This is a genomic window from Nocardia otitidiscaviarum NBRC 14405 (assembly GCF_000308635.1).
Taxonomy (GTDB): domain Bacteria; phylum Actinomycetota; class Actinomycetes; order Mycobacteriales; family Mycobacteriaceae; genus Nocardia; species Nocardia otitidiscaviarum.
The window spans coordinates 1-57,671 of record NZ_BAGD01000020.1 but is presented as its reverse complement, the minus strand read 5'-3'; the positions used below and the strand labels follow the sequence as shown (position 1 = coordinate 57,671).

The 57,671-nt window shown below is 68.2% G+C and carries 40 protein-coding genes and 1 pseudogene; 16 read left to right on the top strand and 25 right to left on the bottom strand.

Annotated features, from left to right (window positions below):
- Positions 1-68 precede the first annotated feature (68 nt).
- Positions 69-641, bottom strand: a complete 573-nt coding sequence (locus tag ON31_RS01475) for a DUF4282 domain-containing protein (RefSeq protein ID WP_029930400.1) — start codon at positions 639-641, stop codon at positions 69-71.
- 337 nt (positions 642-978) lie between these two features.
- On the opposite strand from ON31_RS01475, the gene ON31_RS01470 reads away from it, so the two are divergent.
- Positions 979-1,476, top strand: a complete 498-nt coding sequence (locus tag ON31_RS01470) for a hypothetical protein (protein WP_029930401.1) — start codon at positions 979-981, stop codon at positions 1,474-1,476.
- Positions 1,477-1,714: 238 nt separating this feature from the next.
- Here the strand turns inward: ON31_RS01470 and ON31_RS34395 are convergent, their stop codons facing one another.
- A complete protein-coding gene (locus ON31_RS34395) occupies positions 1,715-2,164 on the bottom strand; it encodes a helix-turn-helix domain-containing protein (protein WP_051036647.1) in 450 nt (149 codons plus the stop codon).
- 124 nt (positions 2,165-2,288) lie between these two features.
- On the opposite strand from ON31_RS34395, the gene ON31_RS01460 reads away from it, so the two are divergent.
- The 4 genes from ON31_RS01460 (at position 2,289) to ON31_RS01440 (ending at position 8,493) form a co-directional block, all read left to right on the top strand.
- The gene (locus tag ON31_RS01460) at positions 2,289-4,709 is read left to right on the top strand and encodes a molybdopterin-dependent oxidoreductase (protein ID WP_039808505.1); all 2,421 of its coding nucleotides are present in this window, start codon (positions 2,289-2,291) and stop codon (positions 4,707-4,709) included.
- Between the two features lie 13 nt (positions 4,710-4,722).
- Positions 4,723-6,855 (top strand): adenylate/guanylate cyclase domain-containing protein, encoded by a 2,133-nt coding sequence (locus ON31_RS34390; RefSeq protein WP_051036645.1) that lies wholly within the window; start codon positions 4,723-4,725, stop codon positions 6,853-6,855.
- Positions 6,856-6,862: 7 nt separating this feature from the next.
- Entirely contained in the window at positions 6,863-7,516 is a 654-nt protein-coding gene (locus ON31_RS01445) for a Crp/Fnr family transcriptional regulator (RefSeq protein ID WP_039808503.1), read from the top strand.
- Positions 7,517-7,875: 359 nt separating this feature from the next.
- A complete protein-coding gene (locus tag ON31_RS01440; protein WP_039808501.1) occupies positions 7,876-8,493 on the top strand; it encodes a pyridoxamine 5'-phosphate oxidase family protein in 618 nt (205 codons plus the stop codon).
- A gap of 26 nt (positions 8,494-8,519) precedes the next feature.
- Here ON31_RS01440 and ON31_RS01435 read toward each other — a convergent pair whose 3' ends face one another.
- The gene (locus ON31_RS01435; RefSeq protein WP_081592144.1) at positions 8,520-9,002 is read right to left on the bottom strand and encodes a GtrA family protein; all 483 of its coding nucleotides are present in this window, start codon (positions 9,000-9,002) and stop codon (positions 8,520-8,522) included.
- 74 nt (positions 9,003-9,076) lie between these two features.
- Between ON31_RS01435 and dprE1 the strand changes: the two genes are divergently transcribed.
- From dprE1 to ON31_RS01410, 5 genes are all read left to right on the top strand, one after another.
- A complete protein-coding gene (gene dprE1 / locus ON31_RS01430; protein ID WP_051036643.1) occupies positions 9,077-10,534 on the top strand; it encodes a decaprenylphosphoryl-beta-D-ribose oxidase in 1,458 nt (485 codons plus the stop codon).
- The gene (gene dprE2 / locus ON31_RS01425; protein ID WP_039808499.1) at positions 10,531-11,292 is read left to right on the top strand and encodes a decaprenylphospho-beta-D-erythro-pentofuranosid-2-ulose 2-reductase; all 762 of its coding nucleotides are present in this window, start codon (positions 10,531-10,533) and stop codon (positions 11,290-11,292) included. Before dprE1 ends, dprE2 begins: the two co-directional genes overlap by 4 nt.
- A gap of 69 nt (positions 11,293-11,361) precedes the next feature.
- On the top strand, positions 11,362-12,000 hold the full coding sequence (locus ON31_RS01420; protein WP_115061499.1) for a type VII secretion system-associated protein: 639 nt from the start codon (positions 11,362-11,364) through the stop codon (positions 11,998-12,000).
- The gene (locus ON31_RS36430; protein WP_147287020.1) at positions 11,997-12,908 is read left to right on the top strand and encodes a hypothetical protein; all 912 of its coding nucleotides are present in this window, start codon (positions 11,997-11,999) and stop codon (positions 12,906-12,908) included. Before ON31_RS01420 ends, ON31_RS36430 begins: the two co-directional genes overlap by 4 nt.
- Positions 12,909-13,171: 263 nt before the next feature.
- Positions 13,172-15,163, top strand: coding sequence for an arabinofuranosyltransferase (locus tag ON31_RS01410; protein WP_051036651.1), 1,992 nt, complete (start codon positions 13,172-13,174; stop codon positions 15,161-15,163).
- 111 nt (positions 15,164-15,274) lie between these two features.
- Here ON31_RS01410 and ON31_RS36425 read toward each other — a convergent pair whose 3' ends face one another.
- Positions 15,275-15,595, bottom strand: coding sequence for a hypothetical protein (locus ON31_RS36425; protein ID WP_157533565.1), 321 nt, complete (start codon positions 15,593-15,595; stop codon positions 15,275-15,277).
- Positions 15,595-15,861, bottom strand: coding sequence for a hypothetical protein (locus ON31_RS36420; RefSeq protein ID WP_157533563.1), 267 nt, complete (start codon positions 15,859-15,861; stop codon positions 15,595-15,597). The genes ON31_RS36425 and ON31_RS36420 overlap by 1 nt, the downstream gene beginning before the upstream one ends.
- Before the next feature lie 190 nt (positions 15,862-16,051).
- On the opposite strand from ON31_RS36420, the gene ON31_RS36415 reads away from it, so the two are divergent.
- Genes ON31_RS36415 through ON31_RS01390 form a run of 3 tightly spaced genes read left to right on the top strand, consistent with a single transcriptional unit; the run spans position 16,052 to position 17,344 of the window.
- A complete protein-coding gene (locus tag ON31_RS36415) occupies positions 16,052-16,951 on the top strand; it encodes a helix-turn-helix domain-containing protein (RefSeq protein ID WP_157533561.1) in 900 nt (299 codons plus the stop codon).
- Positions 16,948-17,130, top strand: coding sequence for a DUF397 domain-containing protein (locus tag ON31_RS01395; RefSeq protein ID WP_039808491.1), 183 nt, complete (start codon positions 16,948-16,950; stop codon positions 17,128-17,130). Before ON31_RS36415 ends, ON31_RS01395 begins: the two co-directional genes overlap by 4 nt.
- Before the next feature lie 25 nt (positions 17,131-17,155).
- Complete coding sequence (locus tag ON31_RS01390; RefSeq protein ID WP_039808489.1) at positions 17,156-17,344, top strand: DUF397 domain-containing protein; 189 nt, start codon at positions 17,156-17,158, stop codon at positions 17,342-17,344.
- A 49-nt stretch (positions 17,345-17,393) separates the two neighbouring features.
- Here ON31_RS01390 and ON31_RS01385 read toward each other — a convergent pair whose 3' ends face one another.
- Positions 17,394-18,878 (bottom strand): HNH endonuclease signature motif containing protein, encoded by a 1,485-nt coding sequence (locus tag ON31_RS01385; RefSeq protein ID WP_081592142.1) that lies wholly within the window; start codon positions 18,876-18,878, stop codon positions 17,394-17,396.
- A gap of 75 nt (positions 18,879-18,953) precedes the next feature.
- A complete protein-coding gene (locus ON31_RS01380; RefSeq protein ID WP_051036637.1) occupies positions 18,954-21,062 on the bottom strand; it encodes a hypothetical protein in 2,109 nt (702 codons plus the stop codon).
- A 226-nt stretch (positions 21,063-21,288) separates the two neighbouring features.
- Here ON31_RS01380 and ON31_RS01375 point away from each other — a divergent pair, with 226 nt between their 5' ends.
- The 3 genes from ON31_RS01375 to ON31_RS01365 all read left to right on the top strand — a co-directional run bounded on the left by ON31_RS01375 (position 21,289) and on the right by ON31_RS01365 (position 29,873).
- Positions 21,289-23,106 carry a DUF6541 family protein gene (locus tag ON31_RS01375; RefSeq protein ID WP_039808534.1) on the top strand — a complete coding sequence of 606 codons (1,818 nt, stop codon included), beginning with the start codon at positions 21,289-21,291 and terminating at the stop codon, positions 23,104-23,106.
- 80 nt (positions 23,107-23,186) lie between these two features.
- Positions 23,187-26,465 carry an arabinosyltransferase domain-containing protein gene (locus ON31_RS01370; RefSeq protein ID WP_039808487.1) on the top strand — a complete coding sequence of 1,093 codons (3,279 nt, stop codon included), beginning with the start codon at positions 23,187-23,189 and terminating at the stop codon, positions 26,463-26,465.
- A gap of 78 nt (positions 26,466-26,543) precedes the next feature.
- Positions 26,544-29,873, top strand: a complete 3,330-nt coding sequence (locus ON31_RS01365; RefSeq protein ID WP_039808486.1) for an arabinosyltransferase domain-containing protein — start codon at positions 26,544-26,546, stop codon at positions 29,871-29,873.
- An 85-nt stretch (positions 29,874-29,958) separates the two neighbouring features.
- On the opposite strand, the gene ON31_RS01360 is transcribed toward ON31_RS01365, so the two are convergent.
- The 18 genes and pseudogenes from ON31_RS01360 to glf form a co-directional block, all read right to left on the bottom strand.
- A complete protein-coding gene (locus ON31_RS01360) occupies positions 29,959-30,777 on the bottom strand; it encodes an alpha/beta fold hydrolase (protein WP_039808484.1) in 819 nt (272 codons plus the stop codon).
- Positions 30,778-30,902: 125 nt separating this feature from the next.
- Entirely contained in the window at positions 30,903-31,103 is a 201-nt protein-coding gene (locus tag ON31_RS01355; protein ID WP_029930421.1) for a DUF5988 family protein, read from the bottom strand.
- 82 nt (positions 31,104-31,185) lie between these two features.
- The gene (locus tag ON31_RS01350) at positions 31,186-32,730 is read right to left on the bottom strand and encodes an acyl-CoA carboxylase subunit beta (RefSeq protein WP_029930422.1); all 1,545 of its coding nucleotides are present in this window, start codon (positions 32,728-32,730) and stop codon (positions 31,186-31,188) included.
- A 19-nt stretch (positions 32,731-32,749) separates the two neighbouring features.
- The gene (gene pks13 / locus ON31_RS01345; RefSeq protein WP_039808482.1) at positions 32,750-37,942 is read right to left on the bottom strand and encodes a polyketide synthase Pks13; all 5,193 of its coding nucleotides are present in this window, start codon (positions 37,940-37,942) and stop codon (positions 32,750-32,752) included.
- A gap of 100 nt (positions 37,943-38,042) precedes the next feature.
- Entirely contained in the window at positions 38,043-39,965 is a 1,923-nt protein-coding gene (gene fadD32, locus ON31_RS01340) for a long-chain-fatty-acid--AMP ligase FadD32 (RefSeq protein WP_029930424.1), read from the bottom strand.
- A 224-nt stretch (positions 39,966-40,189) separates the two neighbouring features.
- Entirely contained in the window at positions 40,190-41,209 is a 1,020-nt protein-coding gene (locus tag ON31_RS01335) for an LLM class F420-dependent oxidoreductase (protein WP_039808479.1), read from the bottom strand.
- 174 nt (positions 41,210-41,383) lie between these two features.
- On the bottom strand, positions 41,384-42,364 hold the full coding sequence (locus tag ON31_RS01330; RefSeq protein WP_039808477.1) for a cutinase family protein: 981 nt from the start codon (positions 42,362-42,364) through the stop codon (positions 41,384-41,386).
- A complete protein-coding gene (locus ON31_RS01325) occupies positions 42,355-42,885 on the bottom strand; it encodes a DUF732 domain-containing protein (RefSeq protein ID WP_029930427.1) in 531 nt (176 codons plus the stop codon). The genes ON31_RS01330 and ON31_RS01325 overlap by 10 nt, the downstream gene beginning before the upstream one ends.
- Positions 42,886-43,643: 758 nt before the next feature.
- Positions 43,644-45,446, bottom strand: a pseudogene (locus ON31_RS01320) (alpha/beta hydrolase-fold protein); the annotation flags it as partial.
- Positions 45,447-45,681: 235 nt separating this feature from the next.
- A complete protein-coding gene (locus ON31_RS01315) occupies positions 45,682-46,716 on the bottom strand; it encodes an alpha/beta hydrolase (RefSeq protein ID WP_172544785.1) in 1,035 nt (344 codons plus the stop codon).
- A 252-nt stretch (positions 46,717-46,968) separates the two neighbouring features.
- Complete coding sequence (locus ON31_RS01310) at positions 46,969-47,946, bottom strand: alpha/beta hydrolase (protein WP_029930429.1); 978 nt, start codon at positions 47,944-47,946, stop codon at positions 46,969-46,971.
- Between the two features lie 153 nt (positions 47,947-48,099).
- Positions 48,100-49,140 (bottom strand): alpha/beta hydrolase, encoded by a 1,041-nt coding sequence (locus tag ON31_RS01305; RefSeq protein WP_051036635.1) that lies wholly within the window; start codon positions 49,138-49,140, stop codon positions 48,100-48,102.
- Positions 49,141-49,397: 257 nt separating this feature from the next.
- On the bottom strand, positions 49,398-50,462 hold the full coding sequence (locus tag ON31_RS01300) for an alpha/beta hydrolase (protein ID WP_039808472.1): 1,065 nt from the start codon (positions 50,460-50,462) through the stop codon (positions 49,398-49,400).
- 443 nt (positions 50,463-50,905) lie between these two features.
- Positions 50,906-52,894: an arabinofuranosyltransferase AftB family protein gene (locus ON31_RS01295; RefSeq protein WP_370450371.1), complete on the bottom strand. Its 1,989-nt coding sequence runs from the start codon at positions 52,892-52,894 to the stop codon at positions 50,906-50,908.
- A gap of 1 nt (position 52,895) precedes the next feature.
- Entirely contained in the window at positions 52,896-53,843 is a 948-nt protein-coding gene (locus ON31_RS01290; RefSeq protein WP_029930433.1) for a decaprenyl-phosphate phosphoribosyltransferase, read from the bottom strand.
- 26 nt (positions 53,844-53,869) lie between these two features.
- Positions 53,870-54,424, bottom strand: coding sequence for a phosphatase PAP2 family protein (locus ON31_RS01285; protein WP_063821421.1), 555 nt, complete (start codon positions 54,422-54,424; stop codon positions 53,870-53,872).
- A 77-nt stretch (positions 54,425-54,501) separates the two neighbouring features.
- Entirely contained in the window at positions 54,502-56,478 is a 1,977-nt protein-coding gene (locus tag ON31_RS01280; RefSeq protein ID WP_051036631.1) for a glycosyltransferase, read from the bottom strand.
- The gene (gene glf, locus ON31_RS01275) at positions 56,475-57,671 is read right to left on the bottom strand and encodes a UDP-galactopyranose mutase (protein WP_039808468.1); all 1,197 of its coding nucleotides are present in this window, start codon (positions 57,669-57,671) and stop codon (positions 56,475-56,477) included. Before glf ends, ON31_RS01280 begins: the two co-directional genes overlap by 4 nt.

Genomic DNA, 57,671 nt, shown 5'->3' with positions numbered 1-57,671 from the left:
GGAAATCTCGCCGATCCATGGACGCGGGGAACGCCGGGGCCGCCACGAACGACCGTTCGGAGACGAGACTACTTGCGGGAGTTACGCTTTCGGAAGCGCCAGAACTGCACGGCACGCATATCCTCCGACAGCTGATTGACCGGTTCGGCCACATCCGACAGGGCCTGGAACAGATCGTCGGCCAGTTCGGCGATATGTTCCACCTTGCCCGCCAGCCGCGAGGCGTTCACCAGGAATTCCAGCAGTAGGCGCACGGTGGCGGCGATGGTGAGACCCAACGGTATCGCGAACACCACCGCGAACACCACCCCCACCCACATCGAGGACCTCAGCAGTAACACCGTCGTGGCGATGGGAATGGCCACCGCGCCCGCCAGACCCAGCAGATAGGCCAGCGGCAGCAGGGTGCGCGTGGCGGTCCGGCGAAATTGCAGGTCCACCAGGGCGCGCGCGGCCTCGACGCTCCAGGAGCCGAATGCGCTTGGGCTGGTGAAGGGTTCGACGGGCAGCTGCTCGTCCGCATCCGCCTCGGCGGCGTGCCGGGACATGCGCTTGACCGCCGACTCCTTGAACGCCAGCCAGCGCGATTCCGCCTCGAACTCGTCCAGTTCGGACTGATCCCCACCCGATCGATCGGTCATGGACGAAAACGCTCCTCTCCCACCGGCCTTCCGGCACGCCAAGTCTGATCGCAATCACATCCGCGCTACAGTCCGACGCAGTGTGTTCTCCGACACTTCCCATTTCCGGGCGCATCACGCTCGGAAACGCGTGGGCGCGAGCAGCTTCGGCGTTATCGCAGGTAGTGGGTACCGCCCCCGAAATGTCACTGCTGTGACAACGGCGTAGTAGCGCCACCTACAACGCGAAGCTGTCTCTTTTGTAGCCGCGAACGAAGACGCGTGAAAAAGAGCCTGTAACGCCTCGGACACCGGGCGGCGATACCACGCACAGAGCAGGACCTAGATCTACCGGGGAATGGAGAATCCAGTGCGTACGACGTTTTCGTCTTCCGTCACGGCCGCAGTGTTGGCCGCATCTGCGCAGGAATACACCCAGCGTGGCTGGACGGTCGCCGAAACGGCCAACGGCATCTGCCTGATCACCGACGACAACCTGGCGGGTATCGAGGTATCCGGGGAGACCGCCGCTTATGTCCGTCGCTTCCTGCGTGCCAACAACCTCTCGGGGCCGGTCATCGAGATCCCGGGCACCGAGCGCCGCGAAATCCACCTGGTCACCGGCGTACAGAAGGCCGCCATGGCGCTCGAGGCGCTGCGGGCCGCCGGTGCCATCGTGCACTCCGACGGCGCGGGCATCCCGCTGCCGCCGACGCAGCTGTCCGCCGCCGGGTCGGCGTGCTGGGGAGTCGCTCCGCAGGAGGCACGCTGGGTGCCGCCGGTGGTGGCGATCTCCGCCGCCGTGCGGGCGGCCGTGAGCGGGCGCAAGCCGCAGGTGGCGCGTATCGCTTCCTGAAGTACGTCGTTCTAGGACTCCGCTGACCGCGGGTGCTCCCCGGCACCCGCGGTTTTCGCGTGCGCGGAGCAGGATGACGGCGTGGTCGATCGCCGCGCGTGGACGCGCGACAGCCCCCTCCCGCACGGGAGGGGGCTGTACTCGGTAGCCGCAGGATCTCACCTGGCCCCCGCCCAGCAATTGAGGCGGCCGGGCGAAGCCTCACGGGCCAGACGGTCAGGCCGCGCGGCGCGGCCGGTCAGGCGGTATGGGACAGGTGGGTCACTGCCGCCGGGGTGCTGCGGTGGCGGCGCGTGTGCGCGGCGCGGCGGCGGGCGTGCGGGGCGGTGGCCTGGTGGTGGAGGGCGGCGGCGCGGGCGGCGCGGCGGTTGGGGACGCCGAGTTTGGCGAGGATGGACGAGACGTGGTGGTCGACCGTGCGGACCGACAGGTAGAGGCGGTCGGCGATCTCCGGGTTGGTGAGGCCCGCACAGACCAGTTCCAGGACGTCCTGCTGCCTCGGGGTGAGGCGGGCGGGGTGGTTGCGCAGGGTGGAGCGGCAGAGCGGGCCGGGCTGGGGTGAGGTGCGCACGAACAGGCCGGTTTCACCCGCGATGGTCACCTCGACCACCGTGGCGGTGCCCGCGGCGATGTCCGCGCAGGCGGCGTGCAGTGCTTCGAGGGCTTGTGTTCGTTCGAGAAACCGCATGTGCCCAGCCTGGCCGCGAACGGGCGGCGGGTCTGTCCGCGCGCGGACGTTCGTTGTGTCGGCGTCCCGACACAAATCGTCCGCTTCCGGTTTCGCCTGTCGGGGTGGCGGGCGATGATGAGGTATGACCCCCGTCACGGACAGCCCCCGGACGCTGCTGCGCACCTGCCCGCTCTGCGAGGCGGTGTGCGGTCTCGAACTCACTCTCGACGCCCACGACCACGTAACAGCCGTACGCGGCGACCATGCCGACCCGTTCAGTCACGGCTTCATCTGCCCCAAGGGGGCCAGCCTCGGAGCTCTCGACGAGGACCCGGATCGGCTGACCGAACCCATGATCCGCGACCGCGACACCGACGAATGGCGGACCGCGACCTGGGCGGAGGCCTTCGCGCTCATCGGTGAGCGGCTGCCCGCCATCGCGCACGCGCACGGCAACCAGGCCGTGGGCGTGTACGTGGGAAACCCCAACGCGCACACCGTGGCCGGGGCCCTGTACCTGCCGTTGGTGCTGCGCGCACTGGGCACCAGGAACATCTACTCCGCCAGCACCGCCGATCAGATGCCGAAGCAGGTCGCGAGCGGGCTCATGTTCGGCGATCCGCTCACGGTCGCGGTACCGGATCTGGATCGCACCGACTACCTGCTCATGCTCGGGGCGAATCCGCTGGAGTCGAACGGATCGCTCTGCACCGCACCGGATTTCCCGGGACGGCTGAAGGCGCTGCGCAAACGCGGCGGACGCCTCACGGTGGTGGACCCGCGGCGCACCCGCACGGCCAAGCTCGCGGACGAGCATCTGTTCATCCGGCCGGGCAGTGATGCGTACCTGCTGTTCGGGATCGTGCACACGCTGTTCGCCGAGCAGCTCACCGACGTCCGCGTCGAGGTCGAGGGGCTGGACGAGATCCGCGCGGCCGCCGCCGATTTCACCCCTGAGGTGGTGTCGGCCCGCACCGGCGTGCCCGCCGCGACGGTGACCCGGATCGCCCGCGAGCTGGCTGCCGCGCCGACAGCCGCCGTCTACGCCCGGATCGGCACCTGCACAGCCGAATTCGGCACCGTCACGCAGTGGCTGGTGGATGTGGTGAATGTGCTCACCGGAAATCTCGACACCCCCGGCGGTGCCATGTTCGCCACCGGGGCGGCGCTGGGCATCGTGCGGTCCCGCCCCTTCCGCACCGGACGGTGGACCAGCCGGGTGCGCGAGCTGCCGGAGGCCATGGGCGAGCTGCCCGTCGCCACCCTCGCCGACGAGATCGGCACGCCGGGCGATGGACAGATCCGGGCCATGGTGACAGTGGCGGGCAATCCGGTGCTCTCCGCGCCCAGCGGACCGCGACTGGACGCCGCCTTCGCCGGACTGGAATTCATGGTGTGCGTGGACCGGTACCTCAACGAGACCACCCGCCACGCCGATGTGATCCTGCCGCCGCCGCGCATCGTGCAGGCCCCGCACTACGATTTCGCGCTGCTGAACTTCGCGGTGCGCAACTATGCCCGCTATTCGCGCCCCCTGGTACCGCTCGGCGACCACCCCTCGGAGGCGGAGATCCTCGCCCGGCTGGCCATGGCGGTGAGCGGACAGCGGCCGCCGGAGGGCGTCACCCCGCTCGAGGCGGTGGACGAGATGGTCATCGCGGGCACCCTGCAGAAGGCCGGGCTGCTCGAACGCCGCCCGGAACTGCTCGGCGAGAACACGACCGAACAGCGCATCGACATGATGCTGCGGCTGGGGCCCTACGGCGAGTGGAACGAGGCCGCGCGCGCCACCGCCGAGCAGGGTGGGGGCGCGCGGAACCAGAACGCCGACGCCGCGACGCGCCCGCGGAACCAGGCCGGTCCCGGGTCGCAGGAAGCGACGGTCGTCCCACATGCAGCCGGTACGGGATCTCACACCGGCACCCGCACGGAGCCCCCCGCCGGGACCACGGTACGGGACGCAGCCGACGGCGGGGTGCTGCGCGGCGGCGGCGCAGCCCTCTCCCGGTGGCACGGCGCGCTGAATCTGCGGGTGCTGCTCGAGCATCCGCACGGCATCGACCTCGGTCCGTTGCGGCCGCGACTGCCCGGGGTGCTGCGTACCGCGTCACGGAAGGTGGAGCTCGCGCCGCCGCAGTTGCTCGCGGATGTGCGTCGGTTGCGGGCGCGGCTGCGCGACGACGCGCCGGAGATGGTGCTCATCGGGCGGCGGCAACTGCGGTCCAACAACAGCTGGCTGCACAATGTCTCGTCGCTGGTGGGCGGATCCAACCGGTGCACCCTGCACATCCACCCCGACGACGTGGCGCGGCTGGGTCTGAACGGGCAGGCCGTGGTGAAGTCCGCGGCGGGCACCGTGATCGTCACCGTCGAACCGACCGAGGAGATCATGCCCGGCGTGGTGAGCCTGCCGCACGGGTGGGGGCACGCGGACAGCTCGCAGGCCGTGGCGCGCGAGCACGCCGGGGTGAATGCCAATGTGCTGACCGATGATTCGCTCGTCGACGCCCCCTCCGGCAATGCCGTGTTCAACGGCGTGCCGGTAACGCTCACCCCGGCCTGAGGTCGGTGCCCGCATGTCACCCGTCCGGATACTGCTGTGGCTGGTGCATGTCAGCCTGCCCGCCCTCGGCCTGTGGGTGCTGGTGGCGCGGCCGCACCTGGATCACGAATTCCAGCACCACGGTGTGCATTTCTGGCTGATCCTGGGCGCGGCCGTGGTGGCGCTGGTCCTCGGTGTGCTGCTGCTGCGGGCCGCGCGGGCGCATCGGGATATGCGGCTGATCCTGGTGTCGCTGGTATTCCAGCTGAACGCCGGATTCCTGGGGCTGCACGCACTGGCGACGCCCGGGATCATTCTGTCCGCGCCGAATGTCGGGTTCACCACCGCGGTGCCGGTCGGCATGGTGCTGGGCGGCTTCGCGGCCCTGGCCTCGGCGGTGGAGTATCCGCCGGACGCGCGGGTGCACCGGTACACGGATCTGCTCGCGGCGCTGCCCATCACGCTCATGGTGGTGTGGGCGCTGCTGTCGCTGACCCGGGTGCCGCCCTTCGACGCCGTCCCCGATCCGTCGGAGGCGCAGGGCCCGCTGGTGGCGGCGGTGTTCGTGGGCGCGGCCTGCTATCTGGTGGCGGCGGTGCGCTACGCCTACCTGTACTACCGCAATCGCGGCACGGTGGTGCTGAGCGTGCTCACCGCGTTCGTGCTGTTGGCGGAGGCGCTGTTCGCGGTGGGGTTCGGGCGCAGCTGGCGGGTGTCGTGGTGGGAGTGGCATGTGCTGCTGGGGGTGGCGTTCGCGCTCATCGCGCTCAGCACCCACCTGACCTTCCTGCGGGAGGGGTCGGCGCGGGGCCTGTTCGACAGCGTGACGCTGCGCAGCACCCTGGACGCCATCCACCGCGACTACGCCCGCGCGCTCGAGGAGATGGTCGCCGCCCTGGACCAGCGCGCCAGCGGCGGCGTCGCCGCGGCCGAACCACTCGGTGCGGTCGGCCAGGAGCTCGCCCGCCGTTTCGGCCTCACCGAACGCCAGGTGGCGGTGCTCCAGCAGAGCGCCCGCGCGGTCGGCAGCGAACGCGAACAGGTACGCCGCCTGGGTGCACTGGTCGCCGTCGGCGAACGCTCCTCGGTGATCCGCGGCGAGCAGCAGTTGCTCGCCGAGATCCAGCGTCTGGCGACCTATGCCTTCGAGGGCGACACCGTGCGCATCGGTGTGCTGCGCCGGGGCCGCCTGCACTTCGAGGACGGTGGGCCACCCAACCCCGGCGCGCATGCGTTTCCCCTGATGGTCAAGGGGTTTCGTGCCGGAGTGCTGGAACTGGCACGCACCACCGCCCCCGCGAAGGCGGCAGCCGAGCCCGAGGTCTCGTCGGGCGCGGTGACGCGGGCGCTCAACGCGACCGGGCTCCGGCGCGGCACAGCGGGTTTCGCCCTGCCCGGGGCCGCCGGCCGGGCCGGTGCGCAGGCTCCCGTGCCGCTGGGTGCGGCGGAGCAGGCGGTGGCGCGGTCGTTCGCGGCGCAGGCGTCGGTGGTGTTGGAGAACGCGCGGCTGTATCAGCAATTGGACGGGCTGTTCCGGTCGTACATGTCGCCCGCGGTGGCCACGGCGTTGATCGCGGATCCGTCGCAGGCGGGGTTGGGCGGTGAGATCCACGAGGTGAGCGTGTTGATGGCGGATCTGCGGGGGTTCACGCCGTTCGCGGAGCGGGTGGGGCCGGAGCAGGTGATGCGGATGCTGAACACCTACTACACCGCGATCGTTCCGGAGATCCTGACCGAGGGCGGAACGGTGGTGCAGTTCGTGGGCGACGCGGTGATGGCGATCTTCAACGCGCCGGTACGGCAACCCGATCACGCGCTGCGGGCGGCGCGGGCCGGGCTGGCGTTGCAGCGGGCCGTGGCGGGGGTGCGGGAACGGGTGGATGTTGCGCATCGGGACGACTGGCCGATGTTTCGAGTGGGAGTCAATACGGGTCCGGCCGTGGTCGGCAATGTGGGAGCGCCGCAGATGCGGAACTTCACGGCCATCGGCGACACCACCAATCTGGCGGCGCGGCTGGAGTCGCTGGCCGAACCGGGAACGGTGGTGGTCGGCCCGCTGACCAGAACGCGGCTCGGTGACCGGGCCGTGGTCCGGGATCGGGGGGCCTTCGACATCAAGGGCAAACGCGACCCGGTGACGGTGTACGAACTCGAGGCACTGCGGTGAGGGTGAGATGGAATTCGAACTGTTCGACGGGCTGTCCCCCGCGGAACGACGGGAGCTGGTCGCCGCGTGCACGCCGCGCAAATTCCGGCGGCGCGACATCGTCTGTCACGAGGGTGATCCCGGGGACTGCCTGCACCTGATCACCAGTGGGAAACTCATCGTCCGGGTGACGACGCCGCTGGGCCACACCGCCACGCTGACCATTCTCGGCCAGGGTGAGATGTTCGGCGAGCAGGCGATTCTGAGCCCGGACGCGCGCCGCACCGCCACCATCGTGGCGGTCACCGACGCCGAGACACTCACGCTCAGCCGGGATCGGCTGGAGCGGCTGCGCACCGATCATCCGCAGGTGGAGCGGTTTCTCACCGTCTCGCTGGCCGCGCAGGTGCGCAGGCTGTCCGCGGCGGTGCTGGAGGCGCTGTACCTGCCGGTGGAGACGCGGGTGCTGCGGCGGCTGTCGCATCTGGCGCGGGTGTACGGCGATCCGGGCCGGGCGCCGCAGATTCGGCTCACCCAGGAGGATCTGGCGTCCATGGCGGGCACGACGCGGGCAACCGCCAACAAGGTGCTCCGCGAACTCGAGGACGCGGGGGTGGTGCGGTTGAGCCGGGGGTCGGTGACGGTGCTGGATCGAATGGCGTTGGAACGCAAAGCAAACTGACCTCTCGGTCCTTTTCCAGGGGGGCTAACGCTCGGCCAACCCGGACAAAACTATGCAAAATGGACAATTCAGGATTGCGAAATACTCGCGCGCACAGCCGAACTCGCAGACGTACGTCCAGCCGAGTGATCAGCACACCCGCAGCTAAGCCGTTCCGAACCCTTGTGAGAACCCGCATCCCGGGGGACCCTCGCACGGGAAGGTCTGACCGGCAGCAGTCGAGCGAGCCCTACCAGGGAAAATGCGTCGTTTCAGCCATTCGCCACACCAAAATAGTTAAACCGTATAGCATTTCGGATGGCCGAAGTTCGCGGCCGAGCCTCTCCCATCCGGACTCCAGCTACCAGAGGGGGCGCACAATGCCCGGTATCAGAAGCGGCAGCGATGGCGAACGCGAACTACAGGAACGCTACGGGACACAGGATCGCGCCGAGCGTTTCTACGAAGATCAAGTGCGGGACCGGCTCAATACCCACATGATCGATTTCATCCGCCGGATGGATATGGCCTTCATCGCCACCGCCGACAAGCACGGCGAGTGCGACACCAGCTTCCGGGCGGGCAAGCCCGGCTTCCTCCACGTTATCGACGAGCACACCGTCGCCTACCCCGAATTCCGCGGCAACGGGGTGATGGCCAGCCTCGGCAACATCCTCGAGAACCCGCACGTGGGCATCCTGCTCATCGACTTCGTGCACGACCTCATCGGCCTGCACATCAACGGCTCCGCCCGCATCGTCGACGACGCGCTCATGCGGCGCTACATCGACGGACTACCCGAGGGCGAGCGCGGGCGCGTCATCGAACGCTGGGTGGTGGTGGACGTCGAGGAGGCGTACATCCACTGCCGCAAGCACATACCGCACCTCGTGCCCGCCTCCCGCGAACCCCGCCAGTGGGGCACCGACAACGTCCGCGCCAAGGGCGGCGACTACTTCCGGACCAAGGAGGAGGCGCGGGCGCTCGTCGAGTACTGATCGGAACACGGCTCGGTGGTCTCAGCTCAGTGGATCTTGAAGATCACCGCGCGCTGCACGATGAAGTTGATCACCGTGGCCGTGCCCTGCGCGATCACGAACGCCACCAGCACGGCACCGGTGAATGTGTGACCGGCCACATCGACCTTCATCTCCGGCAGCACGATGTTCAGCAGCGCGTTGATGCCGACCTGCGCCGCGAAGGTCACCGCGTACAGCGCCACCACCGCGATGAAGCGTTTGCGGCTCGGCGGCGCCTGGAAGGTCCAGCGGCGATTGATCAGGTAGGCGGTGGTGGTGCCCGCGATGAAGCTGACCGCCTTGGCGATATCACGCGGCACCCCGACCACGCTCATGAGCAGCACGTACAGCCCGAAGTCCACCACCGCGGAGAAGCCGCCGGTCAGCGTGAAGCGGACGATCTGGGTCTTCAGATCGACATCGGTACCGCCCGGCTCGTCGACCAGGGGCAGCTCGGGCGGCAGGGGCAGGTGAGGTTCCGCGGTCACAGAGCAGAAGGGTAATGCCGCGCACAGGTAACGGCACCAGCCGATGGGCGGTTATGCCTGTAGCCTCTATCCCGATGTCCACGAAAGCTCAGACCACCACCGCCGGTGCCGCCGAGACGAGCTCGGCCTCCGAGGGAGCGTACGCACTGCCGACGCAGACCCGGAAGCTCACCGGATGGGGTCGCACCGCACCGACAACATCCGAAGTCCTCTCCACGTCCGATCCCGAGGTGATCGCCAAGGCGGTCGCCATGGTCGCGGAGGACAACGAGGCCAAGCCCGCACATCTGCGCCGCGGCGTCATCGCGCGCGGGCTCGGACGTTCGTACGGCGACAACGCGCAGAACGCGGGCGGACTCGTGGTCGACATGACCGCGCTGAACAAGATCCACAAGATCGACGCCGCCACCCGCCTGGTCGATGTCGACGGCGGCGTGAACCTGGATCAGCTCATGAAGGCCGCGCTACCGTTCGGCCTCTGGGTGCCGGTGCTGCCGGGCACCCGGCAGGTCACCGTGGGCGGGGCCATCGGCTCGGATATCCACGGCAAGAACCATCACAGCGCGGGCAGCTTCGGCAACCACGTGCGATCCATGGAGCTGCTCACCGCCGACGGCACCGTGCACCACATCACGCCCAAGAAGAACGCGAAGCTGTTCTGGGCCACGGTCGGTGGGTGCGGTCTGACCGGCATCATCCTGCGGGCCACCATCGAGATGACGCCCACCGAGACGGCTTATTTCATTGCCGACGGTGATGTCACGCCGACGCTGGACGACACCATCGCCTTCCACAGCGACGGGTCCGAGGATCGCTACGAGTACAGCTCGGCCTGGTTCGACGCCATCAGCCCGATGCCGAAGCTGGGTCGCGCCGCGATCTCGCGCGGCAATCTGGCCAAGCTGGATCAGCTGCCGAAGAAGCTGCAGAAGGACCCGCTGAAGTTCAACGGCAAGACCTTCTTCACGCTGCCGGACGTGTTCCCGAACGGGCTGGCCAACAAGTACACCTTCACGCCGATCGGCGAGCTCTGGTACCGCAAGTCGGGTACCTACCGGGGCAAGGTGCAGAATCTGACGCAGTTCTACCACCCGCTGGACATGCTGGGTGAGTGGAACCGCGGTTACGGCTCGAACGGCTTCCTGCAGTACCAGTTCGTGGTGCCACCGGAGTCGGTGGACGAGTTCAAGCGCATCATCGTCGACATCCAGCGCTCCGGGTTCTACTCGTTCCTGAACGTTTTCAAACTGTTCGGTCCGGGTAACCAGGCCCCGCTGAGCTTCCCCATGCCGGGCTGGAACATCTGCGTGGACTTCCCGATCAAGGCGGGGCTCAACGAGTTCGTCAACGACCTCGACCGGCGGGTACTGGAATTCGGCGGGCGGCTCTACACCGGCAAGGACTCCCGCACCACCGCGGAGACCTTCCACAAGATGTACCCCCGGATCGACGAGTGGATCAAGGTCCGCCGAACCGTCGACCCCACAGGCGTTTTCATGTCCGATATGGCGAGAAGGCTGGAGCTTCAGTGATCAATGCGGTCGGGAATCCGCAGACCATTCTGCTGCTGGGCGGTACCTCCGAGATCGGTCTGGCGATCTGCTCGGAGTACCTGAAGAAGGCCCCCGCGCGCATCGTCCTCGCGGCGCTGCCCAATGATCCGCTGCGCGAGCAGGCGGTGGCGCAGATGAAGGACGCGGGTGCGTCCGACGTCGAGCTCATCGACTTCGACGCGCTCGATATGGACGGCCACCCCGAGGTGATCGAGCAGGCGTGGGCGCATGGCGACGTGGATGTCGCCATCGTGGCCTTCGGCATGCTCGGCGATGCCGAGGAGCTGTGGCAGGACCAGCGCAAGGCCGTCATCGCCGCCGAACTCAACTACACCGCCGCCGTCTCGGTCGGCGTGCTGGTCGGCGAGAAGATGAAGGCGCAGGGCTACGGCCGCATCATCGCCATGTCGTCGGTGGCCGGTGAGCGGGTGCGCCGCTCCAACTTCGTGTACGGCTCCACCAAGGCCGGGCTCGACGGCTTCTACCTGGGCCTCGGCGAGGCGCTGCGCCCGCACGGGCCGCGCGTCACCGTCATCCGCCCCGGCCAGGTACGGACCCGGATGTCGGCGCACGTCAAGGAAGCCCCGCTCACCGTGGACAAGGAGCAGGTGGCCGCGCTCGCGGTCAACGGTTCCGCCAAGGGCAAGGAAATCGTCTGGGCCCCGGGCACTTTCCGCTACGTGATGATGATCCTGCGGCACATCCCGCGCGCGGTGTTCCGCAAGCTGCCGGTGTAGGAGCCTTCGGCGCGCAGGTGGGACCGCCGCCCGCCTGCCGTGGCTGGACTGCCGCATCTTCGTCTGGAGATGCGGCAGTTCTCGTTCCGGGGGCCGAACTCGAGCGATTGGTGCAATACCCGTTGCACGCCGCGCGTGGAGGTGCCATGGTCGATTCCGGGCTTGTTCGCTGGGAGGGGACACATGGAGGAACTGAACTCGTCTACCGTTCGCCGGGGCGACTGGGTGGTGCTGACCCATCCCAGTTGGCAGGACAGCACGCCGGAGGTGATGCCACCGCCTGAGATGATCCTCGGTGGCTGGCTGATCGGCGAGGACGGCACTCCCGGTCCGTTCGAACCCAATCCGAACTACGTCCCTACGGACGACACATTGCCGACCGACCCCGTCGATGCCGTGCTGCGGCGGATCAGCAACGGAGACAACGTCGGAGGCGACGAGATCATCGCGGCACTGCGGGACGCGGTGGTGGAGATCGGGTGCGACGACAGCGATGACCCCCTGGTGGGACCGGCTCCGGACGGAGTAGCCTGCGTCGCTGTCGCCACCGCTGCGATACACAAGCAGCGGGTCGAAGCGGACCGATGGTGGCCGGTGCAGGGCACCGTACTGCCCGATATCGTACCGGCTGGCGTCGATATCCTGATCAATCCAGGTAGTCCGGCACAGTTCCGGCTGCTGACCCGCGGTTTGCTTCCGCGCGAATGAAGTTCGCCGCGCAACTGGCGCACATGACCGCCCGGATTCGCACGGCCGTCGCCGACGCTGGCGAAGTAGTGCGAAAATCTATGAACGGACTCTCCCACGATCTTCGAAAGGTCGCCGACCACCTCGTCACCATCGACGTGCAGAACGGCCGGGCAATCAGCCGAGCAAACTCCGACATGCCACTCCTCGCCGGAAGTAGCACCGGCCTCGGGCTTCCTCATGTCTTCAGGGCCGACCAAGTCCACAGTCTGCCGATCCTGGATCCGCATGGGTCGGTCATCGGAACGCATTTCCCATCACAGCTCAGGGATTCGCAGAAGCCGATGAGTTTCACTCACGATGGACTCGAATCCGTTCGCAACTATTACTACCAATACAGAAAGACGGGAAGGCGTCGGAAGCCGAAGTGGTCCTATGAAAGAACGTCCCCGGCCCCCTGGGGGGAGGATACCGTTTTCGCGATGGCACACGGCTATGGTGAAGGGTACGGCGTCCAGGTCAAGAAGAGGATTCCGTTCACGAAATGGAGCCGGTTGGTGCCGACACTGGTCGACGGAGAGACCTACGGGCTGATCCTCGCCGCCAACAAACATTTCAAGCAGGCCGTGAGGGGCGAACCCACGGCCGAATTGATTCAGATGTCGTGTTCACCCGCTGCGGGCTCGGCCGCGCGAACGTCGGCCGAATCCCTGCGCTCGGTAGGAATCGGCTTGGACGTATGGGCCACCGAGAAGACGTATTTGTACAACGAGAGTAGTGCCGAGCCGATGCAGGGCTTCTTGAAGAAGGATGGCGAGATCATCGTCGGACACGGCTCCGAAACCGAATTCGACGAGTCCGATAACTCCGCGAAGTCGCCCTGGAGAAAGTACAGCGCGTCCGATCGACAACCGGACACAGGAGGCTGACGCTCGCTCGAAACCGGCCTGCCGCACAGCACGCCGAGTAGCGGCGGCTGGGATTAGTAGCGGCAGCTTCGACTCGGATGTCGGCACCGGCAAGATATCGACGTGCCCGAGCTTTCGCCGCTGGATAGCGGTACTCGTTCGCGGCAACGCGGGGCAGGCGGGGCGGGCGGATAGGCTGTCGCGCGGTGACCATAGGCACGGACCGAGCATCCGGAGGCAGAGTGCACGACACGACTACGGAACGAACCGGGGGGCGCGGGGGGCTGCTAGCGCGGCAGGCCGGTGGTGCGCTCGGTGCGGCGGTGCTCGCGGCCGTGGTCGCCGCGGTGGTGGCCGGGGTCGGGCTGGTGGCGTTCGCGAGTGTGGAGTGGCCCGCGTTCAACTCCTCCAATGTGACTCGGGCGCTGACGACGGTGGGGCAGGTGGTCGCGGTCGCCATGCTGGTGGCGGCGATCTGGCTGGTGCGGGCGCGGAAGTGGCCGTGGGTGGCGAAAGTGCTGTCGTGGGGCGGTATTTCGGCGTTCGTGACGGTGACGCTGGGGATGCCGCTGGGGGCTACCAAGCTGTATCTGTTCGGACTGTCGGTGGATCAGGAGTTCCGGACGCAGTATCTGACGCGGTTGACCGACAGTGCGGCGCTGCGGGATATGAACTACGTGGATCTGCCGCCGTTCTATCCGGCCGGATGGTTCTGGGCCGGTGGGCGATTCGCGAATCTGTTCGGACTGGACGGGTGGGAGGCGTTCAAGCCGTGGGCCATCATCGCGTTGGCCGTGGCGGCGGCGCTGGCGCTCGTGCTGTGGTCCGAGCTGATCCGGGCGGACTGGGCCATTGCCGTTGCCGCCGCCACGACGGCGGTGACGGTGGCGTATGCCGCGCCGGAGGCGTACAGCGCGGTGCTCGTCGTGCTGCTGCCGCCGGTGTTGGTGCTGGCCTGGGGTGCGCTGCACCGGCCTGCTGAATACGGGGCTGCGGCGTACCGCGCCACAGGTTCGCCAGGCACGGGTTCTGAGACTGCGGGTTCCGCGACTGCGGGCGGCTGGGGGGCTGTGCTCGGGACCGGGCTGTTCCTCGGGTTGGCGGCCACGTTTTACACGCTGTATTTCGCCGCCGCCGTCTTCGCGGTCTGTCTGATGGCGGTGGCCGCTGCCGGAATCGCGCTGTGGCAGCGGCATTTCGCGCTGCGGGTGCATCGGCGCACCAAGCGGGAGGTGCCCGGGGTCTGGCCATTGCTGTGGCCGATTCTTTTGCGGCTGATCGTGATCGGGGCGGTCGCGGGGTTGCTGGCGCTGGTGGTGTGGCTGCCGTTCCTGCTGCGGGTGCTCAGCGAGGGGTTCCCCAGTTCGGGCACCGCCTTCCACTATCTGCCCGAGGGCGGGGCGCGGCTGCCGCTGCCCATGTTCGAATTCTCGCTGCTGGGCGGGCTCTGCCTGATCGGCGTGATCTGGCTGGTGCTGCGGGTGGGCAGTTCGCGGCGGGCGCAGGCGCTGGCGGTCGGCGTGGTGGCCGTGTACCTGTGGTGCCTGCTGTCCATGCTGGTGACGGCGGCCGGGACCACGCTGCTGTCGTTCCGGTTGGAGCCGGTGCTGATGGTGCTGCTGGCGGCGGCGGGAGCCTTCGGTTTCGTGGAGGGCGCGCGGGCGATCTACCAGGTGTTGAACGAGCCGGAGCGGTTCCGGGCGGTGGTGGCGGCCGTGGCCGTGCTGGGCGCGATCGGCTTCGGCCAGCAGATCCCGGAGATTCTCGCACCGGAGATCACCACGGCCTACACCGATACCGACGGCGACGGCGTGCGCGCGGACAAGCGGCCACCGTCGGCGGTCTCCTACTACGACGAGATCGACGCCGCCCTGCGCGAGCAGATCGGCCGCCCCCGCGACGAAACGGTGGTGCTCACCGCCGACCTGAGCTTCCTGTCCATCTACCCCTACTTCGGCTTCCAGGCCCTGACCTCCCACTACGCCAACCCCCTGGCGGACTTCCCGGCCCGCGCCGACGAGATCAAGCGCTGGTCCACCCTGGAAACCCCCGAGGAACTGCTCGAAGCCCTCCGTACCGCCCCCTGGCGCGCCCCCGACGCTTTCCTCTTCCGCCAGTCCGGCGACAACTACACCCTGCGCCTGGCCAAGGACGTCTACCCGAACCAGCCGAACGTGAAGCGCTACCAGGTGACCTTCCCGGCGACCCTGTTCGACGACCCCCGCTTCACCGTGACCGATATCGGCCCCTTCACGCTGGTGGTCGTGGAGCACTGACGACTCGCACCACGGCCAGGGTTGACCACAGACGGGGGTCAACCCTGGCCGGAGTTCATATCGGTGTCGCCTCGTCGGCCGGGTGGGGGCGGTTCGACCGAACACACCGCGTCATCGAGCCGAATCGGGCGTCGCGGTCGACATGCGATCGACCGGCCGGATGACGGCGGCCAAGCGCGAAACGAACTCGGCCGACCGGCGGGCGAGCGGACCGTCGGCAGGTTCGGCGGACACCGCGTCTTCGACCAGTGCGCGAACCTCCCCCAATTCCGCGTCGACTGCCGCGATCAGAGCCTCGACGGCCGGGCCTTTGTGCGGGCAGTCGGCCGCTCGGCAACCGAGATGGGCTCCGAGGACGTGGCGGGCGAGCTGGTAGGAGCCCCAGCTGGGATACGCCCGATCAGCACCCATGGTCGGCTGGAACTCGGACATCACCCGTTCCCCATCGCAGCGTCCACCACCGGCGCACGAAGCCCGAGCCCGCTGCCGCAGCGATGTCTGCCGCGCCCGCAACGGTGCACGCCGCCACGACGACGTGGGCGCGGAACCTCCACGCTGCCAGTGCCTTCGACGTACGGCAGGACGAAAGGGGGAAGATCACGCTCCCCCCGCCAGTCCTCGCCGATACCGTGCATCGCCCAGACGAAGACGAGCGCACCCAGCACAGCCAAGCCCACAATCCAGACTTCCCAATACATTCGCAGATCTCCTCGCGTGCGTACCGGCGGATTCCGACCACCGGGCGGCGGATTCGCGCTGTCGTCGCCGGGTGTGGAACCAGTAGACATCTCGGAATTCGCGCCGTGTGGACAGTCCACGGAATACGCTGGAGTGTCCATGGTGGACACTGTCCGCGCTGGACACTCGGACGATAGTGAGGCTGACGAAATGGCCGGAACGACGGTCGCCCGCATGGATTTCGGAGCATTCGTCCAGGCGATGCGCAAAGCCGCCGGAAAGGTGCCACTTGCCGCCGCCAAGCACATCGACACGTCGCGCCAGACGATCATGCGCCTCGAGGAAGGCTGGCCGACGCGGCTGAGCACCCCGCAGATCGAGCAATTGATCGAGTTCTACGGCGGAGATCGCGATCAGCGCGCGGAGGCCATTCGACTGTGGGAAGTACTGCGGTCGCACGAGAGGGCAGACCAGGCCCAGGGCAACTCGAAAAGTTATTGGCAACCGTACTCGGACCAGTTCGTCTCGCAGTTCCCGCACTACCTGCGGCTGGAATCGGCAGCGAACGCAATGGTCAGCCATCAACTCGTGCTCGTGCCGGGCCTGCTCCAGATCCCTGAGTACCGGCGAGCTGTGATTCTCATCGATGAGCCGAATCTCTCTCCGGTCGATACCGAACGGCGGCTCGAATTGATGGCCCACAGGCAGAGTCGGTTGAGCGAAGCCGAGTTCCGGGTGGAAGTCCTGCTGTCCGAGGCGGTCTTGCGTCACCAGCCCGCCAGCCCGGCCGTGATGGCGGATCAATTGCGCTGGCTGGTGGAGGTCGGTGAGCAGACCAATATCAGCGTCCGCGTGGTGCCCTTCGGGGTGGGACCACATCGAGGATTGATCGTGCAGAGCTTCACTCTGTTGGAGTTTCCGCGTGGCGCAAGCGGGCTGACGGTGCCGCCGGTGGTGTACCTGGACGTAGTGAACGCCCCCATGACCACCGAACGAGCGGATGTTGTCGATCAGTATCGGCAGGCGATTACGCAACTACGGGCGGTAGCGTTGACAGAGAAGGACACCAGAGATCTGGTGAATCGGGTGGCGAAGGAGTACGCGGGGTGAGGAAGCCGATCAAGGGGGAATGGTACAAGTCCAGTCGATCCGAGACCGGTAAGCAGTGCGTGGAGGTTTGTCACGCCGAAAACGCTGTCGGGGTGCGTGATTCCAAGCAGCCGGGCGGACCGGAGCTGTGGTTCACGCCGGAGCAGTGGAGCAGCTTCCTCGCCAGCGGCCTCTGGTAAGCCGTATAGCTGAGGAGTGCGCGGAATGACCGAGCCAACTCGTGATGCGTGGTACAAGTCGAGCAGATCCGATGCAGGGAAGCAGTGCGTGGAAGTTTGCCACGCCGAAAACGCTGTCGGGGTGCGTGATTCCAAGCAGCCGGGCGGACCGGAGCTGTGGTTCACCCCGGAGCAGTGGGAGAGCTTTATCGGCAGCGGTATCTGGCAGGGCTGATCGCACCCAGGAGGCATGGGCCACGAGGTGGGTTCAACGCTCGGGGTATTCAACTGCCGCGGCGCGGTCGTCGGATGCAGATGCGGGGGCCGTCGCGAGGTGGTGCGTCCGGGCCTGGTGTGTCGGCGGCCGCTGGGGTCTGCGAGCGGTTCGGCTCGGTGTCGGCAGCGGTCAACCAGTGCCGATGCTGCTCGGCGGCTTGGGTGTAGTCGGCCAGGAGCTGGCGGCGGGCGCGGGCGAGTAGTTCGTCGCCGTGGTGGCGGTGGTTGATGTGTGGGGTGCGGGTGGGGTCGACGTGGTGGGGTGCGATCCAGGTGGCGCGGCCGATGGCGGGTAGCCCGGTGGTGGTGGCACCGTCTATGCGTGGCGGGGCGGGGGTGGTCCAGCCTTGGTCGGTGTTGGTGATGCGGGCGTGGCAGGGGTCGCAGGCGAGGGTGAGGTTGTCGATGTCGGTGGGGCCGTCGGCGGCGTGTTCGCGTTTGTGGTGGACGGCGCAGTAGACGGCCGGGGCGTCGCAACCGGGGCGGGTGCAGCCGCGTTCGGCGGCAATCAGGGCGAGGCGCTGCCAGGGGGAGGCGAGTCGGCGGCTGCCGCCGAGATGCAGGGGCATTCCGGTGTGGTCGAACACCACCAGGGTCGGGATCGAGCGCTGCGCCATGCGCAGGGCCTCGGTGATCGACATACGGGTGCCGGATGCCGTGCGCGCGACCGCGTCACCGGGCTCGACGATCGAGTCGATACCCAGGGCACGTTCGACGTCGCCGAGATTCATGGTCAGGATGACCGATACCGGCAGGCCGCGATGGGTGCCCAGCCGCTCCGGGCCACCGCCGGCGGCGAGGAAGGCGGTGAGGGCATCGTGGTTGCGCTGGCCGGCCGATCGCCGGTCGCGACGGGCGGCGGCTTCGATCAGGGCGGGATCGACGGTGCCTCCGGTGGTGTGGGGGCTGTCGGGGTCGTCGGGGTTGTTCATGCCCGGTCGTCCCCATTTCGCGAAGACCATGTCCAGGAAGGCCCGCAGTGTCGGGTCGACCAGGCCGTGGAGCGGCGACATGCCGTCGGGGCGTTGGCGGCCGGGCAGCAGCTCGCGCTGTCGGGCGCGGTCGCGATCGTCGGACAGCGCGCCGTCGGGGTCGAGGTAGCCCAGGATCTCGTCGCCCACCCGAGGAAGATCGTCCGGGGTCACCTTGCGGGCGGTGTCGGCCAGCACTCGTTCGGCCGCTTCGCGATCGGTCCGTTCCACCGCGTGTGGAATCCGCTTCATCACCTTCATGATCTGGCGGGCGTGGTCGGCGGAGATCTCCCCATCGGATTGGGCACGTGCGGTATTCGGCAGTTCGACTTCACCGTCGAGTCCGGCGAGCAGGTGGAATCGACCCAGTTTCTCGGCCATGCGGTAGCGGGAATTGGCGTCGGCCCGGGAGATACGCAAGGACTCGATGAGGAATTCCCGGGTGCCCGCAACACCGGCCCGTTCGCCCAATGAGCGGTCGGAGGTTTCGATTACCAGCTTGTGGGACAAAGAATCCACCATTCTATCGCGAATTGCCTTGCGGGAGAACAGGAAAACTATTTGACCTGCGATAGCTTCGCATCCGATTCGCCCGGATCAACCGCCGCCGTTATTCCGCCGCCCCGACATTGTCGGCGTCCGAATGACAGTCAGCAGTTCGGCCAGCGCCGTCCGTGCCGGATGTCCGGACGCGCCCAGCGTTTCGGCCAGCTCGCCGCGCTCAGCGGACGGCATATCCGCCAGTTGCTCCAATACCGCTGCCGGGCCGCCGAGTTCGAGCAGTTGCAGCATGCTTTCCGTCATGGCGAGCAGACCCTCGTCATCGGTGACGTCGGCCATGCTCAATTCACCGTCGGAGACGAGCTGGGTGATCACCAGCGGAGTCAGCACCGGATCGCCGCGCAGGCCGCGCAGCAGGCGGGGGCCGTCGGGAAGCGCCAGCATCAGGATGCGCAGCATGGCGGCCGCGCGGCCACGGAAGGGGCAGTCGCGAATCGCCTGGAGCAGCGGCTCGCGGTCGCCGTGGTGGGCGTCCAGCCAGCCCTGGATCTCCAACCGGCCGGTCTCGGCGGTGTAGTGGTCGGCGATCACGCCGAGTAGTCCGGCGGCGTCGGCGTCGCGCAGGTCGCCGACGGCTCCGGCCTCGCGGCCCTCGGCGAGCATGCGGTCTCGCACGGCGGCCGTCCCCAGGCCGGTCAGCGTCAGGAGGGTGCCCGGTTTGCGCAGGTCGGTCCGTAATGCTTTGCGTGCCTTGGCATCGAGCCAGGGCACCGGATCGAATTCGGGGTCGTCGAGATCCGAGAGGTACATCGGATCGGGAATGCCCCGGGTCAGCTCGACGGCACCGAGATGGTGCAGCACCTGGAAAGCGGTCAGCAGATCCGCGCCGATCCGCTGCCGCTCGTCCCGCAGCAGCGCCGGGGCCGTGAAATCCGCGAACGTTTCCGACCACTGCGCCCACACCGGCTCCTCCAGTCGGCGCAGCGGCATCGGATGCGGCATGCCGTACAGGGTGTTGAGCATGTCCGGCAGCACCAGGTCGTGCAGTTCCGACAGCAGGGGCGGCTCATCGGAGCGCGCCGCGCCATAGGTGATCTCCGCCGATTCCAGCACGGCGTCGAAGGCGCGCGACCACAGCGCCAGCGGATCGCGCAGCAGGGGGCGCGTCTCGGCCACCGGCCGCAGTTCGCCCTGTGCGGCGCGCACCAGGCGCAGGTGTTTCGCCCACGCGAGCAACCGGGTCAGCTCCCGCAGCCGCGTCGCGTCGCGGACACCCTCGAGCTCGTCGCCGGTATCGAGCAGGGTGACCAGTTCGCGGGCGTCGGCAATGCGCAGCCGACGGTGCGCCGTGAGCGCGCGGCCGGTGCCGACCCAGTCCAGCAGCAGCCGCAGCTGCCGCACCACCGGCGCCGACTCGGCCGCTGCGACCAGGTCCGCGTGGTCCGGTAGCAGGACCGGGGGCTGGGCGAAGGTCCGCACGGGGGCTTCGTCGCCGACGAGCAGGTCCGGGCCGTCGGAGATCAGCCCGGATTCCAACAGCGCCACCAGATCGTCCACCTCGGCCGGATCCAGGTCGGCCGAGTCCAGGTCGGCCGCGTCCAGATCGCCGGTCAGCACACGCAACAGTGCTTCGGGGATATCCGCGTCGGCGCTGTGTGCGTCGAGAGCTTTGTGCGCACCGAAAGACCTGTCCGCACCTCGAGCACCGCCCGCCCGGTCCGCCTGACCCGCGCTACGAGGACCGCCCGCCCGATCCACCGGATCCGCGCCCGGCGCGTCGCCTACTTCGGGAGGTTCGGCGGCGCCGTCCAGTGCGAGGGCATCCTGTAGCTCCGCGCGGAATTCCGGCTCGGTCTCGGTGATCACCGTCAGCAGCTCGTCGAGCCCGCTGCCCCGGGGGTCCAGCAACCCGTTGGCGGCCAGATAGGCGAGCAGTGCGCGGAGCGTGTCGGGGGCGTGGGCGAGTCGGTCGATCTCGGCCGCGGCGTCGGGAATCCAGTCCAGCAGCACGTCGCAGACCGCATCCGGGGTCCAGTGCGCGAGCCGACCGTCGCTACTCAGGTGCCGTGCCTCCAGCGCGATGCCCGCGATCGGCTCCACGATCGGCGTCCCCTGCCGCCGCGCCCACTCCGCGCAGCGCCGCACCAGCAACTCGGCGGCGGCGGTGAACTCCTCGTCCTCCTCGAGGTCGAAATGCAATCGCATACCGAAACGGTAGGCGCTTGCGGTCCACCCCGGGCAGCGCTCGTCCCATCTGGGGATAAACCGCCTGAAATCTGTGGATTGGTGATGTTATCTGTGGATAACTCCTGGACTTGCCAGCGGAATCTCAGCCGCAGCCGGTAGCGTGGCGAGCTGTTGTGCCGGTAAGAGGAGTCAGCTTGTGAATTCGGGGCGGGAAACCGACTGGACGGACAAATCCGGGTCGGCCGTGGCAGTGCTGGAGCGGACAGTCCCGGAGACCAGCCCGCGCCTATCCCGATCCCGGCGCATCGCACACCGCCTCCGGCTCGCCCGCACCGACATCCTGATCGCGGGCGGCTATCTGGCGCTGGCCGTGCTGGTGCTCTCCGGGCAGTGGCGGCATCCCGAGGACGGATACCTGATCAAGAGCGGTCAGGACCAGACCATGTGGGAGTGGTTCTTCGCGGTCACCGCGCACAAGGTCGCCAACCTGCAGAATCCGCTCGGAACCGTACTGCAGAACTATCCCGACGGCGTGAACATGATGGCGAATACCGCCATGTTCGGCGTCGGCGTGCCGTTCACCCCGATTACCCTGCTGTTCGGGCCGACCGTCACCTTCGTGCTGGTACTCACCCTCGGGCTGGCCGGTACCGCCTTCGCCTGGTACTGGCTGTTCTCGCGGTACCTGGTCGACGCCCGGGGCGCGGCGGCCGTGGGCGGTCTGTTCTGCGGGTTCGCGCCCGGCATGATCTCGCACGGCAACGCCCACCCGAACTTCGTGGTGCTCGCGCTGCTGCCGATCATCACCGCGCAGTTCATCCGCCTGGCGAAACGCGCGGAAGCGGACGCCGGGGCTACGGCGCTCGGAGCGCGCAGCCGCGACGCGGTGGTGCTGGGCCTGCTGGTCGCCCTGCAGATCGCGCTCGGCGAGGAACCGCTGCTCATCTACGCCATGGCGTTCGGGGTGTTCGCGCTCGTCTACTACCTGCACCGGCCGCGACGGGGCTGGCGGGTGCTGCGCGGCATCACCCCCACGGTCGCCCTGGCCGCACTGATCACGGTGGCGCTCACCGAGATCCCGCTGTGGTGGCAGTTCTTCGGTCCGCAGTCGTACCGGTCCATCGACCACGGGCCGATGGGCAACGACCTCGAGGCGCTGTTCCAGTTTCCCTCCGAATCGCTGGGCGGCATGCTCTCCCCCGGCACCAACGTGGCCATCAACCCCACCGAGGAGAACTCCTACTTCGGCTGGCCGCTGCTGCTGCTCGTCACCGTCAGCGCGATCCTGCTGTGGCGCAACCGGGTGGTGCGGGCGGCGAGCGTCGTGATCGTGGCGTTCACGCTGCTGTCGCTGGGATCCAGCCTCACGATCGGCCGCGACGACACCGGCATCACGCTGCCCTGGCACTGGTTCGAGCAACTGCCGCTGGTGAATTCGGTGCTGGAATCGCGCTTCACCTTCGCCGCCATACCGGCCATCGCCGCCATCCTGGCGCTGGCGACACAGCGCGCGGTGCAGCAGTGGCGGGAGTCGGCCACCGATTGGCGGCCGCTGGCCTGGTTCGCGGCGCTGACGCTGGCGCTGGTGCCGCTCACCCCGACCGTTCTTCCGGTGGTGCAGCGCACGCCCACCCCGGCCTTCTTCGCCGACGGCACCGTGGACCGGTATGTCACCGACGGTTCCGTGGTGATCGTGCCGCCGCCGACCCCGCCGGATGCCCGCGCCCTGCGCTGGCAGACCGCCGCCGATTTCAGCTTCCCGCTGGCGGGCGGCTATTTCGTCGGCCCCACGGGTTCCGACACCAAAGGCCGCTACGGCCCGGACGACCGGCCCACCGCCACCCTGCTCATGAAAGCCCAGCGCGCCAACCGGGTTCCGATCGTCGACGACGCGTCGCGCGCCCAGGCGCTGGCGGATCTGCGGTACTGGCAGGCCGATGTGCTGGTGCTGCCGCCCACCGAACACGGCGAGGTGCTGCGCCTCACCGTGGACCAGCTGCTCGGCTTCCACGGGCAGCGCGTCAACGGCGTCTGGGTGTGGGACGTGCGCGGACTCGTCTGAGCCACCGAGACCACGGCATTTCGCTCCGGGGTGGTGCTGTTGCGGTATCGGACGAGCAAGGGTCGATAGCATCGACGTCCGTGCGCGCAGACACCCGAGCGTTACCCCGACTCCGCCTGATCGCCCTGATCTCCGGTCTGCTGGCCGTCGTGCTGGCAGTGCTGATGCCCGTCCTGCCGATCGAGCAGGACCGGCCGACGCTGCACTGGCCGCAGGGCGAGACCGCGAATCTCGAGGCGCCGCTGGTGTCGTACACGCCGCTGGAGCTCACGGTCGCACTGCCGTGCGAGGTGGTGCGCGACGGCGTGCTGACCGGCACGCTGTTCTCGACCGTCCCGGCGGCATCGGGGCAGGCGGTGGACAAGGGCCTGGTGGTCCGGGTGGAGGACGAACCCGAGACCGGCCGCACCGTACAGGTGCTGGTGCGCAATATTCCGCTGCTGTCCGCCCCGCTGGCCGAACTCGCCGACTGCGGGGCGCTGACGGTGACCTCGTCCGCCGCCGAGACGCGCACCGAGATCACCGGTGCGACACGGCAGGACGGCACGCCGTTCGCCGGGCAGGTCGGCGGCGACGCGCGACCGCAGGTGGTGGGCATCTTCACCGATGTGCCACGGGACCGGCTGGGTGCGGCCACGGCCGCGGTCGATATCGACGCGCGTTTCACCTCCAGCCCCAGCCTGCTCAAGCGGCTGGCCATGATCGGCGCGGTGGTGTTCACCATCATCGCGCTCATCGCCCTGCATCTGATGGACACCACCGACGGACGGCGGCACCGGCGCTTCCTGCCCGCGCACTGGTGGAAGTTCTCGTTCGCCGACGTGACCGTGCTGGGCACGCTGGTGCTGTGGCACGTCATCGGGGCCAATACCTCCGACGACGGCTACATCCTGAATATGGCGCGCGCCTCGCGCGAGTCGGGGTACATGGCCAACTACTACCGGTGGTTCGGGGTGGCCGAGGCACCGTTCGGATGGCCGTACGAACTGCTGGCCTGGATGACGCGCATCAGCGACGCCAGTCCGTGGATGCGGCTGCCGTCGCTGCTCGCGGGCATCGTGTGCTGGCTGGTGATCAGCCGAGAAGTGCTGCCGCGCCTGGGCGCTCGCGTGCGGCGCGACCGGGTGGCGCTGTGGACGGCCGGACTGGTGTTCCTGGCCGCCTGGCTGCCCTACGACAACGGGCTGCGGCCCGAACCGCTCATCGCGGCGGGCGCGCTGCTCACCTGGTGCTCCATGGAACGCGCCATCGCCACCGGACGGCTGCTGCCTGCCGCCGTCGCCGTGCTCATCGCCGCGTTCTCGCTGGCCGCGGGGCCGACCGGACTGATCTGCATCGCCGCGCTCATCGCGGGTTCGCGGCCGGTGCTCCAGCACATCATCAAGCGGGCACGGCCGGACGCCCCGGCGGGCGGCAGGTCGGGCCGGGGCGCGGCGGTGCTGCGGTATGCCGCGCTGCTGTCTCCCGGGATCGCGGCCGGAACCCTGGTGCTGGTGGTGGTTTTCGCCGACCAGACGCTGGCCACCGTCATGGAGGCGACGCGGGTGCGCACGCTGGTCGGGCCGAATGTGGCCTGGTTCGACGAGCGCACACGGTGGGATTCACTGCTCATGCTCTCCCCCGACGGATCGCTGTCCCGGCGCTTCGGGGTGCTGATCATGCTGCTCTGTCTCGGGGTGTGCGTGCTGGTGATGCTGCGCAAGAACGAGCGGATTCCGGGCACCTCGCGCGGGCCGTCGGCGCGGATTCTCGGCATCGTGTTCATGTCGCTGTTCCTCATGATGTTCACCCCCACCAAGTGGACCCACCACTTCGGCGTGTACGCGGGGCTGGCGGGCTCGCTGGCCGCGCTCACCGCGGTCGCGGTGGGCGTCAACGGGATTCGGTCGCCGCGCAATCGCTCGCTGTTCACGGCGGCGGTGTTCTTCCTGCTCGCCATCACCTTCACCGGGTCCAACGGCTGGTGGTACGTGTCCAGCTACGGTGTCCCGTGGTGGGACAAGGCGCCATCCATCGCCGGCAAGGGTTTCTCGACGCTGTTCCTCGGGCTCGCGGTGGTGTTCCTGCTCGTCGCGCTGATCCAGCACTACCGGCAGCCGTACGCGAAAACCCCACGCGGGGTACGGCGTTTCGACAGGTTCGCCACCATGCCGCTGACCGTCGCGGCGGCCGCGCTGGTGGTGTTCGAGGTGGCGTCGCTGGCCAAGGCGGCCGTCACCCAGTACCCGGCCTACTCCATCGCCGAGTCGAATGTGCGTGCGCTGGGCGGGGATTCGTGCGCGCTGGCCAATGAGGTGCTGGTGGAGACCGATACCGCCGATTCGCTGCTGCAACCCTTCGACGGGTCGCCCGCCGACGGATTGAACGCCGAGAACACCGGTTTCACCCCCGACGGAGTGGCCGCCGACCTCACCGCCGACGAAGAGGAGACGGTCACCGGCAGCGCCAATTCCGTCGGCACCGAGGACAACAAGACCAGCAACACCACCGGCGCGGGCACCGGCGGCGGCAGCCGCCAGCAGGCCGGGATCAACGGCTCGAATGTGGCGCTGCCCTTCGGACTCGATCCGGCGCGCACCCCGGTCCTGGGCAGCTACACCCAGGACGAGCAGCGGGTCGCCGACCTCACCACCGGCTGGTATCGACTCGACCTGACCGACAGCATGCGCGCCGACCCGGCCTACCGGGTGCTCGTGGTCACCGCCGCCGGTCGCATCCGCTACATCGACGCCGACGGCGTCGAAACCTACGGCCAGGACCTGTGGGTGGAATACGGCACCCGCGCCGACGACGGCACCGTGACGGACGTCGGTCGCATCCGCCCCATCGATATCGGCCCCGCCCCCTCCTGGCGCAATCTGCGCGTGCCGCTGCGCGACATCCCCGCCTCGGCCAACGCCGTTCGCCTGGTCGCCCACGACGCCGACATCACCCAGAAGCAGTGGCTGGCGGTCACCCCGCCGCGCCTGCCCCGGCTGGCCACCCTCGACGCGGTCGTCGGCCGCACCGCCCCGGTACTGGAGGACTGGCACGTCGGCCTCGCCTTCCCGTGCCAGCGCCCCTTCGACCACCACGACGGCGTCGCCGAGGTCCCGCAGTGGCGCATCCTGCCCGACCGCGTCGGCTCCGACGCCTCCAACGCGTGGCAGGACGATATCGGCGGCGGCCCCCTGGGCTGGACCGAGCTGCTCCTGAAAGCCCAGGCCGTGCCCACCTACCTCGACGACGACTGGGGACGCGACTGGGGTTCGCTGGAGAAGTTCACGCCGTACGTGAGCGACGCCGAACCGGCCGAGCTGGACGTCACCGTGGAGACCCGCTCCGGGCTGGCGGACGATGCCCCGATCCGGGCCAGGTGATCGGTTGAATCGGCATACGCGGCGCAACCGCCGAGTGAACGCGGTCACTCACAGCGTTGCCAGATACCATCACTCACCGTGCCCGACGCCACCGCCGCTGTTCTGACCAAACCGACGCCGCCCGAAGCGCCCGCCGCGACGCCGCGTGATTTTCGTACCGCGAAGATCATCGCGATCGTCGCGGGTGTGCTGGGGGCGCTGCTCGCGCTGGCCACGCCGTTCCTGCCCGTCAAGCAGACGACGGCGGTGATCGACTGGCCACAGAACGGGACGCTGGGCAATATCCAAGCCCCGCTCATGTCGCAGGTGCCGATCGACCTGGATGTGAGCATCCCCTGCGCGGCGGTGACGCAACTGGCCGACCCGCGGGGTGGGATCCTGCTGTCGACCGCGCCGCCGCAGGGGCGGGAGGCCGACCTGCAGGCGCTGTTCGTACGGGTCTCGGGCGAGACGGTGGACGTGGTGGACCGCAATGCGGTGGTGGCATCCGCGCAGCGGTCCGAGATGAGCGACTGCTCGCAGATCCTCATCACCTCCGACAGCACGCGCACCTACGCCAAGTTCGAGGGCCTGACCCGGACCATCGAGCGGCCGCTGCCCGGCGGGGGCACGGAGACCGTGGTGGTGCCGCTGGAAGGGCAGCTGTTCGGGGATCTGCGGCCGCAGGTGGTCGGGGTGTTCACCGATATGGTCGGCGAGGTTCCGGCCGGGCTGTCGTTCCACATGACCGTCGATTCCCGGTTCTCCTCCACACCGACCGTGGTGAAACTGGTCGCGCTCATCGGCGCGGTGCTGCTCACCCTGATCGCCATGGGAGCGCTGGGTGTCCTCGACACCGCCGACGGGCGCGGGCACCGGCGCATCTTCCCGCGGCACTGGCTGAAACCCACCTGGGCGGACGGCGCGGTGATCGGCACCCTCACGCTGTGGCATTTCGTCGGCGCGAACACCTCCGACGACGGCTACATCCTCACCATGACCCGGGTCGCGCCGCACGCGGGCTACATGGCCAACTACTTCCGCTGGTACGGCGTGCCGGAAGCGCCGTTCGGCTGGTACTACTACGTCATCCAGGCGTTCGCCGAAATCTCCACCGCCAGTGCGTGGGTGCGGATTCCGGCGCTGCTGTGCGGCATCCTCTGCTGGCTGGTGATCAGCCGCGAGGTGGTGCCGCGGCTGGGGCGCGGGGTGCGCAACTCCAAGGTGGCGTTGTGGACCGGCGGACTGGTGTTCCTGGCGTTCTGGCTCCCCTACGACAACGGCCTGCGCTCGGAGCCCATCGTGGCCCTGGGCGCGCTGCTGACCTGGGTGTCCATCGAGCGGGCCATCGCCACCTCGCGGCTGCTGCCCGCGGCCGTCGCGGTACTGATCGCGGCGTTCACACTGGCCGCCGCGCCCACCGGACTCATGTGCGTGGCGGCGCTGCTGGTCGCCATCCGGCCGCTGGTGCGGATCGTGGTGCGCAAACACCGGGAACTCGGCACCACCGCACTGCTCGCGCCCATCGCCGCGGCCGGTTTCCTGGTGCTCGTCGTGGTCTTCGGCGACCAGACCTTCGCCGGGATCATGGAGGCCAACCGGGTGCGCCAGGCCACCGGCCCCAACCTGGCCTGGTACGAGGACTACCTGCGCTACTACTACCTGTTCGTGGAGACCGTGGACGGTTCGCTGTCGCGGCGGTTCGCGTTCCTGATCATGATCCTGTGTCTGATCACCACCCTGCTGGTGCTGCTGCGGCGGCGGCAGATCCCAGGTATCGCCAGCGCACCGACCTGGCGGCTCATGGGCGTGGTGTTCGGAACCATCTTCTTCATGATGTTCAACCCGACCAAGTGGACGCACCACTTCGGCGCGTACGCGGGTATCGCGGGCTCGCTGGCGGCGGTGACCGCGGTCGCGGTGTCGGCCACGGCGCTGCGGTCGCGCAAGAATCGGTCGGTGTTCCTGGCGGGGCTGCTGTTCACCCTCGCCGTCGCCTTCTCCGGCATCAACGGGTACTGGTACGTGTCCAGCTTCGGGGTGCCGTGGTTCGACAAGCGGGTCTCCCTCCAGGGCTACCAGTCCAACACCTTCATGCTCATGCTGTTCGGGCTGGCGCTGGCGCTGGTGGCCTGGCAGTCGCTGCGCGAGGGCTACGCCAAACCGCCCGCCGACGCACGCACCAAGCGCGGCAGGCGGATTCGCAAGTTTGCCGCCATCCCGCTCACCGTGGTGGCCGCGTTCATGGTGCTGTTCGAGGTGCTGTCGCTGGTGAAGGGCGCGTACTCGCAGTACCCGGCGTACTCGCTGGCCCGGTCGAATATCGACGCGCTGGGCGGCAATTCGTGCGGACTCGCCAATGACGTACTGGTGGAAGCCGATCCGAACAGCGGCAACCTGCAACCCGTCATCGATCCGGAACGGCCGCCCCTGAACGGCGATCCGCTCGCCGGGGAGAAGCCGGTCGGGTTCTCCCCCAACGGCATTCCCGAACAGTTGGAAGCCGACAGCGTCGAGGTGAAGCCGGGCACCGGCAATACCTCCACCCAGACCATCGGTCCCGCCTTCGCCGAGGGCGAGAACGCCGGAACCGGTGGCGGACTGGGCGCGGAGGGTGTCAACGGCTCCATCGCCGCACTGCCCTACGGACTCGACCCGGCCACCACGCCGGTCATGGGCAGCTGGCAGGACGGGGTGCAGCAGCCCGCCGAGCTGTACTCCAGCTGGTACGAACTGCCCGCCCGCTCCGCGGATTCGCCGCTGGTGGTCATGTCGGTGGCCGGACGCGTCATGTCCTTCGACGACACCGGACGTATGACCTACGGCCAGGATCTGTTCCTGGACTACGGGCGGCGGCTGCCCGACGGCAGCGTCGAGCAGCTCGGCTCGTACCGGCCGCGCGATATCGGTCCGGCCCCGTCCTGGCGGAACGTGCGGGTGCCGCTGGACGAACTGCCCGGCGATGTCGACGTGGTGCGCATCCACGCCAAGGACCCGATCCTCATCGGCGACCAGTGGCTGGCGTTCACTCCGCCGCGCGTGCCGAAACTGCAGTCGCTCAACAGCTTCATCGGCGGCACCCAGCCGGTGCTGCTGGACTGGGCCGTCGGTCTGCAGTTCCCCTGCCAACAGCCGTTCAACCACCGCTACGGCGTGGCGGAGGTGCCGAACTACCGCATCCTGCCGGACCGGCCGCTCGCGGTCAGCTCCACCAATACCTGGCAGGCCGAGGAATTCGGTGGGCCGCTGGGCTTCTCGCAGATGATCGCGGGATCTGTCACCATTCCGACCTATCTGAAGGACGACTGGGCCCGCGACTGGGGTTCGCTGGAACGCTACGACCAGTTCTACCCGGCAACCCCGGCCGAGATCACCACCGGCACCGAAACCCGTTCCGGCTGGTGGAGTCCCGGCAAGATGCGAGTCTGAGGCAGGACGCCCCGCACCCGCGCCCCCTTCCGGCACCCGCTGGAAGGGGGCGCTGCCGTGTTCGGTGCGGAACCCGTGCGGCCCGTCAACGCTGCCCCGTGGCCGCCACTTCCCGGATCGCCGCCGCGACCGCGCGAAAGTCCTTGCGCAGCACGTGGGAATGGTTGCTCGGCACCTTCGCACTGATACGGATGTGCGGGTTGCGGGCGCACACCGCATCGAGGCCGGCGCGGAGGCGTTCCTGCTCGTCGCCGCGGCTACCGAAGGACGAGCCGGAGGCCACCACATAGCGGGTCGGGACGCTGATACTGTCCAGGACCGGCCCCAGCTCGCGCTCGCGGGAGAGCCTACCGAGTTCGATATTGCTCTCGGCCTGCTGTGCCGCGGACATGCGCGGCGTCAGCCCTGTCGGCCGCAGCAGCGGCATGACCAGGTTCAAACGCTTGAACAGCTTGCGGATCCGCTGCTCCATGGCGTCGTCCAGCCAGTCGTACGGGAACGCCCCGTCGACCAGCACCGCGCCCACGGCACGATCGGGATTCCGGGCGGCCCAGTGCGCCCCGACGACCGCCCCGTAGGACCAGCCCACCACCAGCGCCCGATCCACGCCCCGGGCCGCCAGCACGGCATCCACATCGCGGACGGCGGCCTCGAAGGAGTAGTCCGCCGAACGCTTCGACTTGCCGCGCGCCCGCTCGTCATAGGTGATGTGCCGGAACTCGGAACCGAGTTCGGGCAGAACCCGCTTCCAGTAGCCCTGGGTGGCGAACTGGCCATTGAGGTAGAGCACGGGGATTCCGGCACCGCCGGTGTCGGTGACGGCCAGGGCCGTGTCCTCGACCGGCACCATGCCGGTCCAGATCGAGGTGGTCGAGGTGGCCGCGGAGGTGTTGTTCTTCGTCATGCCGTTCACTGTCGGCGTCCGGGCTGACGCCGACCTGACACCGACCTGACACGCGTGCTGACGTGGCGGAGCGCGCCCCTGGCGCTACCGCGGCGCGCACCCGCCCGCATCACCGACGCCGGGCATCACCGGGCGATATGGGCGACCCACTCGTACACCGGCAGGCTGCCCTCCGGCGTATCGGCCCAGCGCGGCGTCACCTTGAACCGCTCGTAGCCGTCCTCGAAGGCCACCCGCAGTTCCACGCCCGGCGGGGTGATGGGGACGATCCGCGTCTTCAGGCCGTCGGGCCCGCCTTCGAGTACGGCCTTCGGTTTGCTACTCATAGCTGAAGGCTCTCATATGCGGGGCTATCGACTGACCGATTCCCGGTAATCCGGGGTGTCGTGCGGGGATCGCGCCCGCCGGTTACAGCGGCAGCAGGTGATGTTTGCGGGGATTGCGGGCGACGGTTTTGTCGCGGAGCAGGTGCAGGGCCCGGCGAATTTCCAGGCGGGTGGTGGCGGGTTCGATGACGGCGTCGATGTAGCCGCGTTCGGCCGCCACCCAAGGGGTGGCGACGGTGGCGTTGTAGAAGTCGATCATCTGCTGGCGGATGGCGGCACGCTGCTCCTCGGGGGCCGCGTCGATGGTCTTCGCGCCGATCAGACTGACCGCGCTCTCCGCGCCCATGACCGCGATGCGGGCGGTCGGCCAGGCCAGATTGACATCCGCGCCGAGCTGCTTTGATCCCATGACGGCGTAACCGCCGCCGTACGACTTGCGGATCACCACGGTCACCTTGGGGACGGTGGCTTCGACGAAGGCGAACAGGAATCGGCCGCCGCGCTTGATGACGCCGATCTTCTCCTGTTCGACCCCGGGTAGGAAGCCCGGTGTGTCCACCACGAACACCAGCGGGATCTCGAAGGCGTCGCAGAGCCGGATGAAATGCGCGGCCTTGTCGGACGCGCGGGCGTCCAGCGCACCCGCGTACACCATCGGCTGATTCGCGACCACGCCCACACTGCGGCCGTCCACCCGGGCGAAACCGCAGATCATGTTCTTGCCCGCCGACTCACCGAACTCGTGGAAATCACCGTCGTCGAAGATGCGCAACAGGATCTCGTGCATGTCGTACCCGGCATTGTCGGCGTCGGGCACGATCGAGTTCAGTTCCAGATCGGTTTCGGTGATCTCCGGCTCCAGACCGGGATTCACGATCGGCGCCAACTCCTGGCAGCTCGACGGCAGATACGACAGATACTCGCGCACCCACTGGAACGCCGCCGCCTCATCCTTGGCGACATGGTGGATATTGCCGTACTGCGCCTGACTGTGCGCGCCGCCGAGCTCCTCGAGACTCACATCCTCACCGGTGACCTCGCGAATCACCTTGGGGCCGGTGACGAACATGTAGGCGGCCTCGGTCGCCACCACCACATCGGTATTGATCGGCGCGTACACCGCACCGCCGGCACAGCTGCCCAGAATCATGGAGATCTGCGGCACCAGACCCGACAGCGGCTCCTGGCGGCGACCCAGCTCGGCATACCAGGCCAGCGACGTCACCGCCTCCTGCACGCGCGCGCCGCCGGAATCATTGATGCCCACCACCGGGCAGCCGACCTTGGCGGCGAACTCCATGATGCCCGCGACCTTGCGGCCGAACATCTCACCGACCGAACCGCCGTAGACGGTCTGGTCGTGGGAGAACACCGCCACCGGGCGGCCGTCCACCAGACCGTGCCCGGTGACGACGCCGTCGCCGTACAGCGCCTTCTTGTCACCGGGGTTGCGAACCAGCGCACCGATTTCCACGAAGGAGCCCGGATCGAGCAGCATATTGATCCGGTCACGGGCGGAAGGGATGCCCTTGCGCGCCCGCTTCGCGACTCCCGCTTCACCCGCCGGTTCCCTCGCGACGTCCAGCTTCTGTCGCAGGTCGGCGAGTTTCTCGGCGGTAGTGCTCACTGGTCTCCTTTCGCGAAACCTAGTTCGCGGAATCGATCTCGGTCAGCTTCTTCGTCAGGTCGGCACCGATGGTGGCGATGCGGGGTTCGTCGATGATCTGGAGGTGGTCACCCGGGATGTGGATGATCTCCAGATTCGGGATGTGCTCATCCCAGCCGCCATTCGGTTTACGGTCGCCGAATCGCGGTTCCAGTTCGATGATTCCGTCGTGGTAGCGGTCGGCCAGGTAAAGAACCACGTGACCTTCGTAACGCGACGGCGTGACCTGCTGGAGTTCGCGATTCTCGATCCAGGAATGTTTCTGGTGCTCGAGCACACCGCCCGGGATATCGACGCCCGCGAACTTCACCAGTTCGAGGATGATCTGGTACTGCTCCTCGTCGCTGGCGGCGGCCAGTTCTTCGATCTGCTCGTCGTCCAGTTCGCCCTGGAAGCCGTAGGTCTTCTGGGCGAACGCCTGGAAGCGCTTGATTCGAGCCACCCGGGCCTCGGGCGAATTGTCCTCAGGCTCGGTCGGAATCGCGAGGTCGATCAGACCCACCAGGCGCACGTCCGCGCCCTCGGCACGCATGATCTGGGCGACCGTCAGCGCGAAGACCGCGCCCAGTGACCAGCCGTAGAAGACGTAGGGCCCCTCCGGCTGGATCTTGCGGATCTCCGGAATGTACTGGCGGGCACGCTCTTCGATCGAGCCTTCGGCCCGCTCGAAGCCGTACATGGGAGTACCGGCCGGGAGGCGCTTCAGCAGCGGCTCGTAGACCAGGGTGTTGCCGCCGGACGGGTGGAAGACGAAGATCGGCAACGCATCCGAGCCGGGCTCCTTCGCGCGCAGGGTGCGCACGAAGCCGTCCACGTCGGCCTTGTCCTGGAAGCCGCGCACGATATCGGCCATCTTCTCGATGGTTTCGGCGTCGCGCAGTTCCTCGATGTCGATCTGGGCCTTGACGCGTTCCGACAGGCGGGCTGCCAGCTTGGTCATGGTGTCGTCGTCCAGGATCGGCAGGGCGTTGAAGATGCCGCCTGCCGACTTGCCGGTCACCACGGCCCAGGTGGCGTAGGTGAGGCGTTCGGCTGCGTCGCGCGGGGGGACGTTGTCCTTGTCGGTTTCCGCTGCCGGTGGGGCGGCCTCGAAGGTTTCCGGTTGGGAATCGCTCTCGCTCGGAGTGTGCTGCGCTTGCCCACCCTGCGCCCCTGGCGCAGACTGCCCAAGCGCAGCGGTGTCGGCGGATGTGCCGAGGGCGGCGGCCAGGGGGTCCGCGCCGGTGGACATGGCGGCGCGGGCGGCGGAGACGAAGTCGGCGTCCACGGCGAGTTCGCCTTCGCCGGAGGCTTGGCGGGCGGCCAGGGCCGCTACCTCGTCGCGGTGTTCGATGGCGTAGCGCAGCACCTTGCCGACTTCGAGGAGGTTGGCGTCGCGGACCGCTTGGACCTGGAGTTGCGGGATGTCGAATTCGTATTCGACGCGGTTCTTGATGCGCATCGCCATCAGCGAGTCGAGGCCGAGTTCCATGAGGGGGATCTCCATGGGGAGGTCCTCCACGGCGTAACCCATGGATTCGGCGACGATGATGGCCAGGCGGTCCTCGATGGTCTGCGAACCGTTCGGATCCCAGCGCTCACCCGCGGCCTCGACCACCGCGACCTCGGCGGGAGCGGATTCCTCGGCCTGCTGGACCGGCTGCGCGGCAACGGGTTCCGGCAGCGGGGCGCCGGAGGTCACCACGCCGTCGAAGAGCAGCGTGAAGGCGTTGCCCTGCTTGGCGTGCACCTGCGCCGCCGCGCCACCCGGGTAGGGGGTGAGTGTGGTGGTGAGGGTGCCCGACGCCGGAATGGGGCCGTAGGCGTAGGACGCGCCGGTCCGCACCTGCGAGAGCACCTGCGCGGCAGCGGCTTCCACGAGTGCGCCCAGGTCGGTGACCACACCGGCCTGCACCTCCCACACGTGGCGACCGTCGGGCAGCGACACGTGCGCGCCCGGCACCCGGCCATTGCCGGAGCCACCGGCCAGGCTCACCTTGGGCCAGTACTCCTTGCGCACGAACGCCGTTCGCGGAATATCCGCGTAGCCGCCCGCGGGCAGCAGCGACGGCAGGTTCACCCGGTGGCCGTTGACGTAGAGCTGGGCGAGCGCGGCGATGACGGCCGCCGACTCGTCCTCCTTGCGCTTGAGGGTCGGGATGAGCGCGGCATTGTGCACGCCCGCCGCGTACGTGGTGCCCAGCACCTGCATGAGCGCGACGGAGTTCGGGGCCAGCTCCAGGAAGGTGGTGATACCGGTGTCCACGGCCTGGCGCACGGCATTGGTGAAGTACACCGAGCCGCGCATATTGGTGACCCAGTAGTCCACATCGTGCACGGGGGCGTGGCCCGCGCGGTACACGGCGTCCTTGTGCGCGGTCGAGTACAGGTCCACCTTCAGCTTGGTCGGCTCGATACCGGCCAGCTCGGCGGCGAGTTCGCCCAGCAGCACATCCATCTGGGAGGTGTGGCCCGCACCGCGGGTCTGGAGCACGCGGGCGAACTTGCCCTGCTCCTCCACCTTGGCCACGATGGCGTGCACCTGATCCGGCGGGCCGCCGATCACGGTGTTGGTCGGCGCGGCGTACACCGCCACCTCCACATCCGGATACTCCGGCAGCATGGCCTCGATATCGGCGGCGCTCAGCTCGACCAGCGCCATATTGCGCACCTGGTCGTCGGTGATCATGGCCTCGCCCTCGCCCATGAGGCGACCGCGCGAGCAGATCACCCGGACGGCGTCCTCCAGGTTCATGCCGCCGGAGATGTAGGCACCGGCGACCTCACCCTGCGAATGGCCGACCACGCCCGCGGGTTCCGCGCCGTGCGCGCGCAGCACGGCCGCCAGACCCACCTGAATGGTGAAGGTGCCGACCTGACCGGTGCCGATATCCCAGTCCTGGGCGTCGTCGAGGATCATCTCCTTGACCGAGTACCCGGCCTCGTCCACCACGAGTTCGTCGACCTGGTCGACGGTCTCGCGGAAGATGCGGTTCTCCTGGTAGAGCTGCTTGCCCATCTTCCGGTGCTGCGCACCGAACCCGGCCATCACCCACAGCGGGCCCTCGGCCGCGGGGGAATCGGCGGTGAAGACGCCCGGACCGGGCTTACCGGCGGCGATGGCGCGCAGGCCCGCGACGGCCTCCTCGTGGTTCTCGGCGATGACCACGCCGCGCGAGCGCTGATGGCTGCGCTTGGCCAGCGCCCGCGCCACATCCTCGAGCGGAGTGTCGCGACCCGCGTCGCTTTCCAGCCAGTCGGCCAGGTCGGCGGCGGCGCGCTTGCGGCGCGACGGCAGGTAGGCCGACACCGGCAGGATCACCGGCAGCGGCTCCTCGCGCGGAGCCCATTCCGGCTCGGGCGCGGCGGCTTCCACCAGCTTCTCGGCCTCGGCCAGCACGTCGGTGGCCTCAGCGTCGAGACCAGAACTGTCGAGTCCGGAGCTGTCGCGATCGGCGGTGTCGGCGCTGTCCGGAACGGCCGGGGTGGGCACGTACTCCTGGATGACCACGTGGGCGTTGGTGCCGCCGAAGCCGAAGCCGGAGACGCCGATGGTGGCCTTGCCGCTGTAGCGCGGGAATTCGGTCGGCTGCTCGACGACCTTCAGGTGCGCCTGGTCGAACGGGATGTACGGGTTCGGGCCGGCGAAGTTGATATTCGGCGGAATGACATTGTGCTGCAACGCCATAATGATCTTGGCGAGGCTGGCCGCACCCGCTCCCGATTCCAGGTGGCCGAAGTTGGTCTTGGCCGAACCGAGCAGGGCGGGCTTGTCGGCCTCGCGACCGCGACCCACCACCCGGCCCAGGGCGTCGGCCTCGATGGGATCGCCGATCAGGGTGCCGGTGCCGTGCGCCTCGATGTAATCGACGGTGGAGGGCGCGATACCGGCATCGCGGTAGGCACGGCGCAGCACGTCGGCCTGCGCGTCCGGGTTCGGCGCGAAGATGCCGTTGGAGCGGCCGTCATTGTTGACGGCCGAGCCCTTGATGACCGCGTAGATCTTGTCGCCGTCGCGTTCGGCGTCGGCCAGGCGCTTGAGCACCACCAGGCCCGCGCCCTCGGAGCGCACCATGCCGTCGGCATCGGAGGAGAACGCCTTGATGTGGCCGTCCTTGGCGACCGCGCCGTTGATATCGAAACCGAGGCTGGCCATCGGGGCGAGAATCATGTTCACGCCACCGGCCAGCGCTACATCGGAATCGCCGTTGCGCAGCGACCGCACCGCGTCGTGCACCGCCACCAGCGTGGACGAGCACGCGGTGTCGATGGTCACCGACGGGCCGCGGAAGTCGAAGAAATAGGAGACGCGGTTGGCGATGATGCCCGTGGACGCGCCCAGCAGGGCGTACGCCTCGGCCGACAGGGGCACGTTCGGATCGGGTTCCTTACCCAGACCCAGCGCCGTGACCAGCATGAAGTCGCTGGTCGAGGAGCCGATGAAGACACCGACCGGGCCGCCCTTGAGATCGCTCGCGGGAATCCGCGCGTGCTCCAGGGCTTCCCAGGTCAGCTCCATCATGAGCCGCTGCTGCGGATCGACGCGCTCCACCTCGATGGGCGACATGGCGAAGAACTCCGCGTCGAAGCCCTTCACCACGTCCTGATCGAGGTAGCCGCCCTTGGTATTGCCGTTCTCGATGGCGGCCAGGGCCTGCGGGTCGGATTTGAACTCGTCCCAGCGGCCCTCGGGTAGGTCGCGAATGGCGTCGCCGCCATTGAGAATGAACTCCCAGGTCGACTCGGGTGTATCCCCCGCACCCGGCAGTCGGGTCGACAGGCCGACGATGGCGATGTCGTGCGCCTCGCCCGGCTGATATCCGGCGGTATAGAAGGAATCGTCCGGCGTGTCCTCCGGCGCGTCCGGCTCACCGTTGATGATCCGCTCGGCCAGCGAGGCGATGGTCGGATGCTGGTAGACGATGGTCGCGTTCAGCACCACCCCGGTGAGGTCCTCGATATCGCCGCCGAGGGCGAGCGCGTCGCGGGAGGCGAGGCCGAATTCCTCCATCGGCCGGTCCACCGTGATGTTCTCGATGGGCTGACCGGTGGCGTCGGCCACCCAGCGCCGCAACCATTCTCGCAGCTCAGCCACCGACATGTCGGTGCCGGCGGCACGCTCGACACCCGCGGCCGACTCGGTTGCTGCGGTTTCGGTCGTCTCGGTGGGCACGCTGCCCTCGTTCTCAGCCATCAATTCCTCAAGCTACCTGTCTGCGTCGGGTGCACGGCACTGAATGCAGTGAATGGCGCGGGCCGCACCGACCCGCGCCATTGCGTATGAGGCTTACGCCTCACTCCTCGTCTGGTGCATCGGGGAAAGCCTGCTGCGTGTAACCACCACGCAGTGTGCCCTCCAGATATGCCGCCTTGCACGCGCGGCGCGCGATCTTGCCGCTGGAGGTGCGCGGAATCGAGCCCGCCGGAACGAGCAGGATGTCACGGGCGGTGACGCCGTGCCGCTGCGAGACCGCCGCGCGCACCGCGTCGGCGATCGGCTGCGGATCGGCCTTGCCCGCACCCGGACCGCGCTCGGCCACGATGACCAACTGCTCGGACGCGTCGTCGGCGTCGAAGGACAGGCCCGAATGGCTGTCGGCGGCAAAGACTTCGGCGGGCAGCTGATTCGCCGGGACGGCGAAGGCGGCCACGAAGCCGGGACGCAGTGCGGTGGACGCCTCCTGCGCGGAAAACTCCAGGTCCTGCGGGTAGTGGTTGCGGCCGTCCACGATCACCAGGTCCTTGACGCGGCCGGTGATGTAGAGCTCGCCGTCGATGTACACGCCGTAGTCGCCGGTGCGCATCCAGTGCGCGTCGGCCGGGGTGCCCTCGGCGTGGCTGCCCTCGGACAGGCGGCGCACCAGGCGGTTGCGGAAGGTCTTCTGGGTCTCGTCCTCGCGACCCCAGTAACCGATGCCGATGTTGTTGCCGTGCAGCCAGATCTCGCCGACGCGGCCCTCGGGCAGCTCCAGCGCGCCCTCGGGGTCGTCGATGGTCTCGGCGTCGACAATGGTGGCCCACTGCGAATGCGCGACGTAACCGCAGCTCACCTGGGCGATGGAGTTGGGCGTGCCCTGCTCCACCTTCTTGACACGGCCCGCGTTGAGCTCGTCGCGGTCGACGTAGATGACCTTGGCCTCGTCCTCGTGGCGGGTGGCCGACACGAACAGGGTGGCCTCGGCCATGCCGTAGCAGGGCTTGATGGCCGTCTTGGGCAGGCCGTACGGGGCGAACGCCTCGTTGAACTTCTTCATCGAGGAGACCGTCACCGGCTCGGAGCCGTTGATCAGGCCGATGACATTCGACAGGTCCAGCGTCTCGCCGTTCTTCGGGCGACCGCGCGCGGCGGCGTGCTCGAAGGCGAAATTCGGTGCCGCGGCGAATGTTCCGGCCCCGTCGGCGACGGCCGCGAGCTCGTTGATCCAGCGCGAGGGACGGCGCACGAACGCCGACGGCGACATGATGGTGATGTACTTGCCGCCCACGGCGGGCAGGATCACCGTCAGCAGACCCATGTCGTGGAACAGCGGCAGCCAGGTGACGCCGCGGGAATTCCAGTTCAGGTCCAGGGCGTGCACCATCTGCAGCAGGTTGGTGCCGACGGCGCGGTGGGTGATCTCCACACCGGCCGGGACGCGGGTGGAACCCGAGGTGTACTGCAGGTACGCGATGTCGTCCACGGTGATGTCCGGACGCACCCAGGTCTCACCGACGCTGTCGGGGATGGCGTCGACGGCGATGATGCGCGGACGCTGGGCGGCGGGCAGGGCGCGGAAGAACTGGCGAACACCGGCGGCGGAGGAGCTGGCCGTCAGGATCGCGGAGGGCGTGCAGTCGCCGAGCACGGCGTGCAGGCGGTCGGTGTGGCCCGGCTCGTCCGGATCGAACAGCGGCACCGAGATGCAGCCCGCGTAGATGGCGGCGAAGAAGGAGATGACGTAATCCAGCCCCTGGGGGGCGAGGATCGCGACCCGATCGCCCTCCTTGGTCACCTGCTGCAGTCGGGCGGCCACCGCGCGCAGCCGCGTGCCGAACTGGCTCCAGGTCAGGTCCTGGTACTCGCCGTCGCGCTCCCGCGAGTAGTCGATGTAGCGGTACGCCAGATCATTGGCGTCGTTACCGATCGTGTGCTTCTCGACGTAATCGACCAGGGTCCGGCCCTCGGGAATCGTGATCTTCCCGGTTTCGTCCAGGTAGTCGTCGAAAGTCTCGTCCATTCCTTCTCCTCCGAGGCACACGAAGCAGGGGCGGCGATACGGCCGCTGTTACCTGTGAGGCCCCGACTCTCTTTCGCCCGCCGGTGCTCTAACGTGCAAGAGCCAACCTGCAGAATTCTGTTGCGGTCTGCGCGGTGACCGCCTATTGGCTAGATGTACTCAAACCAGGGACATGTTACAGAGCAGGCGCCGGACCAGTGTCCGGAGCGATCCGATCTGCCTGCTCACTCATGTCGCAACAAGGGGATCACCGGTGCGAATGCCTCCATCTGAGTGGGAAATACGCCCACGTAGGACATGGATGTGAGTTGCCGCACCCGGCGGATGTGGTCGGCGATCTGCTCGTGGGTGCCGATCGCCACATACGGTGACTCGAGGATCTGCTCCACCGACAGCCGTACGTCCACATCCAGGTTCGGATGCAGGCCCTTGTCGATCGCGTCGAGCGCCATGGCGGCGGCGCGCTCCCGATCGTCGGTGACGATCACCGCGGTGATCGCCCAGTTCAATTCGATCTCCGGGAAGCGCGGCCCGGCCGCCTCCCGGATGATCCGCACCCGCTCGACGGTTCGGTCGAGCGTGATACCGGACAGCAGCATCCGTCCTGCGGGCGTGGTGGGTGGCACCACCGAGATGATGTCGGCGTGCCGGGCCGCCAGTCGCAGCAGACGCGGTCCGCCGCCACCGGTGGCCAGCGGCGGACGCGGGCCCTGCCGCGGCCGCGGCGCACCCTTGATCCCCCGCACCCGGTAGTGCTTGCCCTCGAAGTGACATTCCTGGCCGCGCAGCAGCACGTCCAGGATCGTCAGGGTCTCGTCCAGGCGCTCCAGCCGCACCGCGGGTGCGTCGAAGTCGATGCCCGCCGCGTCGAAGTCGTCGGCCAGCCAGCCCGCGCCCACACCCAGCTCCAACCGGCCCCGGGACAGCACGTCCAGGGTGGCGGCCTCCTTGGCCAGCACCACCGGATGCCGAAAACCGTTCGCCAGCATCGAGGTTCCGAGCCGGATGCGGTCCGTGGCCACCGCCAGGGCACCGAGGGCCGCGATCGGACCCACCTGCGGACCCAGGGCATCGGGCACGGCGAACGCGTCGTACCCGAAATCCTCGGCCCGCTGCGCGAGCTTGATGAACTTGCGCGCCCCGCCTTCGGACGGGTTACCCTCGCCGGCCGCCGCGAAGCGGAATGCCCGCGGCGGTGTACTCGGCACGGTCTCGCGACCGGCCGGTACGGCGACTCCTGTCATTGAACTGATGCTCCTGGCTGAGATCGATTGCTCTGCGCCGCCGGGCCTCATCGACCGGCGTCACAATCTCGGAGCACTTTACAGGTTGTGCGCCAAACCACGGGGTCGGTCGACGGGCACAAGCCCCCAATGCGGGGGGTTGTTCGCCACAACGCCCCGACCAGGTGGTTCCGGTCACGAATGCGGTGGGTGCGGAGCGCCCTCGATGAGCCCGGCCGCCCAGTTCACCGTCCACTGGGTGGCGGTGGTGCCGCTGTCGTCCACCACGTACCCGTTGTAGAGGCTGTGCACCGGATTCCCGGCCGCGCGCACCAGGGTGCCGACGCTGCTGAGGAAGTTGACCGGGTTCAGCGCCTGATCCGGGGAATCGCAGATGAGATCGCCCGGGGCGCAGATGGTGTAGGTGCGGTCGGCCAGCTTGCCGAAGCCGGGCCGCGGTCCGGTCATGGTGATGCCCGGGACGTTCAGGCCCTTGAGCGCGACCTCCGCGCCCACCCCGGGCGGGGCATTACCGATCTCGATGGCCTGTCCCGGCCCGTCGACCCGGCGGCCGTCGGCGAGCACGGTCACGCCGAGCACCTTGTCGGCGGGCACCGGGCCCTTGCCCGCGCCGATATCCGCGGCCACGTCACCGGCGATCACGGCACCCTGCGAGAAGCCCGCGATCACGTAGGTGGTGAGCGGACAGTCCCGATGGGTCTGCGCCAGCTTGTCGGTGGCGCGGGCGATGCCCTCGGAGCGGCTCTTGTTGTAGGACTGCTGACCGTCCGGCGGAATGGCGATGGGATTGGAGAACTGCGCCACGTACGGGACGGTGTAGACCTCCACCCGCTCGTTCGGGAACCGCTCCCGGATCGGGTTGGAGATGTTCAGCATGAGCGAGATCGGATTGGCCGACGGGTTGTAGGGGTCGTCGTTGCTCGACGACTCCCAGGTGCCCGGCACCGACAGCATCAGCACATCCGGGCAGGACGCGGGCTGGGAGGTCGGCTCCTTCGGCCCGGGCGGGGTCGGGCCGGGCAGGCGCAGCCGCCCCGCCAGCAGGTACCACAGCAGGATCACCACGACGATGATCAGCGCGACCACCGCCAGGAACAGCAGGCATCCCGCCGGTGCGGACCGGCGTGCGGAGCGGCGGCGCGGGGTCACCGGCAGTAACTCGCGGAGGCGACTTCGTAGTAGATCTTCCCGGCCTCCTCGACCGGCATCTTGCTCGGGTCGAAGGTGGGATCGGAGCCCGCGATGGCGGTCACGTAGGTGATGATCTGGTCCTCCGGCGCGCCTTCGGACTTGCCCTGGCAGACCAGGTTGCCCGCGCTGAGCGCGATATCCGGGGAGGACGGAGTCACGCCGCGCTTCTTCAGTTCCTCGATGTAGGTCCTGTCCTTGTCGCTCAGCGCGGGCGCGTCGCTCTGCGGCGTGACGAATTCGGTCGGCACCGGCTGCGGACGCTCGGTGTTCTCCTCCGCCGGGGGTGCGGCCGATTCGGTCGACTGCGGCGATTCGGGGGCGGCCGACTCGGTGGTCGAGGGCGCCGCCGACGAGCTCGCCTGCGTGGTCGAGGACAGCGTGGGCGTGCTGGTCGCGGTCGAATCGTTATCGCCGCAGGCGGCCAGCAATCCGGCGGCGGCGCACGCCGCCACCACGCCGATCACTTTTCCACGGGTCCGTTGCATGAATTCGCTTCCTCGGATCTATCAGGGCACAGATGTCCAGGGCACAAGGTCGCCACCAGGCTAGCGGCAAGCTACCGAGAAGTGGTGCCCAGCAAAACGAACCTCATGCAGTTCTTAGCGCCGCCACACGTGGTGACCTGCGTCATTCCGCCGACCGGCCGGATATGACGGGGGACGCGTGTCTTCGCGCCGCGCACCGGCTGTCCGGGCGCAGGGTTGATCAGGGGCGCTGCGGCGGAGCCGCCGGGGGGATGTCGAGCACCACGGCCGGACCGCCCGGTGTCGCGGGCGGAATGTCGAGTACGACGGCGGGCGCGGGTCCCGGCTCGGGCATGGCGTTCGGGGGTGCGGCGGCCGGAGCCGGGGTGAGAGGTTGCGGGGCGGCGGACGGCACCTCCGGCGGGGGTGACTGCGGCACCGCGGCAGGCGGCTGCGGCACGATCACCTCGGGTGGGGCGGGCGTGGCAGCCGAGGGCTCGGCCGAGGTGGTATCGGGGGCGGGGCGCGGCCGCCGAAGGCTGCGGCACAACGGCTTCGGACACCGCCGCACCGGATCCGGCGACTTCGGGCGCGGCTACCTCGGACGCGGCGGGTGCGGCGGCCGGAGCAGTCGCCACGCCGGGCTGCGTGGCGGCCGGAGCGGCCGGGTTCTCGTGGCCGGGTGACGGGGGAGCCGGGGCGGCCGGGTCCGGCTGTCGCTGGTCGTTCGGCGCGGGCGGGGGGCCGGGGAGGGCGATGGGGCGGCCGTCGAGGGCGACCACCTGGGCCCTGTCGTCCTTGACGACGATCGTGCCGAATTGGAACGTCTGCTGGCTGCCGCCGGGGATCTGGGTTTCGTCGCCGGTCGGGAAGCCGAGCTGGCCGTTCTCGAAACCCAGTGCGCCCCAGGCGTCCATGACCGCGCCGTTGCGCACGCCCCACGCGCCCGACAGCGGGCTCCAGTAGATATTGCCGCCTTCGAACCGGCTCATCCGGCCGAAGTCCTTCAGGCCGACCTCCCCGGCGGTCGGGAAGCCGAAGACGCTGTTCTCGAAACCGAGCTGGGCGTACTTGCCCAGGATCAGCCCCTGCACCAGATGCGCGCCGGTCGCGGGACTGAAGTACATCGGTCCGTGCTCGAAGCCCTGCACCACGCCGTCCTTGTGCGGGGTCGCCTGCTCGGCCCCGGTCGGATAACCGGCCGCGCCGCCCTCGTAGCCCAGCCGCGCCCACTCGTCGAGGATCGCGCCGCGCACCGGATGCGCCCCCGTCGCCGGGGTCCAGTAGATGAAGCCGTGCTGGAAGGGCTGGAAGCGGCCGCGGCCGTCGGGTAGCGCCGCCTCACCGCCGGTCGGCATGCCCAGCCCCGAACCCGGTCCGGCCACGCCCTGGTAGCTGCCGCCGATCATGCCGCCGGTCGGGATCGCGCCGGTGGCCTGCGAGTAGAACACCTGTCCGCCGGTGAAGTCCTGGGCGATACCGCCGGGCACCTGGTATTCGCCGGTCAGGCAGCCGCCCAGCCAATTGTTGGCCTGCACCGCCCCGGCGATCGCGCCGCCCACCGAACAGTTGGCGGGTGTCGCGTCCACGCCGAGCGCCGCCGCGGCCTGCGGCCAGGACTGCCGCATCTCGAAATCCCAGTACGGCCAGGTGTGGGTGCCGGAGGCCCGGTAATTCACCTGCACCGGAATGCTGATCTTGTTGAGTTTGGCGACGAAATTCTGGGTCGTCAGCCGCGACAGCACCTCCAGGCCCATCCCGGCGTAATTGGTGGTGATGCCCGGAATATCGGAGAGCGGGTCGGTCGCGCCCGCGGTACCGCTGCCGCTGGAAACGTACAGGCTGATGTTCTTCAGCTGGTCCGCCAGCTGATACGGATCGTGCTCGGCCCACAGCGGACTCGTGGGCGGCCCGAACATGGCCTCGGAATCGAATCCGCCCGCGTCATGCATGGCGAAATTGACCGCCTGCGGCATACCGAGCGTGGTGAGGGTCAGGAATCCGGAGTAGGAGGCGGCGTGGCGCACCCAGCCGGGATTGCGCGCGGCCAGGAACATGGCCGCCGTTCCGCCCATCGAAAGACCCTCCACGCCACGCACATTCGTAGCGCGCCACTGCCCCTCCAGCAGCGGCGGGAGTTCCTTGGTCAGGAAGGTTTCCCACTTGTAGTTGTGGCCGTTGTTCGGTTGCAGCCAGTCGGCGTAGAAGCTGGACTGACCGCCGACCGGCAGCACCACGGTGACGTTCTTGTCGGCGAAGAACTCGTCGGCGCTCGCGTCTTTGGTCCAGCCGTTCTCGTCGTCCTGGGCGCGCAACCCGTCGAGCATGTACAGCACCGGGAACTTGGCGTCCGGGCGGGTGTTCCAGTCCCGCGCCAGCAGCAGCTGTATCTGGACCGCCTCGTTCATGGCGGGCGAGTGCACCCACAGCGCTACGCGCCGGTCGGTCAGCCATACCGCCCGCTGCACGGTCGCCGGAGCCGATACGGCGGTCTCGGGGGCGGCCACGACCGGACCCGCGACGGCGATCCCCACCGCCAACGGCAGCAGAGCGACGGCGCAGGCGACCCAGCGCCGCGCCATTCTCGCCTCACGAACAACACCAGTCACAGGAGTGTTTGTACCTCTAAAAAGAGGAAAGACCGGGAAGACGCGCGGTAATCGGTCCCGGTTGGCGGAAGATGTCCGGCACGGAATGCGCTTTCGGCGCAATTGTGACGCCGCAGGCCCGCCGGTCGGCTACGAAAAACGGCGGCCGACCTCGATTCCGAGGTCGGCCGCCGCTGTGCCGTACGGTCTGGGTCGTACGGTATGGCTGTCAGACTCCGAGCGCGCGCAGGATATCCGGGCGGGCGTTCGCCAGCTGATCGTGCCAGTACAGCCAGGTGTGGGTACCGGTCGCCGGGAAGTCGTAGCGGGCGCCGATGCCCAGCTGGCCCAGGCGAGCCTGGAAGGCGCGGGTGTTCACCAGCGACAGCGCCTCGAGCACCATGGCGTTACCGGTGTTGAACACGCCGACCGCCGAGGCCGGGCGGTCGTACTGACCCGGCAGCGCGGAACCGGCCGAGATGTACATGGGCAGGTTCTTCAGCTGCGGCGCGAAGACGAAGGGGTCCATGCGCAGCCACTGCGGGCTCCACGGCGCGGCCATCGAGTCCACGTTGAAGCGACCCGCGTCCAGCATGGCGATGCGGATGGCCTCCCGCATGCCCGGTGCGGAGATGTTCAGGTAGCCCGAGAACGAGGAGGCGTGCTTGAACTGCTCGCGGTGGTAGGCGGCCATCATGAGAGCGGCCGAACCGCCCATGGACAGACCGGCGATGGCGTTGTTGGTGCGAGAGACGCCGTAGCCCTCCAGGAACTGCGGCAGTTCCTTGGTCAGGAAGGTCTCCCACTTGTAGGTGTACTTCTGGCCGTTGGTGTTCGACGGCGAGTACCAGTCGGTGTAGAAGCTGGACTGCCCGCCGACCGGCATCACGATGGTGACGTTGTCATTGGCGAACAGCTGCGGCGCACCGCCCTCGTCCGCATTGGCCCAGGCATTGCGGTCGTCGCGGGCGCGCATACCGTCCAGGAGGTACAGCGCGGCGCTGCCGCCCTGGCTGGCCCATTGCACCTGGACCTTGATCGGGCCCATGCTGGACGGGACCATCAGTTCTTCGAAACCGCCCGCCGGGGCGCGCAATACCGGTCCGTGGACGGGTGCGGCGGTTGCGAGCGTCGGGGCCGCCACTCCGGCGGCGAGCGGCAGTGCCAGCGCGGCCGCACCGGCGGCCAGCATCCGCTTGCTCCAACCGCGGGTCGCGCCCCGCCGTCCCGACTCCACCCGCGCGGCGGTCCTGCCGAAACGCATGAATACTGCTCTCTTTCTGCTGTTGTGGCCGGTGCGCTCGAGCCGCTCGCACGGATCCCGACTCTCCATGCCAACGACGGCGCTACCACGATGTGGTCACACTTGCGCTCGCTGGACGATATTCGACCGTGATTGCCTTAGCAAGACCGAGCCAATCACGTGGCCGAAATCCGCCCACTCGATGACCGTTATCGTGCGGTGACCTTATCGTGGTTCGCACCAACTGTCGCGGCAAACGGAAAAACGTTAGGGCTAACCGATGTTCGCACTCAGGTCCGGCAGCATCTTCAGGACCTGATCCTGCCAGTAGAACCAGTTGTGGATGCCGTCCGAGGTGTAGTCGAAGTGGGCGTTGTGCGGACCGAGGCTGTCGAGTCGAGCCTGGAACGCTCGGGTATTCGCCAGCGCGACGGTCTCCAGGCCCATGGCATTGCCGATGTGGTAGGCATCGATGGGCTGACGCACCTGATCCCGAGCACCGGGCAGTCCGTTTCCACACGATATCCACAGGCGGGTTCCATTGGCGCGCAGGCGTTCCGCGAAAACGAACGGATCGTTGCGCAGCCACAATTCACTCCACGGCGGGCCCCACATGGCGTCGATGTTGTAGCCGCCCGCGTCCAGCATGGCCGCCCGCAACCCCTCCTTCATACCCGGCGCGGAAATATTGAGATAACCGGAATATGATGCGGCATAACGGAACTGGTCCGGGTGGTAGGCAGCCAGCACCAGCGCCGCGCTGCCGCCCATGGACAGGCCGAACACCCCGTTGCCGCGCGGGTTGAAGCCCAGCCGCGCGGCGAGGGCATTGCGCAGATCCCGGGTCAGGAAGGTCTCCCAGGCGTAGGTGGTCTGCTGGCCGTTGGTGTTGCTGGGCGCCACCCAGTCGGAATAGAAGCTGGACTGACCGCCCACCGGCATCACCACATTGATGTTCCACGCGGTCAGCACCCGCGAGACCTCGGTGTCGATCTCCCAGCCGGACAGATCGTTGCGGGCCCGCAGGCCGTCGAGGGCGTACACCACCCGCTGGGTGTTGCCGTCGGCCGCGCGGAAGATGCGCGACTTGATCGGCCCCATGCTGGAATCGACCCAGAAATCGAAGCCGGCCGGATTGAAGGCAGCCGAGGCGGGCGCACCCACCCCGCCCACCGCCGCCGCCAGCGGGACCGCCAGCGCGGCGACCGCCGCCGCCACCGTGGCACGTATGGAACCAAGACCGAACCGCATCACACTTCGCCCTCCGCCGATCATCGTTGACCGCAACCCGAAACGCACACGTCTTGCCGCTCAGCTAAGGCGCAGCGACCGTCCCGACCGGCGACGAAACGCCTCCGGTTGCCGAATCGTGATAGTGCGCAAGGGGGCTGAACGAGAAAGAATTCAGCCGATATTCGCCGACAGGTCCGGAATCATGCGATACGCCTCGTCCTGCCAATTGGTCCAGGCGTGCAGGCCCACATTGGGGAACGAATAGACCACGTTCTGCGCACCCAGCGACATCATGCGCACCTGGAACGCCCGGGTGTTCGCCAGCGCGAGCGCCTCCAGCGGCGCGCCGCGCACCACGCGATCGGCGGCCACGCCGAAAGGTTGCTGGAGATCCTGCTGCATGGGCACGCCGCTGCCCGCCGCGATCCACAAGCGGGTGTTGTTGGCGATCAGGGTGGGCGCGAAGACGAACGGGTCCATGCGCAGCCACTGCGGGCCCCACGGCGGGGCCATGGAGTCGACGTTGTAGCCGCCCGCGTCGATCATGGCGGCGCGGATGGCCTCCCGCATACCGGGCGCGGAAATGTTCAGGTAGCCGGAGAACGAGCCCGCGAAGCTGAACTGGTCGGGATGGTAGGCGGCCAGCGTCAGTGCCGCCGAGCCGCCCATGGACAGGCCGAACGCGCCATTGCGGTACGGGTTGAAGCCCAGGCGGTCGCGCAGCGCCCAGCGCAGCTGGTTGGTCAGGAAGGTCTCCCACTCGTACCGGTAGCTCTTGCCCGGCCCGGCCATGAACGCCTCGGTCGCGCCCGAACCGGTGACCGAGCCCGCCGCACCGGGCGGCACCCCGAAGAAGTTGCTGGGGGCGTTCCAGTCGGCGTAGAAGCTGGACTGGCCGCCCACCGGCATGACCACATTGATATTCCAGCTGGTCAACACCTGGGCGACATTGGTCTCGATCTCCCAGCCATTGAGCGTTTCCGGGGCGCGCATGCCGTCGAGGGCGTAGACGACGCGGTTGGTGTTGCCGTCGGCCGCACGGAAGATGCGGGATTTGATCGGACCCATGGCCGGGGAGTCCACCCAGAAGTCGAAGCCCGACGGGTCGAAGGCGGCGACCGCCTGCGGTGCCAGCGGCACGGAGATCCCCAGCGGCAGCAATAGCGCCGCCGCGATCCCCAATACCGATTTCCGCAACCTCGTACCACGCATCGACCTCGTCCTCCGTCCGAGCAGTCACCCGGCGGTAGCCACCCCGGGCGTCGTTTTCGAGCAGTTCTTCGAGCAGTGCAGATCATTCGAGCGCTCATGACGCGCTCACTTGATCTTCGATACGAATCGAGTATCGGACGCCTGACCGATGTTGTTCCGCGTGTCGCCCCCGGCGAGTCTGGAACGAGACCGAATGCGAAACGGCCCCGTCATCGCCGGAATGCGATGCGGGGCCGTTCGAAATACCTGGTCTTGCCTCAGCCGATATTGGCGGACAGGTCCGGGATCATGCGGTTGACCTGGTCTTCCCAGTTGCGCCAGTTGTGGATACCGAACGCCGGGAAGTCGTAGTGCACGTTGTTCGCGCCCAGGGTGGCCATGCGCACCTGGAAGGCGCGGGTATTGGCCAGGGCCAGGGCCTCCAGGCCCATGCCGTTCAGGGTGGAGAAGGCGACCGGGTCGCCGTTGGGCAGGCCGCTGGCGGCCGAGATCCACAGTCGGGTGTTGTTGCCGACCAGGCGCGGCGCGAAGACGAACGGGTCCATGCGCAGCCACTGCGGCCCCCACGGCGGAGCCATGGCGTCCACGTTGTAGCCGCCCGCGTCGACCATGGCGATGCGGATGGCCTCGCGCATGCCCGGCGCGGAGATGTTCAGGTAGCCGGAGTACGAGCCCGCGAAGCTGAACTGGTCCGGGTGGTAGGCGGCCAGGGTCAGCGCGCCGGAACCGCCCATGGACAGACCGAACACGCCATTGCGGTACGGACTGAAGCCGAGGCGGTCACGCAGGGCGTTGCGCAGGTTCTGGGTGATGAACGTTTCCCACTTGTAGGTGTAGCTCTTGCCCGGACCGCCCGCGGCGAGCTGCAGCGCGCCCGAACCCGAGGAGGAGCCCGACGCCGAGCCCGAGGAACCCGAGGAGGAACCGGCGGGCAGGCCGAAGATGGTGCTGGGCGCGTTCCAGTCGGCGTAGAAGCTGGACTGGCCGCCGACCGGCATGACCACGTTGATATTGGCGGCGGTGAGGGACCGGGCGACCTCGGTGTCGATCTCCCAGCCGTTCAGGTCCTCACGGGCGCGCATGCCGTCCAGGGCGTACACGACACGGTTGGTGTTGCCATCGGCCGCGCGGAAGACGCGCGACTTGATGGGCCCCATGCTGGAGTCGACCCAGAAGTCGAATCCGTCCGGGTTGAACGCGGCGGAGGCGGTACCCGCGCCTGCCACCGACACCCCGAACGGCAGCAACATCGCCAGAGCCACGCCCACTACCGACTTCTTGAACCAGCCGCGGGAACTCCGACGTCTATCCACGCCTCGCATATGTGTGTCCGGCCTTTCGGTCTGTGCCGCCGGACCTTCCCCTGCCGAAAAGAACTCGGCGGCATCTTGCGCTAACGGCCACGGCGCATGCGGGCATGCGACCGCGGCGGGCGTTCATCTCGATGAGCGTATCGCGCCCGGCATCACGGAGCGTTACCAAAACGAGATAAAGGTGAGACAACGCACGGTTTGCCCGAAAGTTCGCGTGTCGCGGGCGGCGACACGGAAGCGATCGGACGGCGGACCGTCTATCGAACCTTACCGAGGTCATGCCCCTGACCGTGGGGATGCGGTGAATCACACAATTGTCGTTTTTCGAGCCCGTCGCTTCGAGGGTCGATGCGGAGGTCGAACCTCCTCATTCGGTTCGGCTATCGCCGATCGTCCGGCCGGAAACGTGCCGCGCCCCCTTCGTCGCTCGAAGGGGGCGCGGCACGTCGCTGCTAGCGCGGCGCGGGCGGCTCCTGCGTCGGATCCACCAGTCCGCAGCGCTGGATCTCGTACTTCGGCACCCGCTCGATGCGGTAGGACGCGAAGTCGAGGGCGTGCTTGAGGTTGTGCCGGAACCGCTCGAAGGTGAGCGGTTCCCGGGACGAGATGAGCAGCGCGACGGTATCCGGGCAGGACATCGCCGTGCGGGCCTGGGTCACCCACTTCTCGTCCAGGTACCAGGGCATCCACGGCTTCTTGTCCACCATGCCGGCGTCCACGATCACCCAGTCCGGGTACAGGTTCTTGTCGTGGCCGATGCGGCCGTCGACCAGCCGCTCGGTGTGCGCGGCCAGTGGGTAGGCCAGCCCCATCTGGTCGATGACGCGCACGTCCAGCGGAACGTTCATGCTGGTCATGCCGAGATTCAGGAAGAAGACGGTATGTCCGGCACCGCCTTCGGGGATCGGCTGCGGCGGCGGCGCGATGTACCAGAACATGAACGACGGCGAGTTCAGCAGCAGGCCGCCGTTCGGGCTGTTGGCGATGTCGTTGACCATCGCCCGCATGCGCGGGTAGTCGAGGTAGTCCTCGGCCCGGATCGGGTGGTCGTGCCCGGTGTTGAGCACGTAGTAGACCCGCTCGTCCACGATGCCCGACGAGTCGATCTTGGTGCCGCTCTTGATGGCGGTGGTGTTGCAGGCGAACAGCGCCCAGCCCACCGTGCCGATCCAGGCGGCCACGATGACCACGAACGCCCAGTCGACCCGGCGCAGCGCGGTCTCCCCCGCCGGATTCCACCGCGGCGCGCGCACCGGGATCACCATGACCGGCAGCAGCAGCAGGAACAGCTGGGGCAGCAGCACCCGGCCGTGCATGAAGTCGCCGCCGACCCGAATCTGGTACAGCGCGAGCAGGATTCCGCTCACCAGCACCAGCGCCACCACCGCACCGGGCGTGCGCAGCCGGACGCTGAGACGGTGCAGGCGGGCGCGTACGCCGGTCGCCGAGCCCGCATCCGGAACAGCGGGCGCGTACCGCGACGGCGCGACGGTCCGCCAGGCGACCACCCCGAGGATCAGCAGCAGCGCCAGCGGCAGCAACAGCCAGTACGGCCCGAGCAGATTCCACAGGTACACGAAGCCCTGCCCCCACTTGGCCCCGCCCGCGTCCTTGGCGACCGCGGTATTCGGGTAGGGCAGGCCGTAGTAGCCCATGCGCCAGATCTGGTAGCCCACCGGCAGCAGGCCCGCGACCGCGACGATCAGACCGCGGAACACGATGGGCCGCAACCGGGTCCGCGGCAGCGGCGCGCAGAAGATCATGAGCAGGGCCAGCGCGCCGACCAGCGTCATCTCCGGTCGGATGAGCGGGGCCAGACCGGCGGTGAACACCAGTCCGAAGAAGTTCGCCAGGCGCACCCGTTCGGCCTGCGACCAGCGGATCATCCACCACCACAGCAGCGCCAGCCAGAAGATGACCAGGCTGGACTCCAGACCGGAGGTGGCGTAGTCGCGGGCGGGCGGCACCGCGATGTAGACGAACGCGCCCGCGGGCAGCAGCAGAACGGAACCGGGGCCGCCCCACAGCCGGGCCGCGCCCAGCATGGCGAACACGATCGCGCCCACCGACAGCGTCAGCGCGATCGCGAGCACCACGTACTCCAGCCGGATCTGGGTGAGCCAGCTGAAGAACCAGACGATGTAGGTCCAGGCCGTACTCGTATTGGTCTCGACGCGCTCGCCCGCATTGAACACGGGCCCGTTGCCCGCGAGCAGGTTGCGCACCGTACGCAGCACGATCAGGCCGTCGTCGGCGATCCAGCGCCGCTGCCAGCCGCCGACCGCGAACAGCGTGGCGGCCAGCACGATCCCACCGGCGAATGTGGCGCGGGATAGTCGCGTGAAGCGGCGTGCCGACGGATCGGCACGCCGAGACCGCCCGACGGGCAATGCCCGCGTCGGGTTGTCCCCGTCTTCTTCCCGCACTTGTCCCGCTACCACATCAGGTGAGATAGACAGCGACACCTACCGCTCCGATCCAGGCGATTGCGAGGAACTGGAGGACTCTGTCCCCCAGGGCGATCTCTTCGGGCTCACCGGCTTCACCGCCGTCGACGTCTACCGCGTACCGCATGATCGCGACGGTGAACGGGATCATCGAGATGGCGAACCACTCGGTGTCCTTGGCACGACCCTGTTCGAACGCCCACAGACCGTAGAACACGACCACGGCGGTGGCGGCGAGGGTCCACACGAAACGCAGGTAGGTCGGCGTGTAGTACTGCAGCGACTTGCGGATCTTGGCTCCGGTGTCGAGCGCGATCTTCAGTTCGGCATAGCGCTTGCCCGCCGCCATGAACAGCGAACCGAACGCCATGATCAGCAGGAACCACTGCGACAGCGCGATATTCGCCGCCGCGCCACCGGCCACCGCGCGCAGCAGGAAGCCGGAGGACACGATGCAGATGTCGAGCACGGCCTGATGCTTGAGGCCGAAGCAGTAGGCCAGCTGGATGCCGATGTAGACGGCCATCACCACGGCCAGGTTCCAGGAGGCCACGAACGACAGCAGGATCGAGCCGACGAGCAGCACCGCCGAGAGCGCGTAGGCCAGATTGACCGGCACCACGCCGGCGGCGATCGGGCGGTAGCGCTTGGTCGGATGCGCCCGGTCGGCCTCCACGTCGAGGGCGTCGTTGACCAGGTAGATGCCCGACGCCGCGAGGCAGAACACCGCGAAGGCGATGCCGACGTGCCAGATGACCGTCCAGTCGCCGATCACCAGATCACCGGCGGCGGTCTTGCCCGCGGCCAGCGGCGCTGCCAGGACCAGCACGTTCTTCACCCACTGGCGCGGGCGCGCGGCCTTGATCAGACCGCCGACCAAGGTCTTCGGCGGACCCTTGACGACCGCCTCGGCCAGGTCGGTGCTGGTCGGCTCTTCGCTCATATCAACGTCGGCTCTTTCCTGTGTCGTCACTTGGCGAGTCTCTTTTCGGCGGCTAGCACTGCGGCGGCTGATGCGGCGCCCAGCGCGGAACCGGCGAGCACGTCGGATGGGTAGTGCACTCCGAGAACGACTCGGGAGAGCAGCATCGGCGGGACGAGCACCGCAGGCAAGGGTAGCCCGGTGAGCCTGCCGAGCAACACAGCCGCCGCCGTCGTGGATGTCGCGTGCGAGGACGGGAAGCTCAGCTTGCTGGGCGTCGACACGTTGACCTGCACCGACGGATCGTTGGGCCGCGGGCGGCGCACGATCCGCTTGATCACCACCGAGGCCGCGTGCGAACCGAACGCGCCGACGGCGACCCCGGCCCACTGGCGGCGGCGCTTCCGGTCGACCAGCGCGCCGGCCGCACCGATGGCCATCCAGCCCAGCGCGTGCTCACCGAAATGCGACATGCCGCGCGCCGCCCGGATCACCTGCGGGGTACCGATCCGGCTCTGCACCGCGTTGATGATCGCGACCTCGGCGGGCGGCTGCGGCTGATCGCAGCAGCCACCGCCGCAGCAGCCGTCCGGCTCGGCCACCGCGAGTGCGGCGCGCTCGGCCTCCACGGCGGAGATGGGCAGCTCCCGGTCGGGGCCGGGCGGCTGGGGGGCGGCGGTCACGGGCGCTCTCCTGAGTTCTTCGTGGTCCCTGCGTTCTTCGTGGTGCCAGCGTTCTTCGTGGTGTCGATGCCGAAGACGTTCTCCCATGCGGCCTTGCTGGTCAACCACGGATGCGCGCGACGATACTGCTCGCGCACCTCGGGGAAGCGTTCGGCCAGCTCCTTGCGCAACCGCATGGCATCTTTGAGGAGCTCCAGGGCCAGGCGCGGATCGCGCTTGCGGTACACCACGCCGCGACCGTCGGCGGTGGTGACGGTGACGCCGTCGACCTGCGAGAGCAGGAACCAGCGGGCGTCCAGGGTGGGTACGTTCAGCTGCGGGGTCTCGTGGTGCTGCGGCTTGGCCTTGCGGAAGTTGTGCAGCACGCCCTTGCCGAGCCGGGCCACCTTGGCGATCGGGTTGGCCGGTTCGCCGACCGCGCCGACATCGGCGTGGCTGGCCAGCGGCAGTTCGGTGGAGGACGGCAGGATCACCGCGTCCGAGTACTGCTTGCGCATGGCGTGCACCTTGCCCAGCGCCGTCGGCAGCAGATCGAACAGCCGCTCCGGACCGGCCAGGTAGTCGCGGATCGCCTCGTTCTGGATGGCGACCGTCGAATATTCCAGGCACAGCAGGTGTTTCAGGGTGGCCTTGACGGTGTTGACCACCATGGGACGGCCGTCGTTCGGCAGGTGCAGCGAGGCCACCACGAGGCGGTTGCGCAGGTGGAAGTACGCCTGCCAGTCGATGGCGTCGTCCTTGTCGCTCCACGCCATATGCCACACCGCCGCACCCGGGAGGGTGATGGTCGGATATCCGGCCTGGCGGGCCCGCAGGCCGTATTCGACGTCGTCCCACTTGAGGAACAGCGGCAGCGGCTGCCCGATCTCCTCGGCCACCTGGCGCGGGATGACGCAGGTCCACCAGCCGTTGAAGTCCACGTCGATGCGGCGGTGCAGCAGTTTGGAGTTGTCGCGGTCGCGCAGCGGGTTCTTGGCGAAATCGTGGTCGTATTCGACATGGGGGGCCGCGGTCCACATGAAGATGGAGCGGTCCACCACCTCACCCATGACATGCAGGTGTGAGCGCTCCTGCAGGTTGAGCATCTGCCCGCCGGTGAGGATGGGAGACTTGGCGAAGCGCGAGAAGGCCAGTGCGCGCAGGATGCAGTCCGGCTCGATCTCGATGTCGTCGTCCATGTAGACGATGTACTCGGCGTCGGTGGTCTTCAGCGCCTCGTACATGACCCGGCTGTAGCCGCCGGAGCCGCCCAGGTTGGGCTGATCGTGGAAGGTCAGCCGGTCGCCGAGAGCGGTTGCGGCCTCGGCGAATCCGGGCTCGTCCACCACTTTGCGGGTGCCCTGGTCGGGAATGATGACGGCCCGGATCTTCTCCAGCACCAGTGGGTCGGAGCCGAGGGCCGCGATGGTCTTCACCGCGTCGCCGGGCCGGTTGAAGGTGGGCATGCCGATGGCGATGCTGCCCTGCCCCGGGGCCTCGACCGGTGCGTACCAGCCGCCGCCGCGCAGGTCCACGGCGGTGTCGGTGGTGATGTCGAACCAGATCCAGCCGCCGTCCTCGAACGGGGCCAGCTCCACCTCGAACTCCACGGTGGTGGATTCGGTACCGCTGGAACTGAATTCGTCACCGCGCACGTGGATGCGGGAGCCGTCCGCCTTGGAGCGGTAGACGTCCACGCGGCCGTGGCCGGAGAGGTCCAGGCGCAGCACCATCGACGTCAGCACCGACCAGCGCCGCCAGTAGCTGGCGGGCACGGCATTGAAGTAGGTGCAGAACGACACCTCGGACTCCGCGCCGATGGACAGCGAGGTGCGGGTCGGCGCGTGCGCGCGCCGGGCGTTGGTGTCGGACTCCTCGAGGTAGAGCTTGCGCACGTCGAGGGGCTCACCCGGCCGAGGCAGGATGATGCGCTGGAGCAGCGATATCGCGCGGGTGTCGGTGGTCATCTCTTCCAACATCACGTGGGCGGTCATTCGGCGGTGTCCACCAGCGGCGCGCCGGACTCCAGGTGCGGGCGCAGCACATTGTCGAACATGTTGAGCGCGCTGCCGATGGCCATGTGCATGTCCAGGTACTGGTAGGTGCCCAGGCGGCCGCCGAAGAGCACCTTCGCGGCGGCGGTCTCGGTCTTGGCGCGCTCGCGGTAGGCCAGCAGCTTGGCCCGGTCGTCCGGGGTGTTGATGGGGTAGTACGGTTCGTCGCCGGTCTGGGCGAAGCGCGAGTACTCCCGCATGATGACCGTCTTGTCGGTCGGGTAGTCGCGCTCGGGGTGGAAGTGGCGCGGCTCGATGATGCGGGTGTAGGGCACGTCCGCGTCGTTGTAGTTCATCACCGAGGTGCCCTGGAAGTCACCGGTTTCCAGGTGCTCGGTCTCGAAATCGATGGTGCGCCAGCCCAGTTCGCCTTCGGCGTAGTCGAAGTAGCGGTCCAGCGGGCCGGTGTAGACGACCGGGGCGTCCGGGTTCTGGGCGCGGATCTCGTCGCGCACCTCGAACCAGTCGGTGTCCAGGCGCACCTCGATGAGATCGGATTCGGCCATCTTGGCCAGCCACGCCGTGTAGCCGTGCTTGGGCAGGCCCTCGTAGGTGTCGTTGAAGTAGCGGTTGTCGAAGGTGTAGCGCACCGGCAGGCGGGTGATATTGCCCGGGGGCAGTTCCTTGGGGTCGGTCTGCCACTGCTTGGCAGTGTAATCGCGGATGAATGCCTCGTAGAGCGGGCGGCCGATCAGGGAGATGGCCTTTTCCTCGAGGTTCGCCGCGTCTTTGGTGTCGATTTCGGCGGACTGCTCGGCGATGAGCTTGCGCGCCTCGTCCGGGGTGAAATAGCGGCCGAAGAACTGCGACAGCAGTCCGAGGCCCATGGGGAATTGGTACGCCTGGCCCTTGTGCATGGCGAAGACGCGATGCTGGTATCCGGTGAACTCGGTGAACTGGTTCACGTAATCCCACACCCGCTTGTTGGAGGTGTGGAAGAGGTGGGCGCCGTACTTGTGGATTTCGATGCCGGTTTCCGGGTCCGCCTCCGAGTACGCGTTGCCGCCGAGGTGGTAGCGACGTTCCACCACCAGCACCCGCTTTCCGAGCAGGTTGGCGGTGCGTTCTGCGATGGTCAACCCGAAGAAGCCGGAGCCGACGACGATGAGATCGAAGGGGGATGCGACGGTCAC

Coding starts and splice junctions, on each gene's coding strand:
- ON31_RS01360 (WP_039808484.1), bottom strand. CDS start 30,777: ATGACGAAGAACAACACCTCCGCGGCCACCTCGACCACCTCGATCTGG.
- ON31_RS01385 (WP_081592142.1), bottom strand. CDS start 18,878: ATGGTGGATTCTTTGTCCCACAAGCTGGTAATCGAAACCTCCGACCGC.
- ON31_RS01460 (WP_039808505.1), top strand. CDS start 2,289: ATGACCCCCGTCACGGACAGCCCCCGGACGCTGCTGCGCACCTGCCCG.
- ON31_RS01315 (WP_172544785.1), bottom strand. CDS start 46,716: ATGCGTTTCGGCAGGACCGCCGCGCGGGTGGAGTCGGGACGGCGGGGC.
- ON31_RS36425 (WP_157533565.1), bottom strand. CDS start 15,595: ATGTCCGAGTTCCAGCCGACCATGGGTGCTGATCGGGCGTATCCCAGC.
- dprE1 (WP_051036643.1), top strand. CDS start 9,077: ATGTCCACGAAAGCTCAGACCACCACCGCCGGTGCCGCCGAGACGAGC.
- pks13 (WP_039808482.1), bottom strand. CDS start 37,942: ATGGCTGAGAACGAGGGCAGCGTGCCCACCGAGACGACCGAAACCGCA.
- ON31_RS01445 (WP_039808503.1), top strand. CDS start 6,863: ATGGAATTCGAACTGTTCGACGGGCTGTCCCCCGCGGAACGACGGGAG.
- ON31_RS36420 (WP_157533563.1), bottom strand. CDS start 15,861: ATGTATTGGGAAGTCTGGATTGTGGGCTTGGCTGTGCTGGGTGCGCTC.
- ON31_RS01420 (WP_115061499.1), top strand. CDS start 11,362: ATGCGGCAGTTCTCGTTCCGGGGGCCGAACTCGAGCGATTGGTGCAAT.
- ON31_RS01290 (WP_029930433.1), bottom strand. CDS start 53,843: ATGAGCGAAGAGCCGACCAGCACCGACCTGGCCGAGGCGGTCGTCAAG.
- ON31_RS01335 (WP_039808479.1), bottom strand. CDS start 41,209: ATGACAGGAGTCGCCGTACCGGCCGGTCGCGAGACCGTGCCGAGTACA.
- ON31_RS01280 (WP_051036631.1), bottom strand. CDS start 56,478: ATGACCGCCCACGTGATGTTGGAAGAGATGACCACCGACACCCGCGCG.
- fadD32 (WP_029930424.1), bottom strand. CDS start 39,965: ATGGACGAGACTTTCGACGACTACCTGGACGAAACCGGGAAGATCACG.
- ON31_RS36415 (WP_157533561.1), top strand. CDS start 16,052: ATGGCCGGAACGACGGTCGCCCGCATGGATTTCGGAGCATTCGTCCAG.
- ON31_RS01470 (WP_029930401.1), top strand. CDS start 979: ATGGAGAATCCAGTGCGTACGACGTTTTCGTCTTCCGTCACGGCCGCA.
- ON31_RS01325 (WP_029930427.1), bottom strand. CDS start 42,885: ATGCAACGGACCCGTGGAAAAGTGATCGGCGTGGTGGCGGCGTGCGCC.
- ON31_RS01300 (WP_039808472.1), bottom strand. CDS start 50,462: ATGCGAGGCGTGGATAGACGTCGGAGTTCCCGCGGCTGGTTCAAGAAG.
- ON31_RS36430 (WP_147287020.1), top strand. CDS start 11,997: ATGAAGTTCGCCGCGCAACTGGCGCACATGACCGCCCGGATTCGCACG.
- ON31_RS01305 (WP_051036635.1), bottom strand. CDS start 49,140: ATGCGTGGTACGAGGTTGCGGAAATCGGTATTGGGGATCGCGGCGGCG.
- ON31_RS01475 (WP_029930400.1), bottom strand. CDS start 641: ATGACCGATCGATCGGGTGGGGATCAGTCCGAACTGGACGAGTTCGAG.
- ON31_RS01355 (WP_029930421.1), bottom strand. CDS start 31,103: ATGAGTAGCAAACCGAAGGCCGTACTCGAAGGCGGGCCCGACGGCCTG.
- ON31_RS34395 (WP_051036647.1), bottom strand. CDS start 2,164: ATGCGGTTTCTCGAACGAACACAAGCCCTCGAAGCACTGCACGCCGCC.
- ON31_RS01380 (WP_051036637.1), bottom strand. CDS start 21,062: ATGCGATTGCATTTCGACCTCGAGGAGGACGAGGAGTTCACCGCCGCC.
- ON31_RS01440 (WP_039808501.1), top strand. CDS start 7,876: ATGCCCGGTATCAGAAGCGGCAGCGATGGCGAACGCGAACTACAGGAA.
- ON31_RS01390 (WP_039808489.1), top strand. CDS start 17,156: ATGACCGAGCCAACTCGTGATGCGTGGTACAAGTCGAGCAGATCCGAT.
- ON31_RS34390 (WP_051036645.1), top strand. CDS start 4,723: ATGTCACCCGTCCGGATACTGCTGTGGCTGGTGCATGTCAGCCTGCCC.
- ON31_RS01310 (WP_029930429.1), bottom strand. CDS start 47,946: ATGCGGTTCGGTCTTGGTTCCATACGTGCCACGGTGGCGGCGGCGGTC.